The sequence below is a fragment of the Micromonospora sp. NBC_01405 genome (assembly GCF_045040155.1).
GTDB lineage: Bacteria > Actinomycetota > Actinomycetes > Mycobacteriales > Micromonosporaceae > Micromonospora.
In genome coordinates this window covers 5,509,585-5,567,255 of the sequence record NZ_CP109532.1, presented here as the reverse complement: position 1 = coordinate 5,567,255, position 57,671 = coordinate 5,509,585, and the positions used below count along the sequence as shown (strand labels likewise).

General features: G+C 72.9%; 42 protein-coding genes and 1 pseudogene (2 of these 43 only partly in view). 25 read left to right on the top strand and 18 right to left on the bottom strand.

Translation table 11 applies throughout. The features are described from left to right. The 3 genes in view from OG559_RS24060 to OG559_RS24050 are tightly spaced (each overlapping or abutting the next) and all read right to left on the bottom strand, a layout consistent with a single transcriptional unit that may run on beyond the window. A protein-coding gene (locus tag OG559_RS24060) for a lantibiotic dehydratase (RefSeq protein WP_405107322.1) crosses the window boundary here: on the bottom strand, window positions 1–2,311 show its 5' portion. The gene continues 8 nt to the left of window position 1, outside the view; only the first 2,311 of its 2,319 coding nucleotides appear in the window; its start codon is at window positions 2,309–2,311; the stop codon falls past the left edge of the window. After that, window positions 2,308–5,457, bottom strand: coding sequence for a thioesterase domain-containing protein (locus tag OG559_RS24055; protein WP_405107320.1), 3,150 nt, complete (start codon window positions 5,455–5,457; stop codon window positions 2,308–2,310). The genes OG559_RS24060 and OG559_RS24055 overlap by 4 nt, the downstream gene beginning before the upstream one ends. Continuing rightward, the gene (locus tag OG559_RS24050) at window positions 5,454–9,089 is read right to left on the bottom strand and encodes an AMP-binding protein (RefSeq protein ID WP_405107317.1); all 3,636 of its coding nucleotides are present in this window, start codon (window positions 9,087–9,089) and stop codon (window positions 5,454–5,456) included. Before OG559_RS24050 ends, OG559_RS24055 begins: the two co-directional genes overlap by 4 nt. 651 nt (window positions 9,090–9,740) lie before the next feature. Between OG559_RS24050 and OG559_RS24045 the strand changes: the two genes are divergently transcribed. Further along, entirely contained in the window at window positions 9,741–11,309 is a 1,569-nt protein-coding gene (locus OG559_RS24045; protein ID WP_405107314.1) for a polysaccharide lyase family 1 protein, read from the top strand. A 134-nt stretch (window positions 11,310–11,443) separates the two neighbouring features. Here OG559_RS24045 and OG559_RS24040 read toward each other — a convergent pair whose 3' ends face one another. The 3 genes from OG559_RS24040 to OG559_RS24030 form a co-directional block, all read right to left on the bottom strand. After that, window positions 11,444–12,061 (bottom strand): GNAT family N-acetyltransferase, encoded by a 618-nt coding sequence (locus tag OG559_RS24040; protein ID WP_405107311.1) that lies wholly within the window; start codon window positions 12,059–12,061, stop codon window positions 11,444–11,446. A 65-nt stretch (window positions 12,062–12,126) separates the two neighbouring features. Next, a complete protein-coding gene (locus OG559_RS24035; protein ID WP_405116919.1) occupies window positions 12,127–12,321 on the bottom strand; it encodes a DUF397 domain-containing protein in 195 nt (64 codons plus the stop codon). Beyond that, entirely contained in the window at window positions 12,318–13,085 is a 768-nt protein-coding gene (locus tag OG559_RS24030; RefSeq protein ID WP_405107308.1) for a DUF5753 domain-containing protein, read from the bottom strand. Before OG559_RS24030 ends, OG559_RS24035 begins: the two co-directional genes overlap by 4 nt. A 488-nt stretch (window positions 13,086–13,573) precedes the next feature. On the opposite strand from OG559_RS24030, the gene OG559_RS24025 reads away from it, so the two are divergent. Together OG559_RS24025 and OG559_RS24020 are read left to right on the top strand one after the other, a co-directional pair. Continuing rightward, window positions 13,574–13,867 (top strand): hypothetical protein, encoded by a 294-nt coding sequence (locus OG559_RS24025; RefSeq protein ID WP_405107306.1) that lies wholly within the window; start codon window positions 13,574–13,576, stop codon window positions 13,865–13,867. 485 nt (window positions 13,868–14,352) lie between these two features. After that, entirely contained in the window at window positions 14,353–17,079 is a 2,727-nt protein-coding gene (locus OG559_RS24020; protein ID WP_405107303.1) for a hypothetical protein, read from the top strand. Window positions 17,080–17,181: 102 nt separating this feature from the next. Here OG559_RS24020 and OG559_RS24015 read toward each other — a convergent pair whose 3' ends face one another. Beyond that, window positions 17,182–18,246 (bottom strand): hypothetical protein, encoded by a 1,065-nt coding sequence (locus OG559_RS24015; RefSeq protein ID WP_405107301.1) that lies wholly within the window; start codon window positions 18,244–18,246, stop codon window positions 17,182–17,184. Continuing rightward, window positions 18,243–18,593, bottom strand: a complete 351-nt coding sequence (locus tag OG559_RS24010) for a PadR family transcriptional regulator (protein WP_405107298.1) — start codon at window positions 18,591–18,593, stop codon at window positions 18,243–18,245. The genes OG559_RS24015 and OG559_RS24010 overlap by 4 nt, the downstream gene beginning before the upstream one ends. A 257-nt stretch (window positions 18,594–18,850) precedes the next feature. Between OG559_RS24010 and OG559_RS24005 the strand changes: the two genes are divergently transcribed. The 7 genes and pseudogenes from OG559_RS24005 (at window position 18,851) to OG559_RS23975 (ending at window position 26,228) form a co-directional block, all read left to right on the top strand. Beyond that, on the top strand, window positions 18,851–19,750 hold the full coding sequence (locus OG559_RS24005) for a phosphotransferase family protein (RefSeq protein ID WP_405107295.1): 900 nt from the start codon (window positions 18,851–18,853) through the stop codon (window positions 19,748–19,750). Window positions 19,751–20,362: 612 nt separating this feature from the next. After that, a pseudogene (locus OG559_RS24000) lies at window positions 20,363–20,660 on the top strand (transposase family protein); the annotation flags it as partial. Window positions 20,661–20,680: 20 nt separating this feature from the next. Next, complete coding sequence (locus tag OG559_RS23995) at window positions 20,681–21,079, top strand: VOC family protein (RefSeq protein WP_405107292.1); 399 nt, start codon at window positions 20,681–20,683, stop codon at window positions 21,077–21,079. Window positions 21,080–21,267: 188 nt separating this feature from the next. Next, window positions 21,268–22,836 (top strand): hypothetical protein, encoded by a 1,569-nt coding sequence (locus OG559_RS23990; RefSeq protein WP_405107289.1) that lies wholly within the window; start codon window positions 21,268–21,270, stop codon window positions 22,834–22,836. Window positions 22,837–23,300: 464 nt separating this feature from the next. Then, window positions 23,301–24,110, top strand: a complete 810-nt coding sequence (locus tag OG559_RS23985) for an aminoglycoside adenylyltransferase domain-containing protein (RefSeq protein ID WP_405107286.1) — start codon at window positions 23,301–23,303, stop codon at window positions 24,108–24,110. Window positions 24,111–24,237: 127 nt separating this feature from the next. Then, on the top strand, window positions 24,238–24,762 hold the full coding sequence (locus OG559_RS23980) for an HAD domain-containing protein (protein WP_405116916.1): 525 nt from the start codon (window positions 24,238–24,240) through the stop codon (window positions 24,760–24,762). Window positions 24,763–25,964: 1,202 nt separating this feature from the next. Beyond that, on the top strand, window positions 25,965–26,228 hold the full coding sequence (locus OG559_RS23975; RefSeq protein WP_196203809.1) for a hypothetical protein: 264 nt from the start codon (window positions 25,965–25,967) through the stop codon (window positions 26,226–26,228). Between the two features lie 270 nt (window positions 26,229–26,498). Here the strand turns inward: OG559_RS23975 and OG559_RS23970 are convergent, their stop codons facing one another. The 5 genes from OG559_RS23970 to OG559_RS23950 all read right to left on the bottom strand — a co-directional run bounded on the left by OG559_RS23970 (window position 26,499) and on the right by OG559_RS23950 (window position 31,069). Beyond that, window positions 26,499–26,939 (bottom strand): hypothetical protein, encoded by a 441-nt coding sequence (locus OG559_RS23970; protein WP_405107283.1) that lies wholly within the window; start codon window positions 26,937–26,939, stop codon window positions 26,499–26,501. Window positions 26,940–27,085: 146 nt separating this feature from the next. Then, complete coding sequence (locus OG559_RS23965; protein ID WP_405107280.1) at window positions 27,086–27,796, bottom strand: AAA family ATPase; 711 nt, start codon at window positions 27,794–27,796, stop codon at window positions 27,086–27,088. 47 nt (window positions 27,797–27,843) lie between these two features. Then, window positions 27,844–29,145 (bottom strand): MGH1-like glycoside hydrolase domain-containing protein, encoded by a 1,302-nt coding sequence (locus OG559_RS23960; protein WP_405116913.1) that lies wholly within the window; start codon window positions 29,143–29,145, stop codon window positions 27,844–27,846. Window positions 29,146–29,210: 65 nt separating this feature from the next. Then, window positions 29,211–30,029, bottom strand: a complete 819-nt coding sequence (locus OG559_RS23955; RefSeq protein ID WP_405107278.1) for a TIM barrel protein — start codon at window positions 30,027–30,029, stop codon at window positions 29,211–29,213. A 2-nt stretch (window positions 30,030–30,031) separates the two neighbouring features. Further along, entirely contained in the window at window positions 30,032–31,069 is a 1,038-nt protein-coding gene (locus OG559_RS23950; protein WP_405107275.1) for a zinc-binding dehydrogenase, read from the bottom strand. Window positions 31,070–31,208: 139 nt separating this feature from the next. Here OG559_RS23950 and OG559_RS23945 point away from each other — a divergent pair, with 139 nt between their 5' ends. The 5 genes from OG559_RS23945 to OG559_RS23925 all read left to right on the top strand — a co-directional run bounded on the left by OG559_RS23945 (window position 31,209) and on the right by OG559_RS23925 (window position 37,013). Beyond that, window positions 31,209–32,576: an ABC transporter substrate-binding protein gene (locus OG559_RS23945; protein ID WP_405107272.1), complete on the top strand. Its 1,368-nt coding sequence runs from the start codon at window positions 31,209–31,211 to the stop codon at window positions 32,574–32,576. After that, entirely contained in the window at window positions 32,573–33,541 is a 969-nt protein-coding gene (locus OG559_RS23940; RefSeq protein ID WP_405107269.1) for a carbohydrate ABC transporter permease, read from the top strand. Before OG559_RS23945 ends, OG559_RS23940 begins: the two co-directional genes overlap by 4 nt. Further along, on the top strand, window positions 33,541–34,407 hold the full coding sequence (locus OG559_RS23935) for a carbohydrate ABC transporter permease (protein ID WP_405107267.1): 867 nt from the start codon (window positions 33,541–33,543) through the stop codon (window positions 34,405–34,407). The genes OG559_RS23940 and OG559_RS23935 overlap by 1 nt, the downstream gene beginning before the upstream one ends. Window positions 34,408–34,621: 214 nt before the next feature. After that, entirely contained in the window at window positions 34,622–36,172 is a 1,551-nt protein-coding gene (locus OG559_RS23930) for an LPXTG cell wall anchor domain-containing protein (RefSeq protein WP_405107264.1), read from the top strand. 223 nt (window positions 36,173–36,395) lie between these two features. Further along, entirely contained in the window at window positions 36,396–37,013 is a 618-nt protein-coding gene (locus tag OG559_RS23925; protein WP_405107262.1) for a class I SAM-dependent methyltransferase, read from the top strand. 150 nt (window positions 37,014–37,163) lie between these two features. Here the strand turns inward: OG559_RS23925 and eccB are convergent, their stop codons facing one another. The 3 genes from eccB to OG559_RS23910 form a co-directional block, all read right to left on the bottom strand. Further along, complete coding sequence (gene eccB, locus OG559_RS23920) at window positions 37,164–38,543, bottom strand: type VII secretion protein EccB (protein ID WP_405107259.1); 1,380 nt, start codon at window positions 38,541–38,543, stop codon at window positions 37,164–37,166. A gap of 174 nt (window positions 38,544–38,717) precedes the next feature. Next, window positions 38,718–40,436, bottom strand: a complete 1,719-nt coding sequence (locus tag OG559_RS23915; protein ID WP_405107256.1) for a hypothetical protein — start codon at window positions 40,434–40,436, stop codon at window positions 38,718–38,720. Further along, window positions 40,433–41,326: an ABC transporter ATP-binding protein gene (locus OG559_RS23910; RefSeq protein WP_405107253.1), complete on the bottom strand. Its 894-nt coding sequence runs from the start codon at window positions 41,324–41,326 to the stop codon at window positions 40,433–40,435. The genes OG559_RS23915 and OG559_RS23910 overlap by 4 nt, the downstream gene beginning before the upstream one ends. A 143-nt stretch (window positions 41,327–41,469) precedes the next feature. Here OG559_RS23910 and OG559_RS23905 point away from each other — a divergent pair, with 143 nt between their 5' ends. Together OG559_RS23905 and OG559_RS23900 are read left to right on the top strand one after the other, a co-directional pair. Continuing rightward, a complete protein-coding gene (locus tag OG559_RS23905; protein WP_405107250.1) occupies window positions 41,470–42,834 on the top strand; it encodes a sensor domain-containing protein in 1,365 nt (454 codons plus the stop codon). After that, window positions 42,804–43,475, top strand: a complete 672-nt coding sequence (locus OG559_RS23900) for a response regulator (protein WP_405107247.1) — start codon at window positions 42,804–42,806, stop codon at window positions 43,473–43,475. The genes OG559_RS23905 and OG559_RS23900 overlap by 31 nt, the downstream gene beginning before the upstream one ends. 54 nt (window positions 43,476–43,529) lie before the next feature. On the opposite strand, the gene OG559_RS23895 is transcribed toward OG559_RS23900, so the two are convergent. After that, complete coding sequence (locus OG559_RS23895) at window positions 43,530–45,872, bottom strand: flippase-like domain-containing protein (RefSeq protein ID WP_405107245.1); 2,343 nt, start codon at window positions 45,870–45,872, stop codon at window positions 43,530–43,532. Window positions 45,873–46,134: 262 nt separating this feature from the next. Here OG559_RS23895 and OG559_RS23890 point away from each other — a divergent pair, with 262 nt between their 5' ends. Next, window positions 46,135–46,332 carry a DUF397 domain-containing protein gene (locus OG559_RS23890; protein ID WP_405116911.1) on the top strand — a complete coding sequence of 66 codons (198 nt, stop codon included), beginning with the start codon at window positions 46,135–46,137 and terminating at the stop codon, window positions 46,330–46,332. A gap of 51 nt (window positions 46,333–46,383) precedes the next feature. After that, window positions 46,384–47,124 carry a class I SAM-dependent DNA methyltransferase gene (locus tag OG559_RS23885; RefSeq protein ID WP_405107242.1) on the top strand — a complete coding sequence of 247 codons (741 nt, stop codon included), beginning with the start codon at window positions 46,384–46,386 and terminating at the stop codon, window positions 47,122–47,124. A 39-nt stretch (window positions 47,125–47,163) separates the two neighbouring features. Here the strand turns inward: OG559_RS23885 and OG559_RS23880 are convergent, their stop codons facing one another. Further along, window positions 47,164–48,048 carry a peptidoglycan DD-metalloendopeptidase family protein gene (locus tag OG559_RS23880; protein WP_405107239.1) on the bottom strand — a complete coding sequence of 295 codons (885 nt, stop codon included), beginning with the start codon at window positions 48,046–48,048 and terminating at the stop codon, window positions 47,164–47,166. Between the two features lie 222 nt (window positions 48,049–48,270). Between OG559_RS23880 and OG559_RS23875 the strand changes: the two genes are divergently transcribed. The 6 genes from OG559_RS23875 to OG559_RS23850 all read left to right on the top strand — a co-directional run. Further along, a complete protein-coding gene (locus tag OG559_RS23875) occupies window positions 48,271–49,365 on the top strand; it encodes a GH25 family lysozyme (RefSeq protein WP_405107236.1) in 1,095 nt (364 codons plus the stop codon). 312 nt (window positions 49,366–49,677) lie between these two features. Continuing rightward, complete coding sequence (locus OG559_RS23870; RefSeq protein WP_405107233.1) at window positions 49,678–55,143, top strand: carboxyl transferase domain-containing protein; 5,466 nt, start codon at window positions 49,678–49,680, stop codon at window positions 55,141–55,143. A 114-nt stretch (window positions 55,144–55,257) separates the two neighbouring features. Continuing rightward, entirely contained in the window at window positions 55,258–55,716 is a 459-nt protein-coding gene (locus OG559_RS23865) for a helix-turn-helix domain-containing protein (RefSeq protein ID WP_405107230.1), read from the top strand. Further along, window positions 55,709–56,095, top strand: a complete 387-nt coding sequence (locus OG559_RS23860; protein WP_405107228.1) for a DUF4180 domain-containing protein — start codon at window positions 55,709–55,711, stop codon at window positions 56,093–56,095. The genes OG559_RS23865 and OG559_RS23860 overlap by 8 nt, the downstream gene beginning before the upstream one ends. A 395-nt stretch (window positions 56,096–56,490) precedes the next feature. Further along, complete coding sequence (locus OG559_RS23855; RefSeq protein ID WP_405107226.1) at window positions 56,491–57,204, top strand: spermidine synthase; 714 nt, start codon at window positions 56,491–56,493, stop codon at window positions 57,202–57,204. 189 nt (window positions 57,205–57,393) lie between these two features. Further along, a protein-coding gene (locus tag OG559_RS23850) for a long-chain-fatty-acid--CoA ligase (RefSeq protein WP_405107224.1) crosses the window boundary here: on the top strand, window positions 57,394–57,671 show its beginning. The gene runs 1,405 nt beyond the window's last position; the window shows 278 of its 1,683 coding nt (coding positions 1–278); its start codon is at window positions 57,394–57,396; the stop codon falls past the right edge of the window.

The window sequence follows — 57,671 nt, the reverse complement described above, 5'->3', positions numbered from 1 at the left end:
GTTCTCCCAGATAGGTGGCTGGATCGGTGATCTGCAGGCGCAGCTCGCTGACGTAGCCGTGCCCGGCCGCGTCGGTGACCCAGGCGTCGGCGGGGGCGGGCAGCAGCTCGCTGACCGTGAGCGAGACGTCCGGGGCGGTCCGGGCGGCGGCGTCGACCATCGCGCACAGCGACTGGGCGTACAGCGGGCCGGTGAGGTCGACGTAGCAGGGCTTGACCTCGGTGCCGACCTTGACGAAGACCCGCTCGGGCAGGCCGAGGCCTTCCCGCCAGCGGCGCACCGCCAGGTACCGCGCGGACTCGCCGGTGACCCCGGCCAGCCCGCTCTCGGCGACGGTGGTCCGCCAGGTGCGCCGGGCCACCACCAGCCGGTCGATGGTGATCCGTGGGGTGGCCGGTGCCGGGGCGAGCAGCTTGAAGCTGTCCAGCAGCAGGGCGCCGAGCAGGTTCGCGAAGACCTCCACCAGCGGCCACCGGGCCCCGTCGGGCAGCTCGGCGGTCAGCCGGCCCCCGGTCGCCGCCTCCACCCGCACGGCCGCAGCGGGCACGATCCGCTCGATGTCGGCGCCGCGGGCGGTGTCGATGCCGAGCTGCCGGTCGCCCGGGCCGTCCAGGTGCCAGGTGGTGCGGGTGGTCTGCCGGGGGAAGCTCGCCGGGTAGAGCAGCCGCAGCCGCGCCGGCCCCAGGTCGGCGTCGACGTCGGCGCGCAGCGCCGCCGGGTCGGGGTGGAACGGGGCGAAGACCGCGCTGTCGAACGGCGTGGTCGCCGGGTGCAGCTCGCCGAGGACGAGCAGGAACTCCCCCCGGTTGAGCGCGTCGACGCTGGGCGCGCTGACCTGCACATCCGGGCTGTGGATGCGGGCGGTGGGCCAGCCGGGGGCGGCGGCCGGGAAGAGGGCGTCGGCCCGGGCGGCCAGGTCGGCGCTGCTCAGCCGCAGCTCGGGCTGGTCCTCGGCCACGTCGGCGAGCCCGAACAGCTCGGCCCATCGGGCGGTGAAGCCGGCGCTGGCCGCCGCGACCGGGCCGTCCGGGGCGAGGATCAGCCCCTGGGCGAGCGACCAGATGTCGGCCAGCCGAACCGGCCCGTCGGCGGCCAGTTCGGCGTGCAGCTCGGCGAGGATCCGCTCGCATCCGGCGCCGATCTCGGCGGTGAGCCAGCGGGCGGCCCGCAGCACGATCGCCAGCGGCGCGGCCAGCTCGTCGAGGACGGCCGAGCCCACGGTGAACTCCAGGTCCCGCGACGTCTCCTCGTAGACCACGGTGCGGCCGGTGTACATCTGCCCGCCGTTGCGGGTGGCCGGCCGGCCGGTGACCGCGGTGAACTCGGCGTTGAGCGCGGCCAGGGCGGCGGCGAGCCGGCCCGGGTCGCCGGCGGCGGCGGCGACCTCGTCCCGGGCGGCCCGGAGCCGGTCGAAGCCGGCCGTCACCTCGGCCCGCACCGCCGGGTCGCCGACCGCCGCGATCCGCTCGGCCAGCACCCGTTCCGCCCGAGGGCTGTTGGGCAGTCCCGCGTCCCAGGTGAGCAGGCCCCGCTCGACCAGCCGGTCGAGCAGCAGGAACCCGTCGGCCGGGCGGCGCAGGCCGGCGTCGCCGTCCGCGCACAGCCGTTGCACCAGGTCCCCGGCCGGGGTGCGGCCGTCGCAGGTGGCCAGCAGCTGGGCCTCCACCGCGGACAGCTCGGTCGGCGGGTGCAGCGGCCGGCGCAGCCGGCGCCCGTCGAGGGCCAGGTGGGGCGGCAGCGCCGGTGGCCACCAGCGGCGCACCGCCAGGTCGTCGGCGAGCCGGTCGGCGTACGCCATCAGCGCCCACGCCTCGAAGTGGACCTCGCGCCGGGTGGCCAGGCCGGGGCCGGGAGCCAGCCGGGTCTGCGGGCTGTCCGGGTCGAACGTGCCCCAGCAGACCGGCCCGAAGAAGCCGATGGTCTCGGCCTTGCCGCAGTAGCGCTGCCAGTAGCGCAGCACCGCGATCTCCCGCTTGCGGCGGGGCTTGTTGCGGGCGGCGGGGTCGGTGCGCAGCAGCCCGTCGAGGGCGACCAGCATCTCCGGGTTCTGCCAGGTGACCGCCTCGCGCACCAGCGGGTCGGCGCAGATCTCGGCGAGCACGGCGGAGGACCGGGCCAGCGCGGCGGCCAGCTCCTTGTCGTACGCCTCGGCGGGGGCCGCGCCGGCCAGCAGCGCGTCGGCGGCCTCGGCGGCGTCGGGTGCGGCGAACCGGTCGAGGCCGGCGGCGGGGAAGCCGGCGGTGCGCAGCAGCACGTCCCGCCACACCGACCAGCCGGTGTCGCCCAGCGGCAGCAGATGGTGGTGGTTCACTGTCCGGCCCGCCGCTCGTCGTCGAAGATGTGCAGCCGCAGCTCGCTGAAGTAGCGCCGGCCGACGCCGTCGGGCACCCAGGCGTCCTCGGGTGTCGGCAGCATCTCGCTGACGGTCAGCGACACCCCGTCCCCGCCGTCCTTGCGGGCCGCCCGGACCATGGCGCTGAACATCGCGGCGTACGCGGGGCTGCCCAGGTCGACGAAGCAGGGCTTGGTCTCGGTGCCGAGCTTGACGTACACCAGCTCGGGCAGGCCCTTCTCGCGCCGCCAGCGGCGGACGGCGAGGAACCGGTCCCGTTCGCTGGTGACGTCGGCCAGGCCGCACTCCCCCACCGTGGTACGCCACGTCTGCCGGGCCACCACCAGCCGGTCCAGGGTGATCCGGGGCGTGTACGGGGCGGCGGCGACCAGCTTGAACCCGTCGACCGCGTGGCCGCTCAGCAGCCCGGCGAACACCTCGGTCAGCGGCCAGCACGACCCGTCGCGGGCGGTGGCCACGAGCCGGCCGTCGGTGTCGGACACGGTCAGGTCCACGGTGGGCAGCACCCGGTCCGGGTCGACGCCCGGCGCGGGCAGGAACGCGAGCTGCCGGTCCGTCGGGCCGACCAGCGCCTCGGCGGTGCGGCTGGTGCGGCGGGGCCAGTCGGCCGGGAACAACAGCCGCATCCGGTGCGTGCCGAGGTCCGCGGCCAGCGCCTCACGCAGCCGCTCGACGTCCGGGTGGGACGGGGTGAACACCTGGCAGTCGAAGGACGGCCAGGCGGCGTGCAGCTCGCCGAGCACGACGGTGTAGTCGCCACGGGCGAGGGCGTCGGCGTCGATGGCGCAGATCTGCAGGTCGGGGCTGTGCAGCCGGGCGCTGGTCCACTCGCTCGCGCGGGCCGGGAACACCTCGGCGGCCCGGTCGGCCAGGTCGGCGACGGACAGCCGCACCTCGGTGCCGCCCGGGGGCAGGTCGGCCAGGCCGAACAGCCCGGCCCAGCGGGCGGCGAACTCGGCGGCGACCGCGTCGACGGGCCGCTCGCCGGTGCCCCAGAACAGGCCCTGCACGAGGAACCACAGGTCGGCCAGCGACACCGCGTCGTCGTCGGCCTCGGCGCGCAGCTCGTCGTACAGCTCGCGGAACGTCGCCCCGTACGCCTGCTCCAGCTCGCCGGCCAGCCAGCGGGCGGCCCGCAGCAGCACGGCGAGCGGGGCGGCCAGGTCGGCCAGCAGCGGGGCGCCGAAGGCCACGTCGAGGTCGCGGGCGGTGTCCTCGTAGCAGAGGGTGCGCCCCGCGTACATCTGGCCGGCGCGGCGGCTGGCCGGCTGGCCGGTCAGGTCGGTGAACGTCTCGTCGAGCCGGTCGAGGGCGGCGCGCAGCCGGTCGGGGTCGCCGGCCGCGCCGGCCACCTCGTCGCGGGCGGCGCGCAGCCGGTCCAGCCCGGCCCGGGCGGCCCGGCGGGCGGGCTCGTCGCCGATGGCGTCGATCCGGGCCGCGAGCACGTCCTCGGCGTCGGGGGCGACCGGCAGGGCGGCGTCCCAGGTGATCAGCTCCCGCTCGACCAGCCGGTCCAGCAGCGCGTAGCCGTCCTCGGCGCGGCGCAGCCCGACGGCCGGGTCGGTGACCAGGTCCCGGGCGGGGCGGTGGCCGTCGGCGGCGGCGAGCAGGGCCGCCTCGACGGGGGTGAGGGTGACCAGGGGGCGGCCGGGTCGCAGCACGGACCGGTCGCGCAGGCTCAGGTGGGGCTGGAGCATCGGCGGCCACCACTGCCGCACCGCGAGGTCGGCGCCGATCCGGTCGCCGTACGCGGACAGCGCCCACGACTCGAACCACACCCAGCGCCGCCGGGTCAGCGTCGCGCCGGGACGCACCCGGGCGGTGTCGGCCTGCTCCGGGTCGAGGGTGACCCAGCAGCTCGGGCCGAAGAAGCCGACGGTCTCGTTCTTGCCGCAGTAGCGCTGCCAGTACTTGAGCAGGGCCCGCTCGCGGTCTCGTCGGCGCACGTTGCGGGGCGCGTCCGCGCCGCCGGAGGCCAGCCCGTCGAGGGCGAGCAGGGCGTTGCGGTTCTGCCAGGTGACGGCCTCGCGCAGCAGCGGGTCGGCGGCCAGCTCGCTGAGCCGGCCGGCGGTGGCGGTGAGGGCCTCGGCGAACTCCTTGTCGAACCGCTCCTCCCCGACGCCGGTGGTGATCAGCTCGTCGGCCGCGGCGGCGGCCTGCGGTGCGCCGAGCGCGGTGAGCCCGTCGGCGGGGAAGCCGGTGGTGCGCAGGATCGCGTCGCGCCACACCGACCAGCCGGTGTCGCCCAGCGGCACCCGGTGCCCCGCCGTGTCGGCGGTGGCCCTCGGGTCCGCCGCGCCGGCCGCCTGCGACTCGCCCTTCGGATCAGTCGGGCCGTCCGGGGCCGGTGCGGTCCCGTTCGCGCCGGCGACCCGGACGGCGGTCGTGAGGTCGGCGCGAATCGTCACGGCCAACTCGGGGAGGCGGTCTTGCAGGAAGAAGTGCCCACCGTCGATCTCGCGCAGGGTGAACCCGGCGGCGGTGTGCCGCTCCCAGGCGACGCTCTGCGCGTGGCTCACCGCCCGGTCGGACCGCCCGCTGAAAGCCACGACCGGCACGGGCAGCGGCTCGCCCGGGACGTACCGGTAGCTGTCCACCCGGCCGAAGTCCGCGCGCAGCAGCGGCAGCAGCAGCTCCACCAGCTCGGGGTGCGCCAGCACGCCGGCCGGCAGCCCGCCGCCGTCGCCGAGCCGGCGCAGCAGCTCGTCGTCGTCCACCCGGGACAGCCCGTCGAAGAGGCTGGCGTCGTCGACGTGCGGGGCCCGCGCGCCGCCCACGTACAGCCGCAGCGGCAGCGGCCCGCCGGTGCGACGCAGCTCGCGGACCACCTCGAAGCCGACCCGCCCGCCCATCGAGTGGCCGTAGATCGCGTACGGCCGGTCGGCCCGCCCGGCGATCGCGGCGGCGACCTCGGCGACGGTGAAGTTCGGGTCCTCGCTGATCCGGTTCTCCCGTCCGGGCAGTTGCACCGGCAGCACCTCGACGTCGGCGCCGAACTCCCGCTGCCAGTCGCGGAACGCGCTCGCGCCGGCGCCGGCGTAGGGCAGGCAGAACAACCGCACCGGCGCCTGGGGTCGGCTTCCGGCGGAGACGAACCAGTTCACCGCATGCCTCTCTGAGGGGGGTCGATCCAGTACCGCTGGCGCTGGAACGGGTAGGTGGGCAGCCCGGTGCGCCGGACGCCGTCCTCGGGGTGCAGGGCCGCGAGGTCGGCGTCCCGCCCGGCCACCCAGTCAGCGGCGAGGTCGCGCAGTTCGCCGGGCGGGCCGGCGACCCGACCGCCGGCGGCGAGCATGCCGCCCGCCGGGGGCAGGGCGCCTGCGCTGGACGGAGCGTCGGCGGCGAGCAGGGCGTCCAGGCCGGCCAGGGCGTCGGTGAGGTCGCCCGCCACGACCGCCGCCCGGCAGGCGAAGGCCCGGCGGCCGAGCACGAGGGTGGCGGCCACATCGGCCAGCGCCGGGGCCGCGCCGGCCAGGTGCCGCCGCAGCCGGGTCAGCGCCGCCCGCAGCGCCGTCGGGGTACGCGCCGACACCGGCAGCAGGTGCTCCGCCGCGTCCGGGGCGTCGGCCGGCTCGACCGGCGGCGGCTGCTCGACGACCACGTGGGCGTTGGTGCCGCCGAGCCCGAACGAGCTGACCCCGGCCACCCGGCGGCCCACCTGCGGCCAGTCCCGGGCCTTCGTCGGCACGTGGAACGGGCCGCCGGCGAGGTCGATCTCCGGGTGCGGCCGGGTGAAGTGCAGGTTCGGCGGGATGACGCCGTGCTGGACGGCGAGCACCGTCTTGATCAGCCCGGCGATGCCGGCGGCGGCGTCGAGGTGACCGATGTTGGTCTTCACCGAGCCCAGCGCGCAGGACTCGGCGGGGGCGGCTCCCCCGTACACCTCGTGCAGGGCGGCGACCTCCAGGGCGTCGCCCAGCGGGGTGCCGCTGCCGTGCGCCTCGATGAACCGGACCTCGCCGGGGGCGACCTCGGCGGCGGCGAGCGCGCCGGCCACGGCGGCGGCCTGCCCGGTGGGGCCGGGCACCGCGAAGCCGGCCCGGTCGGCGCCGTCGTTGGTGACCGCCCAGCCGGGCAGCACCGCGTAGACGCGGTCCCCGTCGGCCTGGGCGTCGGCGAGCCGGCGCAGCGCGACCACCCCGACGCCGGAGCCGAAGCCGGAGCCGTTGGCGGCCTCGTCGAAGGCCCGGCACCGGCCGTCCGGGGAGGCCATCCCGCCGGCGGTGTGCCGGTACCGGGGCCAGGTCACGTTGACCCCGCCGGCCAGGGCGATGTCGCACTGGTAGTCGGCGAGGCTCTGGGCGGCGACGCAGACCGCGACCAGCGAGCTGGAGCAGGCGCTCTGCACGGCCATCGCCGGTCCGGTCAGCCCGAGCCGGTACGCGACCTGGCCGGGCAGGTGGTCGGTGGACTGCCGGCCGACCAGCCGGGCCTCCCAGTCGTCGGGGTCGACGTCGCCGACGACGGCCGGGTTGTCCATGAGGTGGAACAGGAAGTACCGGTTGGCGGAGGCGGCCGAGTACACGCCGACCAGCCCGGGGAACCGCGACGGGTCGTGCCCGGCGTCCTCCAGGGCCTCCCACGCGGTCTCCAGGAACAGCCGGTGCTGCGGATCGGTGCGGGCGGCCTCCTGCGCGCCGAAGGCGAAGAAGGCTGCGTCGAAGTCGGCCACGGCGTCGAGCCGGCCGGTGGCCCGGACGTGCCGGGGGTCGGCGAGCAGCCGTGGGCCGATGCCCAGGGCGGCCAGTTCCTCGTCGGTGTGGTCGTGGATCGCGTCGACCCCGGCGCAGAGGTTCCACCAGAAGGCGCCCAGGTCCTCCGCGCCGGGGAAGCGACCGGCCATCCCCACCACCGCGATCTCGTCGCCGGTGTACTCGCGGGCGGCGACCGGCGCGGCCGGGGGCGGCCCGACCGGGGCGCGGTCGGGCACGGGCGGGGCGTCGACGAGGCGGGCCTGCGCCTCGACCGTGGGGTTCTCGAACAGCCGCAGCAGGGGCGGGCTCACCCCGAACCGCTCGGCGAGGCGCTGCTGGACCACGCCGAGCAGCAGCGACTGGCCGCCGACGTCGAAGAAGCTGGCGGTGCGGGCGACCGCCGGGCGGCCCAGTACCGCGCACCAGATGTCGTGCACGGCCCGCTCGGTGGCGGTGGCCGGCTCCTCCCCCGCCGGGACGTCCCGGGCCGGGTCGGGCAGCGCCCGCTCGTCGATCTTCCCGGTGACGGTGAGCGGGAACTCGTCGACCACCACGACGGCGCGGGGCAGCGCGTACTCCGGCAACCGCCGGGCGAGGGCGGCGCGTAGGGCCGCCGGGTCGAGGGGCCCGCCGGCCGGTCGGGCGTACGCGAGCAGCTCGCCGTCGCGGGCGATGGCGCGGACCGCACCGACGCCGCTCTGGGCGGCGAGGACGGCCTCGATCTCGGTCAGCTCGACCCGGAACCCGCGCACCTTGACCTGCCGGTCGAGCCGGCCGAGGCAGACCAGCTCGCCGCCGGGCAGCCGCGCGCCGAGGTCCCCGGTCCGGTACGACCAGACCCCGTCGGGCTCCCGGGTGAACCGGTCGTCGGCCCGGTCGAGATAGCCGGGGGCGACGTGCCGGCCGCGCACCACGATCTCGCCGCTGGCCGGGGCCTCGACGGTGGCCGGGATCTCGCCGCTGGCCGGGATCTCGCCGCTGGCCGGGATCTCGCCGCTGGCCGGGATCTCGCCGCTGGCCGGGTTCTCGCCGCTGGCCGGGGCGAGGTGCACCTCGTAGCCGGGGAGCGCGGTGCCGATCGGCAGCGGGCCGGTGGCGGCGGGGTCGGCGTCGGCCAGCGGCAGCGCGTACCGGGCGGCGAACGTCATCTCGGTCGCGCCGTAGCCGTTGACCAGCACGCAGCCGGGGGCGAACCGGTCCCGTCCCCGGGCGGCGTCGGCGAAGGTGGCCTGCTCGCCGCCGAGCAGCACCGCCCGGACCGCGTCCAGCCGCCGGTCGCCGAGAGCGTCGAGCAGGAACCGGTACACCGTGGGGGTGGAGTGGTAGACGGTGACCCGGTGCCGGACGAGCTGGTCGACGGCGTGGGCGAGGCCGTGCCGGCGCAGGTCGACCGGGACGACGGCGGCGCCGGTGAGCAGCGCCGGGTACAGGTCGGGGATCGCCGCGTCGAAGCTGAACGAGGCGAGCAGGCTGAGCCGGTCGTCCGGGCCGACGGCCAGGGTGTCGATCTGGTTGTCGACGACGCGGGCGAGGTTGCGGTGGGTCTGCCCGACCGCCTTCGGCAGCCCGGTCGAGCCGGAGGTGAACAGCACGTACGCCAGCGCGTCCGGGTCGACGGCGGTCGGGCGCAGCGGCGCGGGGGCCACCGCGTCGGTGGTCAGCACGGCGGTCCAGGGACGCTCGGCGGCGAGCCGGGCGGCCAGTTCCCAGTGCTCCGGGGCGGCCAGCACGGTCCGCACGTCGGCGGCGGCGAGCATGTGGCGCAGCCGGTCGACGGGGAAGCCCGGGTCCAGCGGCACGTACGCGCAGCCGGCGGCGAGCGCGCCGAGGAGCGCCGCGACGGTGGGCGCACCGTGCGGGGTGAGCAGGGCGACGCGGTCGCCGGGGCGGACCCCGGCGGCGGCGAGGAGCGTGGCGTGCCCACCAGCGGCGGCGGCGAGGTCGGCGTAGCTGACCGCCGGGCCCTCGCCGAGCATCGCCGGACGGGCCGGAACCTCGGCCGCGAGGCGGGCGAATCGATCGATGATGGCGTGTTTTTCCATGTCAGCGGGCGCGGTTCGCGACACCGTCGGCGGGCGCGCGGCATCCGGTCACTGTGATCACGATCCCCCCCCCCAGGACTACACAATGGATGCAGCATATGGGCCTACAACCGGGCGGCAAGATCATCGATTGGAGTCGGACCGAAGAGCCGACGACGCCCGCCCGGGACGGCTGGCCAGATCCACCCGATCAGTCCTCTAGCGCGTAGAGGATCTTGGATTTACGGGTATACCCGCCAGTAATTTTGCGGCCAAAGTGCCTGCTGGCAGGAGGTCTTCCCATGCGGCACACCCTGAGTGGCAGCTCAGAAGGCTCGCCGGCAGGGTCAGCGCCGCCGGATGGCAATCGCGCATCAGGTGGAGCTGTCCATAGTGCTGCAATCCGGACGAGGTCTTGCCACGCAGATAGATGGATCCCTATCCTCACGGTGGAAAGCGCTTTCCAGGCCCGCGGATCATCCCCCCGGCAGGGGCGGCACCTGCGGCGACTCTGCCCAACCGTCGCCGCGCAACTGGTGCTGCCGCCGCCGATGCCACCGGGACGATCTCGGATCACTCCACCGCGACGGCAAGCGTCTCGTCGGGTTCCGCTTCGACCGACACGTACGTCGCGGCGACATCCAGCATTCGAGGACGAAGGTGAGGCGACAAATGAGACGACCAGTCGCACTGCGACTCCAGGCGGCGCTGGCCACGGCGGCCGTCGGGGTCGCGATCGGGGTGGCTCTGCCGACACCCCAGGCGTCGGCGGCGGCCGGCAGCGCCACCGGGTACGCGACCCAGAACGGTGGGACCACCGGCGGCGCGGGCGGGCAGACGGTACGGGCCACCACGGGGACCGCGATCCACACAGCCCTGTGCACCCGGACCAGCAGCAGCACCCCGATCATCATCGAGGTCACGGGGACCATCAACCACGGCAACACCAGCAAGGTGTCGGGCGACAGCTGCAACACCGCCGCCGGCGTGATCGAACTCAAGCAGATCAGCAACGTCACGATCATCGGGGTCGGTGGCGGAGCCGTCTTCGACCAGCTCGGCATCCACATCCGCGACTCCAGCAACATCATCATCCGGAACGTGACCGTGCGGAACGTCAAGAAGTCGGGCTCGCCCACGTCCAACGGTGGTGACGCCATCGGCATGGAGAGCACCGTCCGCAACGTCTGGGTCGACCACGTCACCCTGGAGGCGTCCGGCGGGGAGTCGGAGGGTTACGACGGCCTGTTCGACATGAAGGACAACGTCCAGTACGTGACCCTGTCCTACAGCATCCTGCGCGACTCCGGCCGAGGCGGCCTCATCGGCTCCAGTGAGAGTGACCGCTCGAACGGCTTCGTCACGTTCCACCACAACCTGTACGAGAACATCGACTCCCGCACGCCCCTGCTGCGCGGCGGCATCGCCCACATCTACAACAACTCCTACGTGAGCCTGCACGAGTCCGGCATCAACTCCCGGGCCGGCGCCAAGGCCAAGGTGGAGAACAACCACTTCAAGAACTCCAAGGACGTCCTGGGCACCTTCTACACCAGCGAGGCCGGCTACTGGCAGGTCAGCGGCAACGTCTTCGACAACGTCACCTGGTCCAGCCCTGGCAGCGACAACAACCCCGCCGGCCCCAACCCGCAGTCCAACACCACCGTCAGCATCCCGTACTCCTACAGCCTCGACGGGGCCGGCTGCGTGCCGGACGTCGTCCGCCAGACCGCAGGCGCCAACACGGGCCTGAAGGAGTCGAACGGCAACTGCTCGCCGCAGACGCCGTCGCCGACACCGACCACTCCCACCCCGGGGCCGACCACTCCCACCCCGGGGCCGACCAGCCCCACGCCGGGACCGACCAGCCCCGGCGGGACCAACCTCAGCATCGGTGCCGGCTCCGACGGGTCGAGCAAGGCCAGCGGCACGAGCTACGGCAACGTGCGGGACGGCGACATGAGCACCTACTGGTCGCCGGCCGGCTCGACCGGCTCCATCTCGATCAAGTGGGGCTCCCCCACCACGGTGTCCAGGATCATCATCCGTGAGGCGTCGGGCGCCGTGGGCAACATCGGGTCCTGGCGGGTCACCAACGGCGGGACCGGTGCCGTCCTGGCCTCCGGCAGCGGGGCGGGCACCGTCACCTTCCCCCCGACCTCGCTGACCAAGGTCACCTTCGAGATCACCAGCTCGACCGGCGCGCCGAGGGTCGCCGAGTTCGAGACGTACGCCGGCTAGCAGTGCGGTCCCGCTGTCCGGCGGCTCCGGCATCCCCCGGATCCGCCGGGCGGCGGCGACCGACCCGGCATCGACGCGGTGACCTCCGCCCGTCGCTGATCACCCGGGGGCGGGGGCCGTCGGACGCCCCGGAATCAGGCTGGCCGAGCGGTACGCCGCCACATCGCGCGGGTCATCTCGTACTCGACCTCACCCAGCTCCGTGCCCGGCAGCGGGTCATCCCAGGTCGGGAAGTACGTGCGCACGTACCGCATGCCGACGGCCTCCAGCACGCCCCGGGAGCCGGTGTTCACGGCCATGGTCTGCGCGATCACCCGGCGCTGCCCGACGGTGTCGAAGGCGTGCCGCAGCAGGGCGCGGGACGCCTCGCTGGCCAGGCCCTTCCGCCAGTGCCGACGGGCGAGGCGGTAACCGAGTTCCGCGACGGTCGGGTCGTCGGGTTGGTCGGGGCCGTGCGCCGGCGGAAGCATCATGAGCCCGACGAATTCGCCTTCGTCCTCGCGGGCCGGCGGGGTCGAGCCACGCGCGCCGCCGTCAGTGCCGAACGCCATCCAGTAGCCCAGCCCGTCCACCTTGTCGGCCAGGGCCATCCTCCGCGCGTGGGACTCGACCACCTCGTCCCTGGACCGCGCCCGACCGAAGAGGTAGCGAAGCACCTCCGGATCGGAGTCGAGCTGGACCTCCGCCTCGATGTGCCGGTCCGCGAGCGGAACCAGCAGCAGGCGGTCGGTGCGCAGGACTGGTTGGGCCATCCGGCGAGAATCACATGACGGTGCCGACCGGCGCGATCCATTTACCGCCGTTCTGCGCTGGTCCGTCAGGTGACGGGGCCGAGCTTCTTCGCGAAGTCCACGAACCCGGCCCAGGCGGCCGGCGCGAAGGCCAGCGTCCCGCCGTCACGGTCCTTGGTGTCACGGACGAGGACGACACCGGCAACGTTGTCGGCGACCTCGACGCACGATCCGCCGTTGTTGCCGCTCTTCGTGCTCTTCCGCCATTGCGCCTGGCTCATGTCCATGATGCCGCCGCTTCCCTGAGGAGGTCCAGTGACTGTGCCCGGGAGAAGGCTTCGCCGCGGATGCGCTCCCACCGTCGGACCAGCGTAACAACGTCCGAACCCTGGTTGATGATCTGCGCGCGCGCCTGGCTGTCGACATGCGCGACGTGTTCGCCATCGGGTAGCTCGGCGAGGATGATCGGGCCGCCGAGCCCCGGGTACATGCCGGCGGTGGCCGGCACGATGTAGACCTGCACCGAGGGGCGTTGCGCAAACTCGGCCAGGTGCTCGCACTGCTCGCGCATGAGGTTTCGGTCGCCGTACGCCGTTCGTCGCAAGACCGCCTCGTCGATGATCGCGATGAACAGGGGTGGGCAGTCCCGTTGCAGGATCGCTTGCCGGCCTATGCGCGCCTTGACTAGCTGGTTGACGGCCTCGGCGGAGAGCGATTCGTCGGCCAACGTCGCCCGCGCGTACGCCTCGGTCTGGAGCAGGCCCGGCACCCACGCCAGCTCGTACCACCGCAGTGTGAGGGTGTCGCGCTCCCAATCAACCCACTCGCGCAGCCATGTCGGACCGCGACGCTTGAGGGCTTCCGGCCACAACTCGGCGACTTCCCGGCCGAGGATGGCGGCAACCTTCGCCCGATGCCGGGACTGCGGGATATGTCCTGGGCTTGCCCACCGCCCTGCGGTCTTCGGGTCTACACCCACCTGAGCTGCGAGCGTTTCGGCGGTCAACCCGGTGGCCGTCATGGCCTCGACAACGGCATGGTTCATCCGGCTTCCTTCTCTGGATTGTCCCGTGCACTTCAACTCCATCCTGCTACGCGGTGTGATTGTCTCGCAACCGTCAGAAAGCTGGTGTCAGGGCGGCGCGGGTCGGCTGACAAGTTCCCGGCTCGCGTTCGCCGAGGGGGCCGCCCGGTCCTTCCCGCACCACGTCGAGCGGGCGGCTCCCTCTCCAATCTCGACGGGCAAGGGAGAGTCATGTCGCACCGAGGAGGACGTCACCGGGCCTATCGCGGCCGGCACTGCGCGTGCCAGGTGTGCGGGGAGGGCAGGGCCGGGAAGGAGAGGCGCGAGCCGAAGACCGTTCCCGAGTCGAAGCCCGAACCGAAGCCCGCGCGGTACGACCCGCCGCTTGTCGGCCCGATGATCCCGCCGCTGCGCTTACCGCGTAACGACGCGGCAACGAGGGTCAGCTGGGGCCTTGCCAACGAGCCGCCCGCCCGGACGGAGACGTGGCACGGGAGCGAGGGCCGGTGGTGAGGTCGACTCCCGGTCAGCTGGCGCTGGAGCTGCACTGCGCGGCGGGCCCCGGCTGGCGGTGCGAGGCCGACGGCGAGCCATTCCCGTGCTCGGCATGGCGGAGCCTGCCGATGGACGACCACCTTCGCGGTGCGCTGCTGGCGGGCTTCACGTTGTTCCTTCGTCCGGCGATCCGCGACCTACGGGGCCGACCCGAGGGCCCGACCCCGCCGGAAATCGTGAAGCGGTTCCTGTGGTTCCTGCCGATGACCGACGAGGAGGCGCGGGCGACCGCGCTGCGGTGCCGCTGATGCCCGGCAACCCGCACCTCCCGATCCGTCCTCTCTGGCTGTGCAGGCGCTGCGGGGCTCCTTGGCCGTGCGGCCCGGCGCGGCTGTCGCTGCTGGCTGAGTACCAGGGCAACCGGACGGCCCTGCTCTTCTACCTGGCGAGGCTCCAGGAAGAGGCGAGGGTCCACCTGACGGCGCTGCACCCGTCGGCCCCGCCGCGCGACCTGACCAACCGCTTCCTGTCCTGGGTCCGCGCGCCACGGTAACCCTGCCCGACCGCCTGCTCCGGTCCGGTTCCCCTCCCCCAGGGACCGGCCCGGGGCGGGCCTCATCCCATCCGTACAGGCTCGCTGCGCCGATAAGCGGCGGTCGCCGCCGGATGTTCGTCGGTGTGTTGGCTCGATCGCTTTCAGTAGGGTGCGGGAATGGGCCGGGGTGGCGGGTTGTGGTGGCGGTTCCTGGCTGCGGGGGTGCCGGGGGGTGTGGCCGGGGTGGCGGTGTGGGCGTTGGTCGCCGACGACAAGGCGGGGTGGACGGTCGTCGCGGGCGCTACGGCGGCCGTTGTGGGTCAGTTCGGCCCGTCCCTAGGGCAGTGGGTGGCGGCCCGGCGAGAACGGCACGAGCGGCAGGGCCGGGCGGTGGCCGGTGTGTTGGTGGCGGACCTCCCGGCCTCGGTGGCGTGGTTGTTGCATCCCCAAGCGGCAGTGATTCGGTTCTTCGGCCGGGGCTGGGTCCTGCGGGGGTTGGAGACGTGGTGTGCGGACCCGGACGCATCACCGGTGCGCCTGGTGGTGGGGAGCGGCGGGGTGGGCAAGACCCGGCTGGCCCAACACTTCGCGACCGGCTTGGCGGGCTGGACGTGGTGGCCGGTCGCGCCACAGGGGGAAGCACGGGTGGCGCAACTGGTCGCCGATGGTGCGGCTGCCGCCCGGTTGTTGCTGGTGGTCGACTACGCCGAGACCCGCGATCCGGCGTCGCTGGCGGCTCTGCTGTGTACGGCGCAACGGGCCGAGGGTGTGCGGGTGCTGCTGCTGGCCCGCACGGCCGGGCTGTGGTGGTCCACCCTGTCGGCCGCGTACCCGGAACAGGCGCACCTGGTGGATGCCCTGACGATGCCGGCGAACGTGATCGAGCTGCCGGCACGCGTCGAGGAGCGTGCCCCCTCCGAGATCGTCGCCGATGCGGTGGCACAGTTCGCCGCCCACCTTCGGTACGCGCCGCCGGCGGAGTTCACGCCACAGGCTTACGATGCGGATACGCCGGTGTTGCGGTTGCACGCCGAGGCATTGGTCGCGGTCCTCGGTGGACCACGCGGTGGTGGCCGCTACGACGTGCTGGCCGAGGTGATCGGCCACGAAGCGCGCTACTGGCGCGGCTGTGCCCGACGCGCCCGGCTGGTCGCTGCCGATGACGCGACCTCCCGGGACGCGGCGTTGCGCCAGGTGGTGGGCATCGCGGCGCTACTCGGTGCCGACGACGACGGGCAGGCGGCGGGCCTCGTACGTCGGGCACCGCTGCTGGGCGAGGACACGCCGGCACCGGTGGTGGAGGCCTTCGTGCGTTGGCTGCGAAACTTGTATCCGTCTGCGGGATCGGGTGGGGCATTGGGAACGTTGCAGCCGGACCTGCTCGCGGAGGGCCTGGCGGTGGCGGTGTTACGCGACTGCGCGCCGGCCGAGCAGACGGCGGTGTTCTCTGGGCTGTCCAGGGCGCAAGCCGTGCGGGCGTTGACGGTGCTGGGTCGGGCGTGTGTGCATCAACCGGACGCGGTCAAGGTGATCGAAATAGCGTTGAGTGCTGACGTGCCGGTCATGACCGAGGCGGTGCTACAGGTCGGGACGCGGTTCCCGGGCAGGTTCGCCGCCCGGGTAGCGACTCTGCTCATGACAGCCGCAGTCGATCCCGAATGGGCGCGCGTGTGGGCGGAGCGGGTGCCTTATCCGTCCCTGGAACTGGGCCAGGTCGCGATGGCCTTGACCACCAAGGTCCTCATCGACCTCCCACCAACGACGCCCCCGCAGGAACGAGCGGTCTGGCTCGGCGGCCACGCACTCCGACTGGCGGAGACCGGCCGCCGCGCCGAAGCCCTGACCGCCAGCAACGAAGCCGTCAACCTCCACCGCGAACTCACCGCCACCAACCGCGACACCTACCTCCCCAACCTCGCCACATCCGTCAACAACCACGCACTCCGACTCGCAGAGACCGGCCACCCCACCGAAGCCCTGACCGCCAGCAACGAAGCCGTCAACCTCCACCGCGAACTCACCGCCACCAACCGCGACACCTACCTCCCCGACCTCGCCACATCCGTCAACAACCACGCACTCCGACTCGCAGAGACCGGCCACCCCACCGAAGCCCTGACCGCCAGCAACGAAGCCGTCAACCTCCACCGCGAACTCACCGCCACCAACCGCGACACCTACCTCCCCGACCTCGCCATGTCCGTCAACAACCACGCGGTCCGACTCGCGGAGACCGGCCGACATGCCGAGGCCCTGACCGCCAGCAACGAAGCCGTCGACCTCTACCGCGAACTGGCCGCCACCAACCGCGACGCCTACCTCCCCAACCTCGCCATGTCCGTCAACAACCACGCGGTCCGACTCGCGGAGACCGGCCGACATGCCGAGGCCCTGACCGCCAGCAACGAAGCCGTCGACCTCTACCGCGAACTGGCCGCCACCAACCGCGACGCCTACCTCCCCAACCTCGCCACATCCGTCAACAACCACGCGGTCCGACTCGCGGAGACCGGCCGACATGCCGAGGCCCTGACCGCCAGCAACGAAGCCGTCGACCTCTACCGCGAACTGGCCGCCACCAACCGCGACGCCTACCTCCCCAACCTCGCCACATCCGTCAACAACCACGCACTCCGACTCGCAAAGACCGGCCACCCCACCGAAGCCCTGACCGCCATCGAGGAAGCCATCAACCTGCGCCGGGAACTGGCCGCCACCAACCGCGACGCCCACCTGCCCAGCCTCGCCAAATCGCTCCGGAACGTGGGTGTAGTGGGGCTTGCCGTAGGCGTCGTGAGCGACCATGTCGTCGCGATGACGACCGAGGGCGTGCAGTACCTTGAGGAACTAGCTGCTACCGAACCGGAAGCGTTCGCGGCGCTTCGGGACACGGCCGTATCAATCCTGGCCGAACTGCAGCGGGTATTCGGCAAGCAGTCCGTCGCAGCAGCGTCCGACGACGCGCCTCCCGGAACAAGCGCCTGAACTTCTGGTACCGAGCCCGCCCGGCCGTGCGCCCAGACCTTCTATGGGATGGGGTGGAGGCTGGTGTCCTGCTCGCAGGCTGCGCTTCGGTTCTGCTGTGGACTACGCGGGTGTCGAGGGTGCGCCGCAGGTAGGGCAATGGTGCCGGCCCGTGCCGCGCGAACGGCGGCCCGGCGACCAACGCCCCCGTGCCACAAGGGCGAGCGACACCAGCATCGGTCCAATCATGACCACCAGTAACGACGCGACGACCATGGATGGCCACTCCGGAATCACGGCCCGGCCTGGGCCGGAGTCGAGCACCGCGCCGAGCGGGTTCACCGCGAGCATCCCGATCGGCGTGAGCAGAATCAGCATCGCCCAAGCACCGCGAAAGTCGCGCCGGGCGGCCAGGCCGAGCGCGATCAGCAGCGTGCCGATCAGCAGCGCGACCGCAGCGGCGGGCAAGGCCGTCATGGTGAGCTCGAAGTAGCCGGTCATAAAATCTAGGCTGGGCGCGGTACCGATGGTGATCGGCAGGACCGCCGCCGCAGCGGCGATCGGCATGAGCCGGACCCACCATTGGCGCTGGCCCGCCGCACCGAGCGCGACGACACCGAGCACGATCTGGGGCACCAGCACCGACAGCGGCGGGCGGGGCGATCCGGTCAGCGCCGCGGCCGGCACGATGCCGACAGTCACCAGTACGGCGAGGCAAACCGCCCAGCGCAACCAGCGGCTGCTCGCCGCGACGTGTACGACGGCGGCGAGCAACCAGGCCGCCCACGCCGCAACAGCGAGCGAGAGAAACGGCCCGACCCGCGAAGACCAGGGCGGTATGGGGGCAAGCACCTCAAAACCGGCCCACCAGGTCGCGAACGCGGTCGCCGTCATCAACGCGAGCAAGCCAGCGAGGCGGAAACCGGGACCGAGTCCCTGCGCGATCCTCAGATGCTGCCGCAGTCCACCGACCGCAAGGTCCGCGACGTCGCTGACTGAGGGCCTCCTGCGTCCGGGCGCCGCCAGGGACAGGTAAGTGTCCACCAGCTCCGAACCGCGCTCCCGCCGATAGTCGACCGGATAGAACAGCACCGTCCACCGCGCATAGCGGCGTTCCAGCCCGGTCAGAGCAGAGCTGCCTCCATCCTCTTCTCCAGTGCGGTTATGCCAGCTCTCCACCGGGATCATGCGAGTCCACCACTTAGGCGAGGCGACGGCATAGTGGCGCGCAGCCGGGCGGTCGCCGCCTCGACGTTGCGGCGCATGCGTTCGGTCTCGACGGCCAGCACCTCACCACCCGGCTCGGTGAGTCGGTAATGGCGGCGCAACCGACCGTCGACGATCTCCTCCCGTTCGACGGCTACCAGGCTGGCGTCGACCAGCCGGTCGAGTGCGCCGTACAGCGTGCCGGGGCGCAGCGAGATACGGCCGTCGGAAAGCCGGGCCACCTCAGCGATCAAGCCATACCCATGCATCGGCTCACCGGCCAGGGCGGTGAGAATCAGGAACGTGGGTTCGCGCAACGGAGTCTCCACACACGGCAATATAACGGCTGCGAAGGTATACCGAAAGTGCGACACGAGCATCCGCTTCTGCCGCGATTGGCGCGCTGAGGTGTCGCAGATCAGTTGGCGGACGTGTGTCGCGCATCAGTCGATGGCGGACAGGTGTGATCCGACAACTGACGCGCGACACGACTCCGCCAGGTGAAGTGCGACAGGGCTCGGCGATCGAGGGGCGGCAGGTTAGCAGCCGGCCAACGTCCGGTCATGTCGGTGACAGAGTGGTACTTGTGGACAGTGCGACCGAGGTGGAGATTCGCTGGGTCGAGACGACCTGGCAGCGTCGGATCACCAGGGCGCGGCGTCTCACGGGTGGTTCGACGTCCACCATGCTGGGCCTGACCGGACACGACGGCGAGCAGGCTGTACTGCGGCTGATGACGAAGGAGCCGTGGCGCCGACACGCTGCCGGGCTGCTTTCCAGAGAGGCGGCTGTCCAGCAGCAACTGCAACAGTCGTCGATTCCGGTGCCGCGAAGTGTCGCCCTCGATCTGTCCGGGGAGATCGCCGGGGCACCGGCGCACCTCATGTCCTGGCTGCCTGGGCGTCTGTGCTTGACCTCTGCCACGGACGGCGTTCTGGAGGAGATGGCGCAGGTTCTCGTAGGCATCCATCAGTTCGCGCCTGGGCGGAACAGGCCACGGCAGTACCAGTCGTGGGCGGCGCCGGGCAAACGAGTGGTGCCGCTGTGGGCGCAGCGGCGACAGCTATGGCGTCAGGCGTTCGAGTTGCTGGAACAACCCGCGCCGGCCTACGCAGGCACGTTCCTGCACCGAGACTTCCATCTGGGAAATCTGTTGTGGTCGCAAGGGCGTATCAGCGGCGTAGTGGACTGGGTCGAGACATCGTGGGGGCCGGCGACCCTGGACGTCGCACACGCCGCCACCTATTTGGCGATGTTGCACGGCGTTGAGGCTGGGGCCAGATTCACGAACGCGTACCGGCGCCGGGCCGATGGCCGTCACGACGAGGACGAGTTCCGGTACTGGAACGTCATGGACATCGTCGGCTACCTGCCGGACCCAGCGAAAGTCGTCCAGCCGTGGCGCGACTCCGGGCTGGACATCAATGACGACCTCGCCCGCAGCCGACTCGAACAGCGGCTTGAGCACGTTCTACGAACTCACTGACGACCCGACTGAATCCTGCTCGGTGCTGAACCTGCCCGGCCCCACCAAGGCTGCCACGCTGACATGACACCGACCGTGCGGGTCCCGAGGTGGGTGCGCGGATCTGCCGCTGACCGCTCGCCTCGGAGCACAGCCGCTGCCCTCGGAGGCGGCGCGAGGTCGTAGCCGACGAGCGCGTGGTGACGCCATCAGCCGCCGGCGAGAGACACCTGACGTTGTTCTTCAGTGCCCGCTGCGTCCGGCCTGCCCTGGGGCGGTGAGGTCTCGACCATCTCAACGGTGGCGTCTGGGCGGACACGCGCTGGCAGCCTGCCGAAGCGGGCGGAGCGACTCTGAGCGCTGTCGAGGTCGACGACCTGCTTATCCATATGACAATGCTTGCACGTCAGCGTCGGCACGGGGAGTCCCAGAACGTCCAGATCTGCCGCGACCCGCGCGCCGCCCCAGGCGGTGCCATCACGCCTTGCCTGCCTGCCTGCCTGCCTGCCGTGAGGGTCGACCTCCAGAACCCGAAGTCAGGGGTGGTCCCAGGGGACTCGCCGGGGCCTTCGAGAGGCGCACTTAAGGGACGTCTCGCAACTCAGTGGCAGGTCCATGGTGGATCAATGCGGGATGCAGGTGATTTCGGCGGGCTCGCCCGGAGTGGATCTTCCCGTTCACAGGGTTGCAACCCGCCCAGTTCCGCAGGCTGGTCCGGCTGGTCGCCGAGCGCGGCGGTGACACGATCGCTGATGGTCGGCCGGGCCGGCAGTGGTCGCTCGACCTCGCCGATCAGGTGTTGCTGGTCGCGACCTACTGGCGGACGAACCTGACTACGTGGCAGATCGGCCCGCTGTTCGGGGTGTCGCACTCCGCCGCCCACCGGGTCATCGACACCCTCGCACCCCTGCTCGCCCCGACTCCAGTGCGCTGCGTGTGCGACAGTAATTCATGCCGTTGAGCACGTATCACCTCAGAACTTCGATCGCCGTGTCCGACATACAACGGGCGGTCGCGTTCTACGAAGGCCAGCTGGGCCTACAGGCGCTGCAGTCGGGCCCCAGCGCCAACATCGCCGATGGCAGCCGCGTCTATGGTTCTGGCGGCGTGGCGGCACTGAACGTGTACCAGTCGGTTACTGCTGGAAAGAGCCCGGCGACACTGGCGACATGGTACGTCGACGACATCGACCAGATCGTTGACGAGCTCGTCTCGTCCGGCGTCGAGTTCATCCGATACGACCAGTTCGAACATGACGCCAAGGGAATCACCGCTCGGGCCGGCGGTGGACGTATCGCGTGGCTCCAGGATCCGGACGGCAACACCTTCGCCCTCGAATCCGACGTCTGACGGCCGGGCGTCCACCCTCTCCTGACCTGCTGGGGCCCGACGCCGATCCCCACCAAAGCCGGTGCGGTGACCAGACCCTGCGCTGCAGGCAGGGGACGGCAATCCGTGCTTCGCAGGTCCGATGACGACGGCCGTAGGATCTGGGAATGGACGGTTTGCCTGGCGCAGATCATCGAACTCCGGCATCCGTGACCGACTTCGCACGACTGTTCGTCAGCCACTGCCAGTACGAGGTGTCTGCCGTGCCGGGCGCGTCCGGCACGGAGATCTACACCCTCGGCGACAACCTGCTGCACGTCGGCGGGCCGTATCAGTTCACCGGCTTCTGCGGCATACACACCGGCTGGATCGAGGCACGCGTCCGTGTCCTGCCCAGGCCTCCAACGGAGGTCGACGTCGACTGGGACGCGATCAGTGAGGCGACTCTCTGGACTCCCAGCGGCCGGCTGTCGGTCGTCGGCCTGATGGGCGGCTTCGCGGAGGCCCTCACCGACGTCGCCGTCCCGCGCGGGCTGATCCGGGTGCGGGTGCACGCGCGCGACCGCCTGGACGAGACCGTACGCACAGACGACGACCCGCCCGAGCGGCACGAGCTGCACATCTGGGCGGTGTCCGAGGAGACGCCATGGCGCACCGTGCTGGCCGACCCGGAGGGCCGCGACTGGGAGCAGAAACCGGCGAAGGCCGCCGGGTGGGCGATGCGGTCACTGGTACCGCGCCCGTCCGGCCGTCCGGCCATCCTGCCGCCGCTGCCACCTGACCCGTACGAGGACGACACCGGCCTGTCCCGGGTGGCGGTGGTCCGCTACCGGCCCGCGCCGGTCGACGTCTCGGTGGGGGTGCTGCCCGCCGGCGACCTGGAGGTCCGGCTGGAACGGGTCGACAGCGGGACTCTCACATGGTCCTGGGCCACCGCCGACGAGCCGATCTTCCCGCAGCCGCTGGCCACGCTGCCCGACGACGAGCCGAGTACCGTACGGCTGACGTCCGGTCCCGACGGCTTCACGCTGCGGCACGAGGGAGTGCTGGGCCGGCACGCCTTCGCCCTCGGCCTGATCTGGGACCATCTGCTCGACACCCTCGGGTCGTATCCGTGGATGGAGACGTTGCGTGAGCGGGCCGCCGAGGCGACCGCGCTGGCCGAGAGGATTCGCCGCCGGCAGGCCGAGCGCGAGGCCGAGGAGTGGGGAGGTGCTCCGCCGTCGGATCGTGTCCGTGGGCTCCTCAGCCAGGCGCAGCTTCTTGCCCAGATCGACCGCCCGTTGCTCGACCGCATCGACGCGCTGCCCGCCGCACGCCAGCGGGAGGCAGCCTGCTGGGCGGCCCGCCGCGCGATGCGGGTGGCTGGGCTGGAGCAGATCGGGTGGATCGCCGACGCGCTCGCCGACGCCGAGGCCGACCGTCCACTGCCCCGGTCCTTCACCGAACAGAGCGGCACCGCCGCGTTCAAACGGCTCATGTCCGATCCCGAGGTGCCGCACACCACCGTCCCGCTCCGCCTGGGCCCAAAGGCGTTCGGCACACGCGGCATCCTAGTTTCAAAAGCGTGCGACACACACGGCGTCCTAGATTCAAAGGCGTTCGGCACACGCGGCGTCATCGAGATGCTCCAGCAGGCCGCCGCGTTTTCCGCCCTGATCGCCCTGGCGGATGACGATCCGCTGGTCGCCGCGATCAACGCCGTATACAACGCGGCAATCACCCACGGCGACGACCGCGACCGCTTCCTCACCGACGCCCACATCGCCCTGCACTGAGCAAGCAGGCAGTCGCAGGGAAGGCTACGAGTCCAACCGGGGCGGCCAGGTGACGGGTGGAGGTGAGTCGTCCGCAAGTCGGACACGCTTTCGCCACCGGTAGTGACGCCACACAGCGACTGTGACCGTCACGGCAACGAGCAGCGCGATGGCACCCTTCCAGGCACGCTCGAACCACGATCGGTCGTTGCCGAGCGCCGCATCACCGACCATCATCAGCCACACCCCCACCCACGCCCACTGCCAGCCGCGTGGACGGGAGAATTCGTCGGGCGAGTCGTCTTTGCGGCGGTCAAGCACTCACCATGCGCTACGACCGGGCCCGCAAGGACCTCGACCGGCACCCCAACCACATCCTGGCCGCGTACATGGCCTCCGGGACATGGCCAACGCTCGCGGCTTTGCCGATGACAGCGCATCTGATCGTGCCGACGTCACGTGAGGTCCTCTGGTAGAACACCCGCATGGCCAGCGTTGATGAATTGCCCGCCTTGACCGCTGCTGAACGACTTGCCGACCTCTTCGCCGACAGCATCGGTGCTGATGCCCGGTCAGTGATCCTGCACGGGTCACTTTCGGCTGGCGACTTCCGTGCCGGAAGCAGCGACATTGACCTGCTCATCGTCATCGAAGGCGGCCTTTCCGATGCGCAGTCAATGGTCCTGGAGCGCCTGGTTCGCCAGGCGGACGTCGGCAGCGCGGCCGGCATCGATCTCCATGTCATCACGGCCGAGATCGCCAGCGCGCCGAACCGGACGCCTGCTCTGGAGCTTTACATCGGCCGTTACGACCGATCGTCCACCGGGTTCGAGGTGGAACGTCGGGTGGCAGCTTCGCCCGATCTGCCTGCCGAGTTGTCCATGGCACGCGCGGACGGGCGTGCTCTCAAGGGCGCTCCACCGCGTGAGGTGATCGCACCTGTTCCGCCCGACTGGATCGTTGATCGTGGCAGGCACTGGTTGATGACCTGGCGGTCACTCACCGATGACACCGAGAACGCCGCCTTCATGGTGCTTACCGCCTGCCGCATCTGGCGATTCGCGGTAGAGAACGTGCACTGCTCCAAGGCGCAAGCCGCACGGTGGGCACTCGACAGAGACCCATCGTTGACGGTCGTGCGGCAGGTCGTTCAGCAGTACGAGCAAGACCCGACAGCCATCGTTGGTGAGCAGGGCATAGCTCGCCTCATCGACACCGTGTTGCAGGAAACCGCGCCAACGTGGCGACTCGCCGAGCCGGCGTCTGTTCAACACTCCGGAACGGACAATTCATAGCGCCTGACGTATCCAGAACTGGGCCCTCGGGTACGAGCCGCGTTGCCAGGTCGTTCACCCTGTCGGGCCAGGTGCAGTACGCACACCTGGCTCAGCCCGGATGGGCCCACGATACGGTTCGGGCGTGATGGCCGGCCTTACCACCAGCCCCTTGATATTCGTCGATGTCGATGGACCGCTGATCCCGTTCAGAGCCCGGCCGATCAGCCGTGAGCGTTCTTTGGGTGGTGGCGTGGCGCAGCCACCGGACGGTACTGGCAACCCGCTGCTCGATCGGCTTGACCCATGCGACGGGCGGAGGCTGTTGGCACTGGGATGCCAGTTGGTCTGGGCGACGACATGGATGGCGGAGGCGAACGAGGTCATCTCGCCACGGCTCGGGCTTCCGGACCTGCCGGTAGTCGGTTGGCCGGACGACGACGAGGATCCGGAGCACGGCCTGCACTGGAAGACCGTATTCCTCATCCGGTGGGCAGCCGGCCGCCCATTCGTCTGGCTTGACGACGAGATAACTGATGCTGACCGGCGATGGGTAGCAGCACACCATCCGGTGCGGGCGCTGCTGCAACGTGTCGACCCGTACGTGGGCCTGACCGAAGCGGATTTCTCAGCGGTCCGTCGATGGCTCGGGCAGATTGATGGCGCCGCTTGATCACCCACCCGCTCATGCCGCCTGCCGCTCGCGGTGGATGGCGGCGCCGCAACCACTCTCTAGGACGTACGGTCGGGGCCTGGGTGTTCGATCGCGCCACTATCTCTGGTTGTTCTAGGCAGCAGGCAGCGGTACCCACCGATCACCGAGGGCTTCGTGGAGCGTCAGCAGCAGAATGCTGATCAGGATCGTCGCGAGGATGCCGAGACCGAGACCGAGGATCCCACGGTCCCGCCGCTCCCGATCGCCGAGCATGGCGGCCGGCGCCACTGGACGCGACCACGGGTGGTCCCGGGACAACCAGAGAAGCATCCCGAGGCCGTACGGTGCGGCGGAGACCAGCCAGAACCAGAACCATCGAGTGCCGAGGGCCGGAGCCGGACCGGCAACAATTACGCCGAGGAAGACGGCGGCGAGGACCAGGCCGATCCCGGTGACGGCGACCCCCAGGGGACGGACCTCGCCGGCGCGGTCCTCCAGGCCGTCAGCCCGCAGGTCCTGTGCAATACCAACGGCACCGGGCCCGGAGTAGCTCGCCGGGTCAACGGTGCCTGTGGTGGTGACCTGGTCGAAATTGTCCCCACTGGTATGCCGTCACGTGGCCGGCGGCCACGTCCGCCCTAGCCTGCGCATAGCTTTGCTTCCGGGGCGCCGTCCACCAGCTGACGGCTGCCGCAAGCAGCCACAACAGGACCAGAGCGAGCCGCAGCACGGCCCACCACCGCCGCGTCCACCCAGCCGGCACAACGGGCGCAACACGCACTCCACCATGCATGACCACATGATTCCAGTACATGCCTAGTCGCGACCGTCGATGGCATCGTTCCGACTGCCACTTTCACCATGCGCGCTACGTCACCAGTGGCATGGCACCCGAGCTGGTGAAGGCCACCCAGCAACGCACCCTCATCAGCCGCCGATCGTGCGCGCCGACAATCTGCGAGGCGTCTGGGCCTGGTGCGGGCAAGTGCGGACGCGGTGACGAGACGTCGGCCGAGCCGGCGGGCTGTCGGCCGCCGAGGCTGCAGGTTCGGCGACCGGGGTCTAGCCCAGGCTGCGGCCAACGCACGGTCAACCCAAGGGGTGGTAGCAGATCAGGGTCGTTCCCCGTGGCCGTTCGCGTGACGGGGCAGTTGTCGTGGCACGAACGAGCGCGGTCCGGGATAGCCTTGGCGTATATGGCTACCTATCGCAGCGCCTCAGTGCTTCTATCCTCGGACGGCACCAGGACCCCTGGCACCGCCGCGCTCTTCGCCGAGCCCGCCCGCAAGGGTGGGACCCCGCCGTGGGCCGGCGACTTCCGACCCGCCAACAGCGCCGGTAACGGCCCCAAAAACGCGGTCGGGAAGACCTTTACGTTGGAGCTGCCCGACGGCAGCACCGGCAAGGTCGTGGTCCAGAGCCTCAAGAGCGGGAAGGGAGGCGTCGTGCTGGCGTTGATGGGCCAGGACGCACCCCCCTTCTGATCAGGAACTGATCGCCACCGGCTGGAAACGGCCCGTACGCGACCCTGCCGATGTCAATGCGTTCGGATAGCTGCCGGGCGCATTGCCTCATCCATGGCTGGGCGTCGACGAAGGTCAGGTGTACTGATCTGCCGCTGAGAGCGCTCGATCCGCTCGCTGCCGTCGACGCACTGTGAGCGGCGGGGTGTCTGGGTGGTGTGCAGCGCTGGTGGTGGCTCGGGTCCGGGCTGCCCTGGTCGGCGGCGGCCCGCCGCCGACCAGGGCCACCGGTCAGCGGCGGCCGGTGGCCAGGGCGACGAGGTACTGCCCGCCGCCCGCGTCGACGCTTGCGGTCACCGGCAGTCCGGGCACCAGCCGGGAGAACCGGTCGACCAGCCAGTCCGCCGCCTCCTGGGCGTCCTTCCTGCTCGGACAGCGGGCGACCAGCTCACGGCCACCCTTGCGTTCGAGTCTCTCGGCGACGGTGATCAGCGGCGCGGGCTCCACCACGTGCAGACGGTCCGGCCAGGCGATGACCACCTTGACCGCGCCCTTGCGGGTGTTGCAGGCACGGTGCGCGAGTCGCTCGACGACCTTGGCCTTCTTGTCGGCGGTGCGACTGTCGACGCTGGGACCACGCGGGTCGTTCACCGACATGCCGGCGTCAACCGGCTCGTCACACACCCAGCACCGCCAACTGTCACGCCTCGCGACGTCATCGAGAAGACTCATCCGAGCAAACTAGCCTGCCAGCCCCCGGCCAACGACAGCCCCGGCCGCGGCGAACACCGCCAGTCCGAAAAAGGGTGCAAGGAACCGCCCTTGCGCACCGTCCGCCTTGACCCGCGGTGCGGAACCACGGCACGTGACCGGCGAGGTCATCGTCCAGCGTTCACGAAGGCAACGATCTCGTCCAGACCGGGTCGGTAGCCGTCGCTGGTGTCCACATCACACTCGGGCACGTCGAGTCGGACGCGGTCGAAGCTGTCGTGGCCAACCGTGTGCACGTGCCGGTCGATGAGGTACGCGTCGGCATGTGCGCGCCGGGTGGGGCTCTCCCCCTGTCGCTGCTGGATGCGGTCCCATGCCGTTTCGGCCGCGATCTGGCAATGGACGACCCGGATTTCGGCGAGTTCGCCCAAGGGTCGCAGGTGTGGGCGCCAGAGCCGGTCCTGGAAGGCCGCCTCGGCCACCGTGGTGACGCCGGCCGTCAGGAGCAGTTCCAGCACCTGGAAGAACGTCGGCAGTGTCCGCAGGGTCAGCTCGTCGGTCGGCGCGGCGATGAAGTCACCGACCGCATGGACCATGCCCTCCTTGATCTCGTCCCGACAGATCGCCGGACAGCCGATCCTCCGGGCGAGTCGATGGGCGAGCGTGGTCTTGCCCGCGCCGGGCGGACCGCTGACGACGACAAGAATCGGTTTCTTCCGCACCAGGTCATTTATAGCCACGCTCGCGGCGGGACGAGTCATCGTGCGCCGGTCAAGCTCGACGCTCGGTAGCCGTTCACGGCCAGATCGCTTCCCGCCAGGTGGCCGCCAGCGGGGAATCTCGACTGGCCGCTGACACAGCGGCTGCTGTGCGATCACCCAGGTGGTTAGGGGCCCGGTGGTGGGTGTCCCGTCCGCCGCCGGGCTCAGTCGCCCGCCGAGGCGTCACCGAGGACGTCGAGCAGCAGGGCGGCGGTCCAGCCGAACGCGGGCGAGCCGAGGCCGGCCCCGGTGTCCGGGTGGAAGTACTCGTGGCAGCCGGCCGTCGCGACCATGTCCACCATGGACGAGCGCAGCCCGGCGGCGAGGTCGAGCCGGTGGTGGGTGCGCAGTCCCCGCCACAGCAGCCAGTCGAGGTTCATCCAGCTCGGCCCCCGCCAGTAGCGCAGCGGCTCGAAGTCCGGCGCGGTCCGGTCGTGGCTGGGCAGCGGCCGGTCCATCCGCGCGGCCAGCCCGAACCGGGGCGAGCACGCCTCGGCGAGCACCGTGGCGACCTGCCGGGGCGGCAGGTCGGGCAGCGCGAGCGGGGCCAGGCCGAGCGCGGTGCGGGCCGGCACGAGCCGGCCGGTGCGCAGGTCCCGGGGGTGGAAGGCACCGGTCGCCGGGTCGTACAGCCGGTCGACGAGGGTCGCGGTGATCCGGGCCGCCCGTTCGCGGTGCGGGCCGGGGTCGCCGCCGACGGCGCGGGCGATCGCCGCGAGGGCGTGTTCGGCGAGCCCCAGCGCGGTGTTGAACAGCGGGCACTCCACCAGGAACGGATGCCGCCCGGCCAGCCCGTCGTCGCCGTACCGGCCCGCCCGGTAGGCGTCGACCAGCGCGACGTACCGCGCGTAGTCGAGGTCGGTGGGGCGGTGCGCGGCGTCGGCGTGGGCGGTGTCGTGCCGCCGGTACGCCCGCATGACCGCCTCGTCGGCGGGCACCGCGGCCAGCGGCGGGTCCCAGGCGGGGCTGTTGTCCAGCCCGGACTCCCAGGGGTGCACGAGGCAGGCCAGCCCGGCCCCGCCGACGTCGCGCCGGCCGGTCAGGTAGCGCTGTTGGGCGACCAGCCGGGGGTAGAGCCAGGCCAGTTCCGCCCGGCTGCGCTCGGACGGGGTCCGCCGATACGCCAGCCAGGCGGCGAGGGCGTGCACGGGCGGCTGGACGATGCCGGAGGTGGCCACGGCGGGCGCGCCCGGGGCGCGGGCGGAGTCCCAGAACCCGGGCCCGGGGAAGTACGACCCGGCGCGCAGCGCGGGGTTGAACACGATGTGCGGCACCCGCCCGTCGGCCCACTGGGCGGCGAACAGGGTGCGCAGCTCCCGCCAGGCGCGGTCGGGACGCGCCGTGGCCAGGCCGATCGCGATGAACGCCGAGTCCCAGCTCCACTGGTGCGGGTAGAGGGTGCGCGACGGGACGGTGTGGTCGTGCTCCCAGTTGCCGTCGAGGGTGGCGACCGCCAGTCGGCGCAGCGCCCCGAGGTCCCGGGCCGTGGCCGGGCCGACCGGGGGCGCGTCGTCGGCGGCGGTGCCGGCGCTCACGCCGCCGCCCGCTTCGGCTCGGCGTGCCGGAGCACGGTGGCGGCCTGTTGCAGCGCCCGCACCGGCTCGCCGCGCAGCCGGCACTCCAGGGCCAGCCAGCCCCGGTAGTCGACCTCGAGCAGGGTGCGCACCAGCGCCCGCCAGTCCAGGTGCCCGGCACCGGGCTGACACCGGTTGGAGTCGCTGACCTGCACGTGCCCGAGGTAGGGCGCGGCGGCCCGCAGGGCGGCGTGCACGTCGTCCTCCTCGATGTTCATGTGGAAGGTGTCGGCGACCACCCGCACGGAGGGCAGCCCGACGGCCGCGCAGAGGGCCACCGCCTCGTCGAGCCGGTTGACCATGTGGTCCTCGTACCGGTTCAGCGGTTCCAGGAAGAGGGTGACCCCCTCGGCGCGGGCGTGCTCGCCGAGGGCGCCGAGGGCGTCGAGGAGCACCCGCCGGTCGGCGGCCGGCGGGCGGGGCGGCTCGAACGGCGGCAGCCGGCGGGAGAACATCCCCCAGGCGGCGGGGGTCAGCACGCCGACGCCGCCCAGCTCGGCGATGACCGACAGTTGGGAGCGCAGGTTGGTCACGGCGTCGCGGGACCGGTCGGGGTCGAAGTCGCCGATGAAGTGGTCCATCTCGACGCAGACGGTCGGCATCGCCACGCCGGCGGCGCGGGCCCGGCGCAGCTCGGGCAGCCGGCGGGCGAAGGACAGGTCGCCCCGGCCGCGCAGTTCGAGCCCGTCGAAGCCGAGCGCGACGGCGAGGGCGTGCTTCTGGATCAGGTCTGCGCCGGGGAGCAGCTGCTCCTGGCAGGCGAGCGGAATGGTCATCTCTAGAACCTCAGCACCACTTGGAGGACGTCGGAGTCACCGCGGTCGAGCAACGCCAGCGCGTCGGCCACCGCGCCCGCGTCGACGACGTGGCTCACCAGCGGCAGCGGGTCGACGCTGCCCTCGGCCACCAGGTCCATGAAGGTGTGGGCGACCCGGGTCCCGGTCCACCGGCCGGCCAGGCCGGGCGCCGGGTCGGCCCCGGACACCTGGGCCGCCACGAGCTGGATCCGGTTGTGGTGGAACTCCTCGCCGAGTCCCAGCCCGTCGGCGTGCCCCTGGTAGAAGCCGGCCGCCACGACGCGGCCGGCGTGGGCGGTGGCCCGGATCGCCTCGTGCAGCGCCGGGTACGCCCCGGACAGCTCCAGGCAGACGTCGGCGCCCCGGCCGCCGCTCACCCGGCGCAGCGCGACGGCGGCGGACTCGGCGTCCGCGTCGACGACCAGCCGGGCGCCGCAGCGGGTCGCGTGGCCCAGCCGGACGGCCAGCCGGTCCACCGCCACCACCCGGGCCCCGGAGAGGGTGGCCAGCCGGGTGGCGAGCAGCCCGATGACGCCCTGGCCGAAGACGCCGACCCAGTCGCCGAGGTGCAGGTCCGCGGCGATGACGGCGGTGAGCGCGATGGCGCCGGGCCGGGCGAACACGGCGGCGAGCGGGTCGAGCCCGGCGGGCAGCGGGTGGACCGCGTCGGCGCGGACGACCGCCTCGGCGCGGTGGCCCCAGATGCCCCAGACGGTCTGGCCGGGGTGCCGGTCGGCGACGTCGGGGGCCGCCTCGACGATCTCGCCGACCTCCTCGTAGCCGAAGCCGGCCAGCGGATAGGGCACCGGCGCCCGGCGGGGGACGAACATCCGGGTGGCGTCGTCCCAGTCCTTGCTCAGCCGGGGGTTGCTGCCCCGGTAGAGGGTGAGCTCGGTGCCGGCCGAGATGCCGGAGTAGCAGGTGCGGACGCGGACCTGGCCGGGGCCGAGCGGGTCCGGGGCGCAGGGCTCGAGGCTGATCCGTCGAGGCCCGGCGAGTGAGACAACCCAGTTGACCATGAGTCACATCCCGGTAGTACTGGGCTCCATCGTAGAACAAAATATCGGCATATGTCTTGTAATTGATCAATCGAAGGTATTGAATCCGTCATGTACCCCTTCGAGAGGAGTGCCACCGATGCCATCACCCTCGATGCGGATGTTCGCCTCTGCCCTGATCCTGGCAGTAGTCGGCGTCTCCCTGCCCGCCTGCGGCGACGACGAGGCGGGCGACGCCAAGACGCTCACCGTGTGGAGCCTGGAGGACGTGGCCGACCGGGTCACCGCCACCAGGGCGCTCATCGCCGACTTCACCGCCCGGACCGGGACCAGGGTGGACCTGGTCACCGTCAACGAGGACCAGTTCCCGTCCCTGATCGCCACCAGCGCCGCCGCCGGCGACCTGCCCGACGTGATCGGGTCCGTCCCGCTGGCCGGCGTGCGCACCCTGGCCGGCAACGAGCTGCTGCACCCGTCCGCCAACGGCGAGATCGTCGACGCGCTGGGGCGGCAGACCTTCTCCGCCCGGGCCCTGGAGCTCACCGCCGACGGCGGCCGGCAGCTCGCCGTGCCCAGCGACGGGTGGGGGCAGCTCCTCGTCTACCGCAAGGACCTGTTCGCCGCCGCCGGCCTGCCCGTCCCCGACACGTACGAGAAGATCGCCGCCGCCGCGGCGAAGCTGAACACCGGCGGGGTCGCCGGCATCACCGCGGCCACCGCGGCGGGCGACGTGTTCACCCAGCAGACCTTCGAGCACCTGGCCCTGGCCAACAACTGCCAGCTCACCGACGACGCCGGGTCGGTCACGCTGGACTCCCCCGAGTGCGTCGAGGCGTTCCGGTTCTACGGCGACCTGATGCGCACCGCCTCCGTTCCCGGCGCGCAGGACGTGGACACCACCCGGGCGACGTACTTCGCCGGCAGGGCGGCGATGCTGGTCTGGTCGCCGTTCATCCTCGACGAGTTGGCCGGGCTGCGCGACGACGCCCGGCCGACCTGCCCGCAGTGCCAGGCCGACCCGACGTACCTCGCCCGCAACAGCGGCTTCGTCACCGCGATCAAGGGCCCGAACGGCGCCCAGCCCGCCCAGTACGGCGAGATCAGCTCCTGGGCGGTGCTCGACGACGCGGCCGACCCGGCGAAGTCCCTCGTCCAGTTCATGCTCGGCGACGGGTACCCGCGCTGGTTCGGCATGTCCCCCGAGGGCCGGTTCCCGGTGCGCAAGGGCACCGCCGACGACCCGGAGAAATTCCTCACCGCCTGGAACGCCAGCCAGGCCGGCGTGGACCGCAAGCAGCCACTGGCCCAGGTGTACGGCGACGACGTCCTGGCCGCCCTGCGCAGCAGCCCGGACAGCTTCCAACGCTGGGGCCTCACCCAGGGCCAGGGCAAGCTGGTCGGCGCGATCCTCGGCGAACTGCCGGTCCCCAGGGCCCTCGCCGGCGTGGTGTCCGGGAAGTCCGACGCCGCGGCGGCGGCCCGGCGGGCGAAGAAGGACGTCGAGGCGATCAAGGCGGGTGTCAATTGACCACCACCGCGCCCGGCCCGGGCCACTCCCCCGCCCGGGAACGGCCCGGCCGGCCCGCCCGACCAGGCCGCCGCCCGCTCACCCTGCGCCGCCGGGAGTCCCGCGCCGGCCTCGCCCTGGTCGCACCCACCCTGCTCGTCGTCCTGGCGGTGGTCGGCGTCCCGATCGTCTGGACGGTCCTGCTGGCCTTCCAGCGGGTACGCCTGGCCACCCTGCGCAAGACCGGCCTGTTCGGCGAGTTCACCCTGGACAACCTCGACCGGGTGGTGCACACCCCCGGCTTCGCCGGCACGCTGGGGACCACCGTGCTCTACAGCCTCGGCGGCACCACCGGCTCGATCCTGATCGGCCTGGTCGCCGCGCTGGTGGTGCGCCGGCCGTTCCGGGGGCGCACCCTCGTCCGGGCGTCGATGCTGCTGCCGTACGTGGCGCCGGTGGTCGCCGTCTCCTTCGTCTGGCAGGTGATGCTCGATCCGCAGCTCGGCATCGTCAACGACTGGGGGCAGCGGTTCCTGGGCTGGGACGCCCCGATCCCCTTCCTGTCCCAGGACTCCACGGCCCTGTGGACGGTGATCGCGTTCGAGGCGTGGCGGTACTTCCCGTTCGCGTTCCTGTTCCTGCTGGCCCGGCTCCAGGCCGTGCCGGGCGAGCTGGAGGAGGCCGCCCGGGTGGACGGGGCCACCCCCACCCAGCGCTTCCGGCACATCCTGCTGCCCCAGCTCATGCCGGTGATCGCCCTGCTGGGGGTGCTGCGGTTCATCATGACGTTCAACAAGTTCGACGACGTCTACCTGCTCACCGGCGGGGCCGCCGGAACCGAGGTGGTCAGCGTCCGGGTCTACCAGTTCCTCACCGCGCGCACCGACGTCGGCGCGGCAGCGGCGCAGGCGGTCGTGCTGGCCGTGGTGCTGCTCGCCTTCGTCGCGCTGTACCTGCGCTTCTTCGCCGGCCGGGAGGAGTCGTGATGGACCGGGACCGGTTCGAGACGGTGACCCTGCGCTGGCTGCGCCGGGCGGTGATCGCCGGTTTCCTCGTGATCACCCTGGTGCCGTTCTGGTACATGCTGGTGCTCTCGGTGCGCCCCATCGAGCAGGTGCTGCTGCACCCCGGATCGCTGCTGGTGCCGCTGGGCGAGCTCACCGTCGCCACGTACGCCGAGGTGCTCCGGGCCGCCGACGACGGCGGCCAGGGTTTCGCGACCTTCATCCGCAACAGCGGCCTGGTCGCCCTCGCCGCCACCGCGCTCACCCTGGTCGTGGCGATTCCCGGCGCGTACGCGGTCTCCCGGCTGCGGTTCTTCGGCCGCCGGCAGGTCAGCGCGCTGTTCCTGGCGGTCTACCTGTTCCCGTCGATCGTCATCGCGATCCCGCTCTTCGTGGTCTTCACCCGGGCCGGGTTGCGCGGTTCGCTGTTCGGGCTGGTGCTGGTCTACATCTCGCAGACCCTGCCGGTCTCGGTCTACATGCTGAAGAACTACTTCGAGACGATCCCGATCAGCCTGGAGGAGTCCGCCGCGATCGACGGGGCGGGCCGGCTCGGGATCATCCGCCGGGTCAGCCTCCCCCTGGCCGCCCCGTCGATCATGGCGGTCGCGCTCTACGACTTCATGATCGCCTGGAACGAGTACCTGTTCGCCCTGCTCTTCCTCGTCGACAAGCCGGACCGGTGGACGGTGTCGCTCGGGCTGTCGCTGCTCGCCGACGGCGTCGAGGTGCCCAAGACGGTGCTGATGGCCGGCTCGGTGATCCTCACCCTGCCGATCGTGCTCCTGTTCTTCGCCGGCGAGCGGCTGCTCACCGAGGGCCTGACCAGCGGCGCGGAGAAGGGTTGACGGCAATGTCGTGCATCGGGGTTCGGCGGGGGCCCACGGCAGCGGCATCCGTGAGAGCCTTGGCGGTAACCCTGCACCCCGACGTGGCCCGCCGCTTCCCGGCACGCCGTTCGACGCAGGTCTCGCCCGACCCGCTACTCGGCGCTCGTCGTCGCCGGCGCCGCGACTGCTTCCACCGAACTTCATCTGTCGCCCGCAACCGGAGGCATCCGTCATGCACACCCATCGCGCCCGGCGCTGCCTCGCCGGGCTGGCCGTGACCGGCATGATCGTCACGGCGTCCGTCGGCGCCCCCGCCGCCGCCGCGGCGCCGACCGCCGACGTCAAGCTGTACGCCAACAACGTGATCGTTGCCCCCGACGGCCCGCAGAAGTCGGTCGAGCTGCGCCCACTGTCCGACCGGCCCTTCGGCAACTACACCGTGCGGCTGGACCGTAGCGCGGTCGCCGCGTTCGCCGAGGTCACGGTGGCCAGCGACTGGGGGGACTGCACGACGCAGGGCGAGGTCATCACCTGCGAGATGGCCGACGAGGGCGAGCCGACGAGCCTGTTCGACGTCACCGTGAAGGCGCGGGCGGGCGCGGAGATCGGCCAGCAGGGCACGCTGGCGTTCACGCTCACCGCGCCCGATGTGGGCACCGGGACGTACCGCTCCACCGTCGTCGTCGGCGAGGGGGTCGGCCTCGCCACCGAGCGTGAGCTCCCGCTCGACGGCAGGCTCGGTGAGCGGGTCGACGTCCCGCTCACGGTGGCGAACCGGGGCACGAAGACCGTTCGCGGCATGGTGCTGTACCTCTCCGGCTCCTTCGGGTTCACCCCGTCGAAGCGGTACAAGAACTGCAAGTACAGCAGCCTGATCCTCGACGACAGCAGCTTCGCCTGCACCTTCGACGATTCGCTGGCCCCCGGCGAGGCGGTCCGGGTGGACTCGACGTTCGGCGGGACGATCCCGGCCGACGCCTGGGCGCCGAACGTGCACTACAGCTGGGTCGCGTGGTTCACCCCGGCCGACTGGGAAAGGTCCAGTTTGATCAACTCGCTCGGCCACAAGGGCACCGACGAGGCTCTGAAGCTGGTGCCGGTCGGCGGCGCACAGGCCCGTGCACTCGGCCAGACCGACACCGACCCGATGAACAACGAGACCGGGATCACGCTGACTGTCGCCGGTGACAACAACCGTGCCGACGTCGCCGCGGAGGGCGCCACCGTCACCGGTGCGGTCGGCGCCACCGTCCCGATGACCGTCGGCTACCTCAACAACGGCCCCGCGCGCGTCGGGCCCAGCGGCCAGAAGGCGCTCACCATCAACACCACGGTGACCCTCCCCAAGGGTGTCACCGCCGTCGCCGCGTCGAGCTCCTGCGTTGACCCGTCCGAGAAGGAGTGGAAGCCCGGCAAGCCCGGAGCCCGGATCTACTCGTGCTCCGCCCGCGGCACGGTCCCCCGGGGCGAGCGGGTGAAGTTCGAGTTCAAGCTACGGATCGACCGGGCCGGCAGCCAGACCGGCACCGTGCGGCTGCAGGGCTTCACCAGCGGCGGCAGCCCGGCCAAGGACCTGAACCCCGCCAACGACACCGCGAAGATCACGGTCAAGTCGACCGGCGGCACCGGCGGCGATGGCGGTGGCGGTGGCGATGGCGGTGGAACGCTGCCGATCACCGGGGCCGCCACCAGCCTGATCGCCGGCCTCGGCGGCCTGCTGATCGCCGTCGGCGCGGGCGGCTACCTCCTGGCCCGTCGTCGCCGCACTCGTTTCGTCGCCTGATCCGCCTCGGCCGTGTCGATCCCGCTGGCCGCGGGGTTTCCGATCCTCGATCGCGCGGTGGGCCGGCCGGTAACGGCCGGCCCGAGGTCACCTCCCGCCCGTCCTGGTCGCCGCGGACCCACTGGGGGGCCGCCCGGCTCTCTCGCAGCACCGACGGTGACCTTTCCCGCAGCCTCCCCGGGTGGCCGTCCGTGCCACCCCGGACCCCGGCTAGCGTGGGGTCATGGCCAACCCGACCCGCTGGACGACCGACACCGGCCCCGAGCACTCGCAGTGGTACATCGACCGCTTCCGTCGGCTGGCGGCCGAGGGCGCCGACCTGGCCGGGGAGGCCCGGCTGCTCGACGCGCTGGTGCCGCCGGGCTCCCGGATCCTGGACGCCGGCTGCGGCACCGGGCGGCTCGGGGCGGCGCTGGCCGCCCGCGGTCACACGGTGGTGGGCGTGGACGCCGACCCGGCGCTGGTCGAGGCCGCCCGCGCCGACCACCCCGGCCCGCACTGGCTGGTCGGCGACCTCGCCGAGCTGGACCTGGCGGCAGTCGGCGAGCCGGAGCCGTTCGACGCGGCCGTGGTGGCCGGCAACGTGATGGCGTTCGTCGCCCCCGGCACCGAGCCGGAGGTGCTCCGCCGGGTCGCCGCCCACCTGCGCCCGGACGGCGTGGTCGTGGTCGGCTTCGGCACCGACCGGGGTTACCCGCTGGTCGACTTCGACGCCGACGCGGTCGCCGCCGGGCTGCGCCGGGAGCACCGCTTCGCCACCTGGGACCTGCGCCCCTGGCGGGACGACGCCGACTTCGCGGTCACCGTGCTGCGCCGCCCACCCGGCGGCCTGCCCGGCTGACGCCGCGGATCCTGGCAGGCCGACCCCGACGGCGTCCTCCTCGCGGACATCGACTCCGCCTTCAAGGCCGCTGTCGAGGGAATTCCGGGTTGCGAGAGGGCCGGCCCGGACACCCGGGTTGGCCGGAGCCTTGGCCCGGTAGGCCGACGATCAGGCGGGGCCGGCGACGGCGCGGGCGGCGGCCGGGTCGAGCGGGCTGCCGGCGGGCACCAGGCTGACCAGGCCGGCGGGCAGCCGGACGGGCGTCACGTCCCGGTAGCCGAGCACGCCGAGCACCTCCGGGTCGGCCAGCACGTGCCGCCGGCCGAGGTCGGTGACGACGGAGACCGCGCCGCCGGTGGCCCCCGGCGCGGCGGCCGATTCCACGATCGCACCGTGCCCCGGCTCGACCACCACGTGGTCGGCGACCGCCGCCGCGCCCACGGCCTGCGGGCTGCCGCTCAGGTCGGGCACGGCCGCGCCGAGTCGCACGTCGCGGACCTCCCCGTCGTCGCCGACGCCGACGCAGAGCGCTCCGCCGTCCGGGGCGGCCAGCCGGGGCGGGCCGGTCGGCGGGGCGGTCGGCCCGGCCGGCACGAGGTCGGGCTGCTTGGGCAGCGCGGCGAACCGGCCGAGGGTCAGCGCCTCCGGCTCGCCCTGGCCGGTGCGGGCGAGCAGCAGGTTGGCCTGCAACTCGGTGATTCCGGCGAGGCCGTCGGACAGGGCGACGGCGTACTGCCGGCCACCGCCGGAGTTGCGGATCAGGAAGACGTCGCCGACCGCCGCGCCGGACACCTGGGCCGAGGGCCGCCCGAGGCCGGGCAGCTCCGGCGGGGCGAGGTCGGCCCCGGCCGGAATGCTGTCGATCAGGGCGGACGCGGCCGGCACCGCGCGCTGCCGGGTGGCGGCGAGCGCGGCGAGCGACCGGCCGGCGTCCCGCAGCAGGTACCGGCGGGCGTGCCAGACCAGGTGCAGGCCACCGCCGGGGTGCCGGAGCAGAATCGCGTCGTCGCCCGGGGGCCGGCCACCGGTGGCGGCCACCCCGATCAGCACGGCGGAGCGGGGGGCGACCCGCTCCGCCTCGGTGGTGGCGACCGAGCAGACGGTCCACGGGGCGGTCGCCAGGCGGGACCGCTCGGGCAGCGAGTCCGGGGCGTCGGGGATGCCCAGCGGAAGGCCGCGCGGCACCCCCTCGATCGAGCGGCGGGCGACCAGCACGGTCTGCGGGCGCTCGGCGCCGATGATCAGCAGCGCGGAGGCGTAGTTGAGCACCGGGTGCAGCTTCTGGTCGCGGTAGACGAAGCGGGCGCCGGACTCCTTCTCCACGATCACCGCGCCGGCGTCGCGCCACTTGCTGCCGCCGCCGGTGAAGAGCCCGTACAGGGCGAAGCCGCCGAGGGCGATCGCGGCGACCAGCACGCTGGCCAGCCCGGCCCCGGCGAGCCGCCGGAACGGCGACCGCGCCGGGTCCGTCTCCCGCATGACCAGGGCGGCGACCGCCCGCTGGACGGTGAACTGGTACGAGTGAAGCTGGTCCTGCCGCGACGGCATGCGGTTTCCTCCGACGGGTCGGTCGGGGCACAGGATAAACGCTGCGTCGATCCCTCGAAGACCCTCCGTCGCCGACCGGAGGGGCCGGGCCGGTCGTCAGGAATACCGGAGGCCGTCGGCTGACCCACCCCGACCCACCCGCCACCGCCCCGGCGGCGGGTGGGCCCGCCCACCTCAGCGGGTGGTTTCGCGCAGGTGGGCGGCGAGCAGCCCGACGGCCAGCAGCGCGGCGGCGGCTCCGACGAGCGGCAGCGGCGCGGGGCCGGCCGGCAGCCCGTCCTGGCGTACCGCGCCGGTGACGTCGAGCCCGCCGAGCCCGTTCACCGCCGCCCACCACAGCGCCACCCAGCCGACCTGGAACGGGCGCGGGCTGCGGGTGAGCGCGCCGAGCACCAGCGCCCCGGCGGGCAGGAGCAGCACGGCGGCGGCCCACGCGGCGAGCCCCGGACCGTCGCCGGCCAGCACCATCCGCAGCGCCGGCACCCCACCGACGGCAGCGGTCAGCGCCGCGCCCGCCGCCCACTGGGCGACCACCCGACGGTACGGCCGGGGGTGGGCGGCCAGCAGCGGCTCGACGCCCTCGGCGTGTGCCTGGGTGCCGAGCCGGGACCAGACCAGGACCGGCCAGATCCAGGCGGCCAGCAGCAGTCCCCGGGTGGCCACGTCGGCCGGCGCCACGGCGGCCCCGACGGCGAGCGCCGCCACCCCCGCCCACCACCAGCGGGACAGCCCCTGCACCAGCACCCGCAGTTCGCCGGCGAGCAGCCGCCCGGCGGTTGCCCCGGGGCGGGCCGGGGTCCGGGGCCGCCCACCGAACGCGGCGGCCGGGTAGCCCGCCGGCCCGCCGGAACCGGGCACCGCGCCCGGGGCCGCGAACGGGCCCGGGGCGGCGATGCCACCCTGGGTGGAAAACGGGCCCGAGCCGGCGAACGGGCCCGGGGCGGCAGCCACGACGGCGGCAGGGTGCCCGGCGGGGCCCTCGGGGGCGGGCCGGTAGCGGCCACGGGCCGGGTCGAAGCGGGTGAACCAGAGCGCGGGCAGCACCGCCAGGCCGGCGGCCAGCAGCAGGAGCAGCAACCGCGCGGCGACGAACCCGGCGTCCGGGTGCAGGCCGGACCAGTCGAAGACGCGCAGCGGCGCGTCCCGGGCGGTGAGCCCGAGGCTGAACTCCGCGCCCTTCAACGGCACCCCCCGCCCGGCCAGGTCGGCGGCCACGGACGCGGCGACCCGGTGGCTGCCGAGGCCGCCGAGCGGCGCACCGGCGCCCTGCCCGGCGACGACCGCGACCGTCCAGCAGCAGAACCAGACGACGTTGCCGAGCCCGGCGCGCAGCGGCCGGACGGTGCCGAAGAGCACCGCCGCCGCCGCGGTGACCGCCAGCACGGGCAGGGTCAGCAGCAGGAACGGCGACAGCAGCGCCACCGGGTCGAGCGCGCGGGACTCGCCCCGGGCCAGTTGCAGCACCACCGCCGTGCCGGCCAGCACGCCGGTCATCGACGCCAGCACCAGCAGGTTGCTGCCGAACTTCCCGGCGAGGTAGGCCACCCGGGTCAACGGGGTGGCGGCCAGCAGCTCGCCGACGCCGCCGCGCTCGTCGCGTTCGATGCCGTCGCGCAGCACGTAGAAGCCGCCGAGCAGCAGCCACAGGGCCGCCGCGAGGGCGGTGACCGTGCCGGTCCAGGCGCTGTCGTAGCGGCCCCGCCAGCCGCCCGCGTCGAGGATCACCCAGTGGGCGTCGGCGGCGGGCGCGGCGAGCAAACCCAGGCCGATCGCCGCGCCCAGCACCACCAGGTACGCCGGCCGGCGTACCCGCTCCCGCAGGTCGGCCAGGGCCACCGCGCCGGCCGCGTGGGCCTGCCCCGCGAGGCGGGCGGACACCCGGGGGGCGCTCACCGCCACACCGCCGTCGGCGCGGCCGGCTGCGGGGCGTGGATCGCGTCGAGGTACGCGTCCTCCAGGTCGGGGGTGACCGGCACGGCGCCGGGCGCGGGCGGCGCGGCGGCCAGCACCCGGGCGCGTACCCCCGTCGGAGTGCGCAGCGTGCGGGTGAGCACGTGCCCGGCGGCGATTCGGGGGACCTCCTGCGGCGGCAGGTCGACCTCCCACACCCGGCCGACCAGGGGTCGCAGCAGGTCGGCGGTAGCGCCCCGGCGGCGCAGCCGACCGCCGGCCACGATCGCGATGTCCCCGGCCACCGACTCGACGTCGGAGACGATGTGGGTGGAGAGCAGGACCACCCGGTCGGCGGCCAGGTCGCTGAGCAGGTTGCGCAGCCGGACCCGCTCCTCCGGGTCGAGACCGGCGGTCGGCTCGTCGACGACGAGCACCCGGGGGTCGGCGAGCAACGCCTGGGCGATGCCGACCCGCCGCCGCATGCCGCCCGAGTAGCCGCCGAGCGGCCGGCGGGCCGCGTCGGTGAGGTTGACCAGCTCCAGCAGCTCGTCGACCCGGGCCCGCGCCGAGCGCCGGGACAGCCCCTTCACCGCCGCGAGGTACGTCAGGAACTCCCGCCCGCTGAGCTTCGGGTAGCCGGTGAAGTCCTGCGGCAGGTACCCGAGGGTGCGGCGCAGCGCCTCGGGTCGGGCGACCGCGTCCGCCCCGTCGAAGAGCACCCGGCCGCTGCTGGGCCGGGTCACCGTGGCGGCGATCCGCAGCAGCGTCGACTTTCCCGCCCCGTTGGGACCGAGCAGCCCGACGAGCCCCGGCCCCAACCGCAGGGTCAGCCCGTCCACCGCCCGTCGGCCTCCCCGGTACACCTTGCCGACGTCCACCAGTTCCAGCACGATTCGCCCTTCCTCCCCGCCCGGTCCGTTCCGCCTCACAGCGGACCACGCGGCGGCGGGGGCGGGCACTACGCGCAGCCCCCCAGGTCGGGGTGGGGATGGGTATACCTGTCCGCCTCCAGGGCGGGCACTACGGTGGTCCGGTGCCGTCCCTTGAGCCGAGTGCCGCCCCGGCGGCGGAGCCGCGCACCGCCCCGGCGGAGCCGGAGACGGTCCTGGCGGCGCTGACCCGCCCGGGTTTCGCGTTCGGCCGCTGGCCGTGGCGGTCGCTGGCGTACCTGCTCGGCACCGTGCCGGTGGTGCTGGCCGCAGGCGTACCGCTGGGGGTGCTCGCGCTGCCGTGCGCGGCCCTCGCGGCCGGCGGGTCCGGCCCGGCGCGGGCCGGCGCGGCGCTGCTCGCCGTGGCCCTGGCCCTGGCGTGCGGGCCGCTGCTGGCCGCCCCGGTGGCGATGGTCGAGCGGTGGCGGCTGCCGCTGGTCGACGTCCGGCCGGTCCCCCGCCGCCCACCGGCGCAGAGCCCGGGCCACTGGCTGCGTTCCCGATACTCCGATTCGGCGGCCTGGCGGGATTCGGCCGACCTGGCGCTGCTGGTGACCGTCGTCCCGGTGCTCTACGCGGCGGTCGCCGTGGTGCTGCTGCTGATCGGCGTGCTGCTGGCCGCGCCCGCGCTGGTGGCCGGCTCCGACCAGCCGGTGTCGCTCGGCATCGGCACGGCCGCGACGATCGGCCAGGCGGTGCCGTACGCCCTCGTCGGGCTGATCGCGGCCCCGGCCGTGCCCTGGCTGGTGGGGCTGCTGGCCGGCGGGCACGGCGCGCTCACCCGGGCGCTGCTGGCCGCCGGCCCGGACGAGCGGCTGCGGGCCGAGCTGGTCGAGGTGTCCCGGTCCCGGGCCCGGCTCGCCGCCGCGTTCGAGGCGGAGCGGCGACGCATCGAGCGTGACCTGCACGACGGGGCACAGCAGCGGCTGGTCAGCCTGACCCTCCAGCTCGGGCTGGCCCGGCTGGACCTGCCGCCCGACTCCCCGGCGGCGCTCTCCGTGGCCAACGCGCACCGGCAGGCCAAGGAGCTGATGGCGGAGCTGCGGGCGCTGATCCACGACATCCGGCCGCAGGTGCTCACCGACCGCGGCCTGGCCTGCGCCGTGGAGGAGCTGGCCGACCGGGCGGGCGTGCCGGTGACCGTGGACGCGGTGCTGCCCGCCCGGCCGCCCGCGCATCTGGAGGCAACGGCCTGGTTCGTGGTGGCGGAGGCGCTGACCAACGTGGCCCGGCACAGCGGCGCGACCCGGGCCACCGTGCGGCTGCGGCGGCGCGGCGACGCGCTGCTGGTGGAGGTGGGCGACGACGGGCGCGGCGGCGCGGACCCGGCCCGGGGATCCGGGCTGACCGGGCTGGCCGACCGGGTCGCCGTGGCCGACGGCAGAATGTTCCTGTCCAGCCCGATGGGCGGGCCTACCCTGCTATCCGTGGAGCTGCCGTGGACCCCGCACGAACCGCCGTCCGGGTAGTGGTCGCCGAGGACGACGTCCTGCTGCGGGAGGGCCTCGCCGGGCTGCTGGTCCGGTTCGGCTTCGCGGTGCCGGCCGCCGTCGGGGACGCCGACGCGCTCCTCGTGGCGGTCGCGGAGCACCGGCCGGACCTGGTGCTCACCGACGTGCGGATGCCGCCCGGGCACACCGACGAGGGGCTGCGCGCCGCGCTGCGGCTGCGCCGCGAGCACCCCGACCTGGCGGTGGTGGTGCTCAGCCAGCACGTCGAGCACGGCGCCGCCGCCGACCTGCTCGACTCCGGGGCCGGCCGGCGGGTCGGGTACCTGCTCAAGGACCGGGTGGTCGACGTCGAGGAGTTCGCCGGGGCGCTGCGCCGGGTGGTCGACGGCGGCACGGTGGTGGACCCGGAGGTGGTCCGGCAACTCCTGCGCCGGCAGCGCGACCCCCTCGACCGGCTCTCCGCCCGGGAGCGGGAGGTGCTCGCCCTGGTCGCCGAGGGCCGGTCGAATTCGGCGATCGCCCGGGAACTGGTGGTCTCCGAGGCCGCCGTCGGCAAACACGTGGGGAACATCCTCGCCAAGCTGGACCTGCCGCCGACCGACGACGCGAACCGCCGGGTGCTGGCGGTGCTGGCGTACCTGCGGCAGCCCGGCGACTGACGGAGAACGACTGGCCGCCTGTCGACGACGAGCCCGCCGCCACGCTCCGCACGGTCACACCAGGCGTCGGTGGAGGAGCACCCGTAGGGCCACGAATCCGGGGACGGCGGGCAGCCAGAACGTCGCGAGCCGGTAGATCAGGACCGCGGCGACGGCCGTCTCCACGGTCAGCCCGTAGAGCAGCAGCCCGGACACGAGAGCCGCCTCGGTGGCCCCGAGCCCACCGGGCGTGGGGGCGGCGGAGGAGACGCCCTCGCCGACGACGCACACCAGGATCACCGGGGGCACCAGGGTGAGGTCGACCGGGTGGCCGACGGCGAGCACCGCGAGGTAGAGACTCGCGCCGTAGCAGAGGGTGAGGGCGACTGAGGACACGACCAGCCGGGCCAGCCGGTGCTGGCGGGTCAGGGCGCGCAGGGCCGACCGCACCTGACCGACTGCGGCGCGTCCCTGCCGGCGCAGCCGGGGGATGGCGAGGACCGTCGCGGCGGCCAGCAGCACCGCCACGACGGTCAACAGGATGGGCAGCGCCTTGGCGCTGGCCTCGTGGGTCAGGGTGCGGGCGGGCCGGCGGGCGAAGGGCAGCAGCACGGGCAGCAGCAGCACGACGGAGACGATGCCCGCGACGCGGGACACGGCGACGGCGGTGGCCGCCTCTGCCGTGGGGATCGCCTTCTGGTGCAGGTAGCGCAGGCTCAGGGCGGCGCCGCCGACGCTGCCCGGGGCCAGCCGGTTGGCGAAGGACGCGGCGACCTGCACGACGGTCGCCTCCCGTAGCGGAATCCGGTCGGCGATGGAGAGACGCAGCACGACCGCGCTGAGCACATAGGTGGCCACGGAGGCGAGCAGGGACGCGGCGACAGCCAACGGGTTCGCGTGGGCCATCAGGTGCAGGGCGGTACGTACCTGCCCGACCTGGGGAAGGAGGAGGTGTACGAGCAGGCCGAGGACGAGCAGCAGCCCGATGCCGCGGGGAGTTACCCGCACGACACGGGCCAGTCGGTCGTCGCGGTCCGGGCAGTGCCGCAGGATCTCGCCGCGTACCTGGTCGAGCAGGTCGGGGAACCGGCCCAGCGTGCTCCGTCCCGCCCGGGAGAGCACCGGTTTCTGCAGGTACGGCAGGCTGTCGGCGACGTGCCCGCCGCCGAGCTGCGCGACGGCCGCGTCGACCGCGGCCCGGGGGCTGATCCGACCGGCGAGGGTGACCAGCAGTTCGACGACGTCCCGGGACTGCTGGTCGGCCGAGGCGTCATCTGCGCCGAAGCCGAAGTCGACGAGGTACGCGGTCCGACCGTGGATGAGGATGTTGGCCGCGCGCAGGTCGCGGTGCGCGATCCCGGCGCGGTGCAGCAGCGCCACCTGTCGGCAGACGTCGGCCGCCGCGTCGAGCGGCAGCGGTCCGGTCGTCGCGTCCAGCGAGGGGGCGTCGGCGAACTCCTGCACCAGCAGGGCGTCACCGCGCCCGGTGGTGGCGGTGGTGACGACTGCGGGCACGCGCGCCCCGGCGCGCTGCGCCAGCAGGACCAGATAGGTTTCGTGCTCGTTCTTCTGCTTGGCGGTGGCATATGGTGGCTCGTCCGCCAGATGGCGGTAGAGCAGTCGCCGGTAGAGCTTGTACGCCCAGTCGGCGTCGCGCTGTTCACCGCCGGTCACCTTCACGAACATCCGGCGGCCGTCGGCGGCGTCCACCCGCCAGGGCCGTGAACCACGGGCGTCCCCGATGATCGGTTCCAGCCGGACGGCGTCGATCCCGCGCTGCGCGAGCACTTGGCGCAGCCGCGAGGTGGACTGCTCCGGGCCGACCTCGCCGACGATGAGGCGGGTCAGGCACACCGCCAGCCAGCCGGCCAGGAACCCGCCGACCGCGTCGGCGGGCAGGTGCGCACCGACGTGCACGCGGGCCAGGGCGACCAGGACGATCACCGCCCACAGCGGTCGACGCCAGCGCGGATCGACGGCGCGGGCGGTGACGATGCAGAGGGCGGAGGCGACCGCGACGTGCCCGGACGGGTAGCCGAGCGCTCCGGTGATCGTGTCGTGCGTCCGCACGTCGGCCAGCAGCGCCGCGGGGCGCTCCCGGGCCACCGCGGCCTTGCCCAGCACCGCGAGCCAGTACGCCAGGTTGCCGGCCAGGAGCAGGTCGCGGGCGACCGCGAAGCGTCGCATGAGCGCGGCCACGGCGGCGACGACGAAGACGGCCACGTACGACCCGACCTGCATGACCACGACCAGCCCGGGAGTCAGCCCGGCCGGCAGGCGGTTGAGCAGGGTGAACAGGTCCCGCTCCCAGCGGGCGGCCGCGTGGTGGCCCACCGCCAGGCTCACCGCGACCAGCAGACCGGTCGAGGTGAGCAGGCTGACCAGCAGCGCCGGTGACGGGCGGTGCGTCCGGGCCATCACCAGTCCTCGAACTCAGACGGTCGCTCCCCGGAGCCGGCTCCGGGCCTGTGGATCGACCCTACGGCCCGGGTGGGCGCCGGCACGGCCGTTTCCCGGCCAGGCCCGGCGGACGAGGTCGACGTCCCGGCCCCTCGCCGTGTCCCTGGTTCATTCCGGACGGCTTCGCCTCTGCGGTGGAGTTGGTTCGTGCGGACCTTGCCGGCGGCGGCGGGGGGACAGCCAGCCGAGGAAGCGGGTGTGCAGCACGCCCGGGGCGGGGCTGGCGCCCAGGCGGCGTGGCGCGCGGTGGCGCAAGAGCAGCCGCAGCAGCGGCAACGGCGGCGACTGCGTCGAGGTGGCCGACAACCTCCCGGGCGTCGTCGGCGTACGCGACAGCAAGGACCCAGCCGGCCCGGCGCTCACCTTCCCCCCGGCAGCCTGGCGCACCTTCGTCGCCCGGGTCGCCGGCCGGAGCTGACCCGCCGGTAATTCCCGGCGTTCCGGGAGGCGGGCGCGGTACGGTCCGCCGATGGACGACGGGGACGGATACTTCGGGGAGCTGGTGGCGGCGAGGTACGACGACCCGTCGGACGAGCGGTTCGACCCGGGCGTGGTGGCCGCCACGGTGGACGTGCTGGCGGAGCTGGCCGGCGGCGGTCGGGCCCTGGAGCTGGGCGTCGGGACGGGACGGATCGCGCTGCCGCTGGCCGGTCGCGGGGTGCCGGTGCACGGCGTCGACCTGTCCCGGGCGATGGTGGCCCGGCTGCGCGCCAAGCCCGGCGGCGACGCGGTCGGCGTGACGATCGGCGACTTCGCGACGACCAGGGTCGCCGGGACGTTCTCGCTCGGCTACCTGGTCTACAACACGATCATGAACCTGACCAGCCAGGCGGAGCAGGTGGCCTGCTTCCGCACCGTCGCGGCGCACCTCGAACCCGGGGGCCGGTTCGTGATCGAGGTGGAGGTGCCGTCGCTGCGCAGGCTCCCGCCCGGCGAGAACGTCGTGCTGTGGCACACCGGCCCGACCCAGTGGGCGTACGACGTCTACGACACGGCCACCCAGGCGTGCAGCTCGAACTATGTCAAGGTCGTCGACGGGCGCGGCGAGTTCCGCTCGATCCCGTTCCGGTACGTGTGGCCCGGCGAGCTGGACCTGATGGCCCAGCTCGCCGGGCTACGCCTGCGCGACCGCTGGGCGGGATGGGCCCGGGAGCCCTTCACCCACGAGAGCACCGGGCACGTCTCGGTCTGGGAGAAGCCGGCCGGCTGACCGGCTGTCCCTCGGCCGACAGCGCGGGTCGAGGGAGGGTCAGTTCCACCGGTCCTGGTTGAGGAACCGGGCGAAGCCCCGCCACGAGTTCGGCCCCATCGCCCCGTCGATCGGGCCGGTGTAGCCGTAGCCGGAGGCGAGTCGCTGCACGGCCTTCCACGAGTTCGTCCCCATCACCCCGTCGATCGGGCCGGTGTAGCCGTAGCCGCGCATGGCCCGTTGCAGCGCCGCGTAGGTGTTCGGACCGGGTGCGCCGTCGATCGGGCCGGTGTAGCCCGAGGTGATCCGCAGCCAGTTCTGCATCCGCTTGTAGAAGATGGTGCCCGGGATGCCGTCCTGCTCGGTCGAGGTCTTGGGCAGGCCGCCGCCCGGGTTCGAGCCGATGTAGCTGAGCGGGTTGATCCGTACCCCGCTCGGGTTGATCATGTGCCAGTGCAGGTGCGGGCCGGTGGAGCTGCCGGAACCGGGGGCGCCGACGGCCCCTCCGGACCGTCCCACGATCGCACCGGCGCCGACCGCTGCGCCGTTGCCCAGCAGGAACTGCGACAGGTGCATGTACTGGCTGCGGTATCCGTCCGCGTGGTGGATCGTGACGGTGTGCCCGCCGGTGCCGTTGTTCGGGATGTTCTGGATCGTGCCGGCGCCGCAGGCCGGCAGGTTGGTGCCGACGCCCATCCCGAAGTCGATGCCGCCGAGCGAGCCGCTGTTGAGGTGCTCCTGCCAGGATCCGGTGATCGCGTAGCCGGCGAACGGGTTGTAGATCGACGGCGCGGCGTGGGCGATCCCGGGCAGGCCGAAGACACCGCCGACGGCGAGGGCGCCGGTGGTCAGGGCGGTGCCGCGCAGCAGCGTACGGCGGCTGAGCCCGGCCGGCGGTTGCTCTCCGCCACCGCCGCAGCAGCCGGGCAGGTATTCATGGCCCATAATCGTTCCTCCGCGCGCTCGTGGATGATCATTGACGTGCAGAGGATAGCCATCGAAGTGGCCTACATCAATGTTTGAAGTAGGGGTCGGAGCGCGCCCCGCCGGTGACACAGGGGTGGCATCGCGACCGACCACCCTCTACCATCATTCGATGATCATCAATATCTGTGGAACGATCAGCCCGCCACGCGGTGGCACGGGCGCTCCGGCAGGAGACCTGGCATGACCACCGTCCTGGGGCGGCTCGCGGTGGCGGTCGCCATCGCCGTCGCGCTGCCGGTGAGCATCGGGGCGACGCCCGCCACCGCGAAGCCCGCCGCTGCGGCGGCGGTGCCGCCCGGCACGATGTCCGGCATCGACGTGGCCACCTGGCAGGCCGGCATCAACTTCGCCAGTGTCCGTGCCGACGGCCACCAGTTCGTGATCGTGAAGGCCGGCGGCTCCCAGCTGTCGGAGGGCCCGTACATCGGCTCGCAGTACGCGATCCAGGTGAACGGCGCGCGGGCGGCGGGGCTCAGGGTCGGCCACTACTGGCTGGCCGGGGACTTCCAGACCCCCACCCAGGCCGCCGACTACTTCGCCGCCCACCTGCGCGACTATCGGCCGGGTGACGTGATCGCGCTGGACAACGAGGTGCTCGACGACTCGACGAGGCTGTGGAACGACGCCGAGGTCACGACATTCTTCCAGCGGATGCGCGCCCGGATCGGCAACCACGTGCCCTGGCTGTACCTGGGCGCGGCCGACCTGCGCTCCCGGACGTGGCCCGGAACGATCGCGGCGGGCGTGAAGCTCTGGGTGGCGATGTGGGGCGCCAACAACGGCAGCTACCCCGGTGAGCCGAACCTGGGCGGCGCCTACCCGACCTGGAGCGCGCACCAGTACAGCTCGAAGGGATCGACCGGGGGCATCGCCTCGGTGGACGTGAACGTGGCCAAGCCGAGCGCGTTCGAGATCGTCAACGGCGGACCGACCGACCCGCCGCCGGACGACCCGCTGCCCAAGACCACGACCGAGCAGGACGGCACCCCTGGCCCGGTCATGTGGATGCGCGCCCAGAACTGGCTGTCCATCACGTCCGGCTACACCGGCCCGATCGACGGCGCACCGGGGGCGAACACCTACGCGGCGCTGCAACGGGCCATGCGCGGCTACGGCTACACCGGCCCGATCGACGGGGTGATGGGGACGAACTCGTGGAAGGCCGTGCAGCGGCTCGCCGCAGGCTACGGCTACACCGGCCCGATCGACGGGGCGATGGGGCCGAACTCGTGGCGGGGCTTCGCCCGGTTCCTCAACCAGGACCGGTGGGACTGACCGACAGGACGACAGGACGGGGCGGCGGGGCGGGACGACGGGGCGGCCGGGGATCGGTATGTGCCGCCGGCCGCCACGATCGTGATCCGCATCACAGCCGGCGCAGGGCAAGAACGCGCCGCCGCTCCGTTCGCACCTGCCCTGGTTAGGCGTGTGCGGCCAACGGTCTTTGTAGGTTTCCTACAACTGGTGCCGTCCAGCGTGCGTTGTCTGCGACATGGCGTTCCCCACCGGCAGACGGAAGGGTGAACACTGCCGGGGGTCGCCGTGTCGCGGCACACCCGTCGTCGGACTACAGAAGGGTTCGGTCGGGTGTTCAGTCGTGTCGCCATCGTCAACCGTGGTGAGGCCGCCATGCGGCTCATCCACGCCGTACGGGACATCGCCGCGGAGACCAGGACCCAAATCGAGACTGTCGCCCTACACACCGACGTCGACCGTACGGCCACCTTCGTCCGCGAGGCGGACCTGTCCTACGATCTCGGTCCCGCGTCCGCGCGCCCGTACCTCGACCTGAAGGTGCTGGAACGCGCGCTGGTGGAGACCGGGGCCGACGCCGCCTGGGTCGGCTGGGGCTTCGTCGCGGAGGACCCGGCGTTCGCGGAGCTGTGCGAGAAGGTCGGAGTCACGTTCGTCGGGCCGAGCGCGGAGGCCATGCGCAAGCTCGGCGACAAGATCGGCGCGAAGCTGATCGCCGAGGAGGTCGGCGTTCCGGTGGCGCCGTGGAGCCGCGGCGCGGTCGAGACCCTCGACGCCGCGCTGGCGGCGGCGGCCGGGATCGGCTACCCACTGATGCTGAAGGCGACCGCGGGCGGCGGCGGGCGCGGCATCCGCGTGGTCACGAACGAGGCCGAACTCGCCGACGCCTACGAGCGCACCAGCCAGGAGGCCGCGCGGGCGTTCGGCAGCGGCGTCGTGTTCCTGGAGCGCCTGGTCACCGGCGCCCGGCACGTCGAGGTCCAGGTGATCGCCGACGGCGAGGGCACCGCCTGGGCGCTCGGGGTCCGCGACTGCTCGGTGCAGCGGCGCAACCAGAAGGTCATCGAGGAGTCGGCGTCGCCGGTCCTCAGCCCCGCGCAGACGGCCGAGCTCAAGACGTCGGCCGAACGGCTGGCCCTCGCGGTCGGCTACCGCGGCGCGGCGACCGTCGAGTTCCTCTACCACCCCGGCGACAAGCTGTTCGCGTTCCTCGAGGTCAACACCCGCCTGCAGGTCGAGCACCCGATCACCGAGTCCACCACCGGGTTCGACCTGGTCAAGGCGCAGCTGCACGTGGCCTCGGGCGGGCGGCTCGAAGGTGAGCCGCCGGCGGAGCGCGGGCACGCCATCGAGGCCCGGCTGAACGCCGAGGACCCCGACCGCGACTTCGCGCCCTCCCCGGGCCGCATCGCGCGGCTGGCCCTGCCCGCCGGGCCGGGCATCCGGGTGGACACCGGAGTCAGCGAGGGCGACACCATCCCCGCCGACTTCGACTCCATGATCGCGAAGATCATCGCCTACGGCCGCGACCGCGACGAGGCGCTCGGCCGGCTGCGCCGGGCGATGGCACAGACCACGGTGATCATCGAGGGCGGCGCGACGAACAAGAGCTTCGTGCTCGACCTGCTCGACCAGCCCGAGGTGATCGACGCCAGCGCGGACACCGGCTGGATCGACCGCGTCCGCGGCGAGGGCCGGCTCGTCACGCACCGGCACTCCGCCGTCGCGCTGGCCGCCGCCGCCATCGAGGCGTACGAGGAGGAGGAACGCGCCGAGCGACAGCGGCTCGTGTCGACGGCGTTCGGCGGACGCCCGCAGGTGCAGCACGAGAGTGGCCGCCCGCTGGATCTGAAGCTGCGCGGCGCCGGCTACCGCGTGCGCGTGGCGCGGGTCGGCGCGCACCGGTTCCGCGTCGGCGTCGAGGCGGGTGACGACGTCCGCACCGCCGACGTCGAGCTCGACCGCTTCGACCGGCACACCGGGCAGATTCTCGTCAACGGCACCCGGTACCGCCTGCTCACCAGCACGTACGGGCCGATCCACCTGGTCGAGGTGGACGGCGTGACGCACCGGGTCAGCCGCGACGAGGGCGGCGTCGTCCGCTCCCCCGCGCCCGCGCTGGTCGTCGCGACGCCGCTGAAGGTCGGGGCCGAGGTCGAGGCGGGCGCTCCGATTCTGGTGCTGGAGAGCATGAAGATGGAGACGGTGCTGCGGGCGCCGTTCAAGGCCCGGCTCAAGGAATGCCTCGTGTTCGTGGGCAGCCAGGTGGAGACCAGCGCGCCGCTGCTGCGGCTGGAGCCGCTCGCCGACGACGACGCCGAGGCCGAGAACGCCTCGGCCGGCAGCGCCGTCGAGCTGGACCTGCCCGCCGCGCCCGAGGAGGTCCCGGCGCGGGAGCGCACCCGGCGCGGCCAGGAAGACCTGCGCAGCCTGCTGCTGGGCTACGACGTCGACCCGCACGACGAGCGCCGCGTGCTCGACGACTACCTCGCCGCGCGCCGGAAGATCACCGAGGACCGCGCGCGGCCCCTCGCCGAGGAGCTCGAACTCGTCGCCCTGTTCGCCGACCTGACGGAGCTGAGCCGCAACCGGCCGGCGGGTGAGGACGGCGGCGGCGACGGCCACGTGCACAGCGACCGCGAGCACTTCCACACCTATCTGCAGAGCCTCGACGTCGAGCGGGCCGGGCTGCCGGAGGCGTTCCAGGCCAAGCTCGCCAAGGCCCTCGGGCACTACGGCGTACCCGACCTGGAGCGCTCGCCCGAGCTCGAAGCCGCGGTGTTCCGGATCTTCCTCGCGCTGCAGCGGGCGTCGACCGACGCCATGGTCGTCACGACGCTGCTGCGGGCGTGGCTGCGCGAGCCGCCGCCGGACGAGACGCTGCGCGAGCCCGCCGGTCTCGCGCTGGAACGGCTGGTCGCCGCGACGCAGGTCCGCTTCCCCGTGGTGGCCGACCTCGCCCGCGGCGTGGTGTTCGCCTGGTTCGGCCAGCCGCTGCTGCGCCGCAACCGCGCCCTCGTGTACGCCGGCGTCCGCAAACACCTGCGCTTCCTCGACGAGCACCCGGACACGCCGGACCGCGCCGAGCGCATCGCCGAGATGGTACGCAGCACCGAGCCGCTGGTACGGCTGCTCGGCCAGCGACTCGTCCGGGGCGCCGTGGACAACTCGGTGCTGCTGGAGGTGCTGACCCGGCGGTACTACGGCAACAAGGGCCTCACCGGTGTCCGCACCGGCGACGTCTCGGGCTGCAGATTCGTGGTCGCCGAGCGGGCCGGCTCGCGGCTGGTGACCTCCGCGGTGCGGTTCGAGGCGCTGGGCGACGCGCTGCGCGGGCTCGCCGAGCTGGCGAGCGGCCAGGAGGCCATCGACGCCGACATCTACCTCGCGTGGGAGGGGCAGCCCGAGGACTCCGACGCGATGGCCGCCGCCCTGCACGAGGTCATCGCCGCGCACCCGCTGCCGAGCCACGTCAGCAGGCTCACCGCCACCGTCGCGGGCAGCCGCGGCGCGGTGATGCACCACCACTTCACGTTCCGCCCGTCGACCACCGGGATGGCCGAGGAACGGCTGATCCGCGGCCTGCACCCGTACATCGCGCAGCGGATGCAGCTTGAGCGGCTGCGCAAGTTCGACCTCACCCGGCTGCCGTCGTCGGACGAGGAGGTCTACCTCTTCCAGTGCGGGGCGCGGGAGAACCCGTCGGACGACCGGCTCGTCGCGTTCGCCCAGGTGCGCGACCTGACCGAGCTGCGCGAGCACGACGGCCGGCTGGTCGCGCTGCCCACGGCCGAGGACACCGTCGCCACCTGCCTCGACTCGATCCGCCGCGCGCAGTCGCAGCGGCCGTCGAAGAAGCGCTTCAACACCAACCGGATCGTGATCTACGTCTGGCCGCCGAGCGACCTCACCCGCGCCGAACTGGAGACGATCGCCGGGCGCGTGCTGCCGACGACCGCGGGCGCCGGGCTGGAGGAGATCCTGTTCATCGCGCGGCAGCGCGACCGGACGACCGGCGAGCTGAACAAGATCGCCGTACGCATCTCCTTCGACGCCACCGGCGGCACCGAGCTGATCATCGGCGAGCCGTCGGACGAGCCGGTCGAGCCGCTCGACGACTACCGGCTGAAGGTGCTGCGGGCGAGCAGCCGCAACACGGTGTACCCGTACGAGCTGACCGGGCTGCTCGGCGACTTCGTCGAGCACGACCTCGACGAGCACCACGCGCTGGTGCCGGTCGACCGGCCCAAGGGCCGTAACAGGGCGGCGATCGTCGCGGGCGTGGTCTCCACGCCGACCCGGCGACACCCGCAGGGCGTCACCAGGATCGTGCTGCTCGGCGACCCGACGAAGTCGCTCGGGGCGCTGTCGGAGCCGGAGTGCCGCCGCGTGATCGCCGCGCTGGACCTGGCCGAGCGGATGCAGGTGCCGCTGGAGTGGTACGCGCTGTCCTCCGGCGCGCGGATCTCCATGGAGTCCGGCACGGAGAACATGGACTGGGTGGCGGCGACGCTCAAGCGGATCGTCGAGTTCACCCAGGACGGCGGCGAGATCAACATCGTGGTCGCGGGCATCAACGTCGGCGCGCAGCCGTACTGGAACGCCGAGGCGACGATGCTCATGCACACCAAGGGCATCCTGGTGATGACGCCGGACTCGGCGATGGTGCTCACCGGCAAGCAGTCGCTCGACTTCTCCGGTGGCGTGTCGGCCGAGGACAACTTCGGCATCGGCGGCTACGACCGGGTGATGGGCCCGAACGGGCAGGCGCAGTACTGGGCGCCGAGCCTGACCGCCGCGCGGGCCGTGCTGATGTCGCACTACGACCACACGTACGTCGCGCCCGGCGAGGAGGGGCCGCGACGGGCGAGGACGACCGACCCCGTCGACCGCGACATCTCCGACTTCCCGCACACCGTGGCGGGCAGCGACTTCACCACCGTCGGCGAGATCTTCTCCGCCGAGGCCAACCCGGACCGCAAGAAGCCGTTCGACATCCGGTCCGTGATGCGGGCGCTCTCCGACCAGGACCACCCGGTGCTGGAACGCTGGGCGGGCATGGCCGACGCGGAGACCGCGGTGGTGCAGGACGTGCATCTCGGCGGCATGCCGGTGTGCCTGCTCGGCATCGAGTCGCGGTCGGTGTCTCGGCGGGGCTTCCCGCCCACTGACGGCCCGGACACCTACACGGCTGGCACGCTGTTCCCGCAGTCGTCGAGGAAGGCCGCGCGGGCGATCAACGCGGCCAGCGGCAACCGGCCGCTGGTGGTGCTGGCGAACCTGTCGGGCTTCGACGGCTCGCCGGAGTCGATGCGCAAGCTGCAGCTGGAGTACGGGGCCGAGATCGGCCGCGCGATCGTGAACTTCCGTGGGCCCATCGTGTTCTGCGTGATCTCGCGGTACCACGGCGGCGCGTTCGTGGTGTTCTCGAAGGCGCTGAACCCGAACATGACCGTGCTCGCGCTGGAGGGCTCGTTCGCCTCGGTGCTCGGCGGCGCTCCCGCCGCCGCGGTGGTGTTCTCCGGCGACGTCAACGCCCGCACCGCGGCCGACCCGCGGGTGCGGGAGCTGGAGGCCCGCGTCGCGGCGGCGTCCGGCGCCGACCGCGCCGCGTTGACCGCGGAGCTCGACGAACTCCGCTCGACGGTCCGCCCGGAGAAGCTCGGCGAGGTGGCCACGGAGTTCGACCGCGTGCACAACATCCAGCGCGCGGTCGAGGTCGGCTCCGTCGACGCCGTCATCCGCGCCGCGGAACTGCGCCCGCGGATCATCGAGTCCATCGAGTCCCGTCTGCGCTGACGATCCCCCTGCACGATCAGGAAACCGTGGCCTCCGCGCGAAGGAGGCCACGGTTTTTTGTTCGAGCACCCCCCGACTCCCTATCACTCCCCATCGTGCCTATGATTGGGTGCGATGAAGGAAGAAATGTACTCGGTGGAGCAGGTGGCCGAGCTGCTCGGCCTGCACGTGCGCACGGTCCGCGGCTACATCCGCTCGGGCCGGCTCGCGGCGGTGCGGATCGGCAAGCAGTACCGGATCGCCCGTGCCGATCTCGACGCGCTGACCGGGCGGTCCCGGCCGCTGCCGACCCGGGCCGGTGGCGCGTCGGTGGAGGTGTCCACCATCGTGCAGGTCGACGGCGTCGACCGGGCGGCGGCCGACCGGCTGGGCACGCTCGTCCTGGCCGGGGCGAACACCGGCCACGACCCCGCGCGCCCGCTGCGCATCCAGACCGTCCACGACGAGGAACGAGACCGGATGAAGATCGTGATCCTGGGCGACGCCGCCACCACCGCCGACCTGCTGCGCCTGCTCGACGCCGTGCTCGACGGCGACAACGGCCTGTTCGCCGGGAAGGTCGACCATGCCTGACCAGGTACGGGAGCTGGCCGGAGTGTCCGTGCTGATCTGCGACCCGGCCGGCCCGCCGGTGACGACCGTGCAGGACGCGCTGGACCTGATCGGCGCGGCCTTCCTCGGCGCCGAGGTGGTGGCCGTGCCGGCGAGCCGGCTGGACGAGGACTTCTTCGCCCTGGACACCCGGTTCGCGGGCGAGGTCATGCAGAAGTTCGTCAACTACCAGCTACGCCTGGCCGTCCTCGGCGACATCTCGCGGCACCTGGCGGCCAGTTCGGCCCTGCGCGCCCTGGTCCACGAGTCGAACCGGGCCGAGCACGTCTGGTTCCTGCCCGACCTCGACGCGCTCGAAGCCCGTCTGGCCGGCACGCCCACCCGCCCCGCCCCCGCCTGATCACGCTCTTACAGAGAATTAGTGGCCTCCGACGCCGGGGAGGCCACTAATTCTCTGTAAGAGCACGGTGTGGGGCGGGCGGGGCGGGCCACGCCCCTGGTGACGACGGTCCCCGCGCGGTCCCGAGCCTCCGGTCCGCCACGTGCAGTCGTCCGGCCAGCGTGTCCGCCGCCACGAGCACCGCCCCTCCCGCCGGTCGCCCCGGCACGATCGCCTCCGGGAAGGGTTGCCCGGAACGGGTCGGAGGATGCGCCGCGGCGCCCTGCACCGGCTGGCCGTGGGCACCGCCACCGCGCTCGCCGCGATGCGGGCGTACCGGATGGTGGTTGCTGCGGCGGCCGGGCCCGCGCGGGCGGTAGCATCCGCTCGGACCCCGGCCGAAGTGAGGAAACCGCGTGGGCGTGCGATTCGAGGAACTGGCCTGGCGGGAGACCCCGATCGGCGAGATCAGCCTGCGCCGGCGGCACGACCCCGCGCTGGACCGCGAGGTGTACGAGGTCAAGCTGGACGACGAGTTCCTGATGTCCAGCCTCTTCCCGGTGGCGGAGATCGAGCTGGCCCGGCTGGGGCTCGCGCCGCTTGCCGGCACGGCCCTCGACGTCGTGGTCGGCGGCCTGGGCCTCGGCTACACGGCCCGCACCGCCCTGGAGGACCCCCGGGTCCGCTCCCTGGTGGTGGTGGAGGCGATCGAGGACGTCATCGACTGGCACCGGCGGGGCCTGCTGCCGTTCGCCTCGGGGCTGGCCGACGACCCGCGCACCCGGTTCGTCAGGGCGGACTTCTTCGCGGCGGTGGCCGACGGGGCCGGCTTCGACCCGGACGAGGCCGGCCGACGGTTCCACGCCATCCTGCTGGACGTGGACCACTCCCCCCGGCATGTGCTGCACCCGAGTCACGCCCCGTTCTACACGGCCGACGGCCTGCGCCGCCTCGCCGACCTGCTGCACCCGGACGGGGTCTTCGCGCTGTGGTCCAACGACCCGCCGGACACCGACTTCCAGCGGGTGCTCACCGGGGTGTTCCCGACCTCGCTGGCCCACGTCGTCCGCTTTCCCAACCCGTTGCAGGGCCGGGAGTCCGCCAACACCGTCTACGTCGCCCGCCGGTAGCCGGCCCGCGCCCGCCCGCCTGGGCAGGCATGACGTCGGCGGGACCGGGAAAGGCCGACAGGGCACCGGGCACCCAGGGCGCCGGGCGCCGAGTGACCTACGCGACCGTAGGTTACCGGGGCGTAGGGTTAAGCTGGCGGCCGGTCGACGACGTCACCCGTCGGCCGCCCGACGCCCGAGGAGAGCCGAGTGGAACCCACCGCCGACCGGCCCTGGCTGCGCAGCTACGCCCCCGGCGTGCCGGCCACCATCGCCGAGCCCCCGGGCTCGCTGGTCGACCTGCTCCGGGACGCCGCCCGTCAGTTCGGCCCCCGGGTCGCGCTGGACTTCTACGGCGCCACCACCACGTACGCGGACCTGGCCGACCAGGTGGCCCGCGCGGCCGAGGCGCTGCGCCGGCTCGGCGTCGCCCGGGGCGACCGGGTGGCGCTGGTGCTGCCGAACTGCCCCCAGCACGTGGTCGCCTT

Excerpts from the sequence above, each read along its gene's own strand:
- OG559_RS23980 (WP_405116916.1), top strand. The coding sequence starts at position 24,238 with ATGGCCGGCCTTACCACCAGCCCCTTGATATTCGTCGATGTCGATGGA.
- OG559_RS23995 (WP_405107292.1), top strand. The coding sequence starts at position 20,681 with ATGCCGTTGAGCACGTATCACCTCAGAACTTCGATCGCCGTGTCCGAC.
- OG559_RS23895 (WP_405107245.1), bottom strand. The coding sequence starts at position 45,872 with ATGGCCCGGACGCACCGCCCGTCACCGGCGCTGCTGGTCAGCCTGCTC.
- OG559_RS24040 (WP_405107311.1), bottom strand. The coding sequence starts at position 12,061 with ATGGCCCAACCAGTCCTGCGCACCGACCGCCTGCTGCTGGTTCCGCTC.
- OG559_RS23860 (WP_405107228.1), top strand. The coding sequence starts at position 55,709 with ATGCCTGACCAGGTACGGGAGCTGGCCGGAGTGTCCGTGCTGATCTGC.
- OG559_RS24030 (WP_405107308.1), bottom strand. The coding sequence starts at position 13,085 with ATGAACCATGCCGTTGTCGAGGCCATGACGGCCACCGGGTTGACCGCC.
- OG559_RS23970 (WP_405107283.1), bottom strand. The coding sequence starts at position 26,939 with ATGAGTCTTCTCGATGACGTCGCGAGGCGTGACAGTTGGCGGTGCTGG.
- OG559_RS24015 (WP_405107301.1), bottom strand. The coding sequence starts at position 18,246 with ATGATCCCGGTGGAGAGCTGGCATAACCGCACTGGAGAAGAGGATGGA.
- OG559_RS23865 (WP_405107230.1), top strand. The coding sequence starts at position 55,258 with ATGAAGGAAGAAATGTACTCGGTGGAGCAGGTGGCCGAGCTGCTCGGC.
- OG559_RS24050 (WP_405107317.1), bottom strand. The coding sequence starts at position 9,089 with ATGGAAAAACACGCCATCATCGATCGATTCGCCCGCCTCGCGGCCGAG.
- OG559_RS23945 (WP_405107272.1), top strand. The coding sequence starts at position 31,209 with ATGTTCGCCTCTGCCCTGATCCTGGCAGTAGTCGGCGTCTCCCTGCCC.
- OG559_RS23930 (WP_405107264.1), top strand. The coding sequence starts at position 34,622 with ATGCACACCCATCGCGCCCGGCGCTGCCTCGCCGGGCTGGCCGTGACC.
- OG559_RS23875 (WP_405107236.1), top strand. The coding sequence starts at position 48,271 with ATGACCACCGTCCTGGGGCGGCTCGCGGTGGCGGTCGCCATCGCCGTC.
- OG559_RS24035 (WP_405116919.1), bottom strand. The coding sequence starts at position 12,321 with ATGAGCCAGGCGCAATGGCGGAAGAGCACGAAGAGCGGCAACAACGGC.
- OG559_RS23885 (WP_405107242.1), top strand. The coding sequence starts at position 46,384 with ATGGACGACGGGGACGGATACTTCGGGGAGCTGGTGGCGGCGAGGTAC.
- OG559_RS24045 (WP_405107314.1), top strand. The coding sequence starts at position 9,741 with ATGAGACGACCAGTCGCACTGCGACTCCAGGCGGCGCTGGCCACGGCG.
- OG559_RS23950 (WP_405107275.1), bottom strand. The coding sequence starts at position 31,069 with ATGGTCAACTGGGTTGTCTCACTCGCCGGGCCTCGACGGATCAGCCTC.
- OG559_RS23955 (WP_405107278.1), bottom strand. The coding sequence starts at position 30,029 with ATGACCATTCCGCTCGCCTGCCAGGAGCAGCTGCTCCCCGGCGCAGAC.
- OG559_RS23935 (WP_405107267.1), top strand. The coding sequence starts at position 33,541 with ATGGACCGGGACCGGTTCGAGACGGTGACCCTGCGCTGGCTGCGCCGG.
- OG559_RS23985 (WP_405107286.1), top strand. The coding sequence starts at position 23,301 with ATGGCCAGCGTTGATGAATTGCCCGCCTTGACCGCTGCTGAACGACTT.
- OG559_RS23925 (WP_405107262.1), top strand. The coding sequence starts at position 36,396 with ATGGCCAACCCGACCCGCTGGACGACCGACACCGGCCCCGAGCACTCG.
- OG559_RS23880 (WP_405107239.1), bottom strand. The coding sequence starts at position 48,048 with ATGGGCCATGAATACCTGCCCGGCTGCTGCGGCGGTGGCGGAGAGCAA.
- eccB (WP_405107259.1), bottom strand. The coding sequence starts at position 38,543 with ATGCCGTCGCGGCAGGACCAGCTTCACTCGTACCAGTTCACCGTCCAG.